Raw genomic sequence first — 57671 nt, 5'->3', positions numbered from 1 at the left:
CAAGTGAAGTTTTTTCAAGTTATGGTCCTATTACTTTGCTGTCCGACGATTCTAATTTACGCGTATTTAACACATGAAATACTCATAAAAATTGCAGTAATGTTGTGTAAGGTAAGGCCTGCATGTCCTGCGTAACGAGTACCTGCAATAGCAAAATAGCAATTTTCATAATTATTTATGGCTTAAGTTCTTTTCATAAATTTTGGCATCGACAAGCATACGAAACCAAAAGGCTTGGAAAAAGGCAAAATAGAAGCCAACAACACCATCCAGAAAGCCCAGACGAAATAGATACCGGTAAATAAAATAAGAAAGAGCACGTAAACCAATAGGTAACTTATAGTACAAACCCTTAATAAAACGAGTACGCTCGCGGGCATCACCTAACAAACGTGGCTGCAACACATCATCATTAATCTTTATTTCAGCCATGATTTGATCTGCCTCAAGATCACTCCAGCGGTTATGACTTGCTGTCCAACCGGCCATACTTGATGCATTTTTGTCGTGCATTAAACCTGATAGATTTCCGGTAGGACAGGTTGCTACAAAGTGCTGATCATAAAGCCGATTTTCGCATTGGCCAAAGCCGGATTTAAATAATCTTAAATGCCACGGATTAACACCGCTAAAGCGTAACATGCGCCCCATAAAATAATCACGACGTTTAATCAGATAAGCATTAAAGGGACGCTCACCATTTAGTGCCTTATTAATGGCGGCTATAGCTACCTCATCCAATACCTCATCAGCATCCAGATGCAGTTGCCATTCATACTGCGATGATATCTGCTCAATTGCCCAATTACGTTGATCGCTATAATTAACAAAAGCACGATCAATGACAACACAACCCATAGCTCTTGCAATGTCGGGAGTATCATCTTTTGAGCCTGAATCAACGACAAATATGTTGGGACTAACCTTGAGTGCCTGCGTCAGAGTCTCGCGAATAATATTTGCAGAATTAAACGTCAATATAACGACCACACAAGAATTTGTAGTCATATTGGTTATACCTGATTGGAGAAGTACTCAATCGTTTTAACAAGGCCTTCAGCCAAATTAACACGCGGTTCCCAGCCATCTAATACTTGCTTTGCCAAAGAAATATCAGGTCTGCGTTGCTTAGGGTCATCCGAAGGTAATGGATTAAAAACCAATTTACTTTTTGAACCGGTTAGATCAATAACCAGTTGAGCCAACTGCAACATGGTAAATTCAACCGGATTACCAATATTAACAGGCCCATTAAAATCATCAGAGGTATTCATGGCGCGAATCATGGCTTCTAATAAATCATCTACATAACAAAAACTGCGTGTTTGGCTACCATCACCGTAAATTGTTATATCTTCGCCACGTAAAGCTTGCATAATAAAGTTGGATACCACTCGTCCATCATTGGGATGCATACGTGGGCCATAAGTATTAAATATACGTACAACTTTAATGCGTAATTGATGTTGGCGCTGATAATCAAAAAATAAAGTTTCAGCACAGCGCTTGCCCTCATCATAACAAGAGCGGATACCAATGGTATTAACCTTACCCCAATAGCTCTCAGGTTGTGGATGAACTTCCGGATCACCATACACTTCGCTGGTCGATGCCTGCAATATTTTTGCACGCAAACGTTTGGCCAAGCCCAACATGTTAATAGCGCCATGCACACTAGTTTTGGTGGTTTGTACCGGGTCATGCTGGTAGTGTATGGGTGAGGCTGGGCAAGCCAGATTATATATTTCATCCACTTCAACAAATAATGGAAAAGTGACATCGTGACGCATTAACTCAAAGCGAGGATGATGAAGTAAATGTTCGATATTATGCTTGGTACCGGTAAAAAAATTATCAACACATAAAACATCATGTCCTTGTTCAATAAGTCGGTCGCAAAGATGACTTCCAAGAAAGCCGGAACCACCAGTGACTAAAATTCGCTTTGTAGGGTTGTAATTTCTCATATTATTTCTCGTTTAAATAATCACTAGGGTAAATTTTACTTTAGATGTCTGGTAGCAACTTGTTTGCAAGGATTGCCGGCATACACTGCCCAAGGTACTAACAAGCTTTTTGTAACAACAGATCGGGCACCAATGACTGCGCCCTCAGGTATAACAACTCCGGGATGTATAAATGCTTCAGCGCATACCCAGGCTTGTGATTCAATTATTATAGGTTTGGCTAATAATTGAAAATTTTTGCTGTTGTAGTCATGTGTGCCGCAACATAAATGTGCACCTTGTGATATTACTGCATAGTCACCAATTGTTATCGTCTCCATGCAGTAAAGGGTTGCGCCATCGCCAATGCCAACATAATTACCGAGATGTAAATTCCAAGGAGCCCAAATTTTTACTGAAGGATAAACATGCACATGTTGTCCAATTTTTGCACCAAATAATTTTAAAATAAAGGATCTCCATGCATGAAAAGGTCTTGGACTGGTCCTGAAAAAAAGAAAATAAACCACACCCCAAACTGCACGTAGCAACCGATTACTCAATTGAAACGAGGGCTCAGTATAGGGGTCGTTGTTTTGCATAATCATAAACTTTCCCTAATAATTTCGATCAACCGCTCTGCAGCACGTTGCACATGAAAACGATTTTGAAAGCAGGGAATGGTTTTTGCCTGCATCGCGGCAAAGGTTTCTTCACTCATAGCCAACCAACGCTGCAACAGATCATCGGTGCCTGCCAAGGTATCATCGGCAACCAAGCCGGCTCCATCGGCTGCAATTTCACGCCATATATTGACTTTATTACTGATTAAAACCGGTTTGCCGCAGGCCAAAGCCTCGGCTACCACTATACCAAAATTCTCTTGATGCGAAGGCAACACAAAAACCTCTGCCGCATAAAACGCACCCCATTTCATCTCGCCCTGCAACATACCCGGCCAGGTAATACGGTCGGCAATGCTCAAGGCTTCTGCTTGCGCTTGCAGTTTAGCTACCCAGCCAATTTGATCAGGCCCCGCCATCACCAAATGAAGGCTTTTATCGTGCTTGGCTACTTTGGCAAAGGCTTCAATCAATAAATCACAGCCTTTTTTTACATGAATACGACTGAGGTATAAGGCAAGGCGTTTGCCTTGGAGTTGTGGATATTGAGTTAGAAATTGAGCCGCCAGTTCTACCCCATTTGCAGGTGGGTTAGCTACGCCATAAGCAGTGACGGCTTCATTGGCTTTGTATAACCAAAATGATTGTTTTGCCAACAAACGTTCATCTTCACAAGTGAAAATTACCCGCCTTGCATCGCGTATTACCCGATATTCTGCCCACAGCCAATATAACCATTTTTTAAGATGTTTTAGAGGATAAGTACGCTTAAACCAGGGGTCCAACATACCGTGGGTAAACAGGTAATATGGTTTGTTCAAGCTTTTAAGAGCGCTATGGGCAGCAAAACCATGATATTGCCAGATGCCATTAATAATAACTGCATCATAATCTTCAACATTAGCCAGCAACCAGGGTTTTAGTTTGTTGCTATAACCATAAGTGCCTTTCCCCGGCCCCATGGCATGCACGGTTAATGGGCAGTCGATAACCCAAGGCGCATCAGGCGCATCCAGGCTGACAATTTCGACACTGTGCCCCTGATTTTGCATAATGTCGGAAAGCTGTCTGACACCTTCAATAGGCCCGCCACCTTCGGGATTGACTGAGCGGATAATACGCAGGATTTTCATAATGTAAGCTTAATAAATGAAGCCGGTTGTACGCTTGAAATAATGTAAATCTTCCTTTTCAAGGCTCTTGATAAATTTTGCAGGTGTTCCGCCATATAAACTGTAAGTGTTATCCATTGGGCTAGTGATAGTGGAGCCAGCCGCTAAAACGCTATTATCAGGGATAATGGTTCCCCCCAATAAAATACAGCCCGTACCGATAAAGCAATACTCGCCAATGGTAATGGGTTTGGAAGCTTGCCTACATGTTTTAAGATCAATACTGTGGGTTAAAACAGTCGACCTAAAACCGGCAAAGGTTGTAAATCGTTTAATTTCAATACGGTTGGTACAATCAATGAGATGTCGGTTAGTAATGGCGGTATGTTCACCCAAAACCAGTTCAGGCATTCTTTGACCAATTTCATGTTGAAAATGTGGGCTGTTGGTATTGAGAGGGAAAGCTGTAATCCAGTTTAAGCTACCAATGCGTGAGCGCTCCCCAAGTTGAAGGTTGTTTAGTCCTTTTATAACATTAAGATTACCGATCTTGGCATCTTGGGCTAATGACAAGTTATCAACCATAACCCATGACAAACCAATACGACTGGTTGGATGCAACTCATATTTAAAAAACAGCTTATAAAGTAGTCTCTTCAAAAACCAAGGCAAAGGGATAATCAGCAGGCTAAGTATTTTTTTCATAGGGTAGATGCAAGTTGTTGATACAGGCTAATATAGCGATCAATCATTCGATCGATGTTAAAGCGTGAAATATTTTCCAGCCCACGTTGGATAAGCTCATTTCTAAAGCGATCATCGGCACTGATTTTTATCAGTGCATCAAGCATGCCTTGCTCATCGGTGTACTCAAGTACAATACCTCCGTCTCCGGTGACTTCTGCTAAAGAGCCGGAACTGCTGGAAACAACCGGACAACCACAAGCTTGAGCTTCAATGGCTGGCCAGCCAAAGCCTTCACCTATTGACGGGAACAACAAAGCCTGAGCCCTGTTATATAGCGCCATTAATTGATCATTGCTCGGCCTAAGTACTTCAATGACTTTATCTTTGATACCCAATTGCTCTACCAGTATTTTTTGTTCGGTGGTTAACGGAGCACCGGCAAAAACCAGAATGGAATTGATGCGTTGTTGATAACCGGCAAAAATACGAATAACCGCTTCTCTGTTTTTACGGGTAATACTTGAGCCTACGTTGATTAAGTAAGGAATATCTTGGCGAAATTCTGGAATTGAAGCCAAAAGTTCAGTAGCAGTCTCCTTATTGATAATCCGATAATTAAAACTTAACCCCAGATGATTTACGGTGACCGTGCTTTTATCGCGATCAGTCAGTTTAAGAACATCATTCATGGTAAATTGAGAATCACAAACCAGTAATTCCGCATAAGCAAATGAACTTAGTATCCATTTTTGTAATAATTTACCAGTTGCTGTGGCAGGACAATAATCAAAGTCGTTCATGGCTCCCCTGATAGCCAACATATCATGACAAGTTATCAGGGTAGGTTTGTTACCGGTAAAGCGGGCATAAGGTGAGTTTGAATGGTCGCAAATATGTACGACATCATGGGACTTGGCTTTCCATCTTAATAAAGCCGGAAATAAAATATATTTATCAATATAAGCCAACCATTTTTTTAGGCTACCCGTTAAGAAAGGCAGTCGTAAAAATACATTGCAAGGTGTTATCAATGCTACCTTGATGTTTTTCTCAAGTAATTTGTCTCGGAGTAATTCAGCAAAGCGCCCCATACTTTGTTGATTATCTGGTAAATAATTTCCGACAAGTAGTATTTTCATTATTAAATTAACTAATATTTTTGAGTAACGATAACATCAGGTAGTGGGTAAAATATTTGGTATTCCTGGTGGATTGCGATTAAATTCCTTAGCCATTTGCCAGCCTTGGAAAAATCCTGACCATCCCCCCATTAGTATTTCTGGTAATACGCGGGGCCGTTTTAAAAGGCCGTGTAAAATATAATAGACACCAGGGCAATAACGCTTTCCTACAACCAATTGAAAAATAAAGTAACGTAGTTTTAAATGCCATGGATAATACGCAAGTTGTGTTGCGGTTACATTGTAAGCCTGTTCATAACATTTTTGTTTATTCCAGCTACCACGCTGAATATCAAGTTGTGGAGCGGGATAGTGATCTACGATAGCATTGGGATCAAGTATTATCTTCCAGCCTTGGTGCCTAAGATTCAGGCAAAACCATGATTCATTAGCTATTTGGGCACCTTTACCGAGTAAACGTTCGTCAAAATGTAAAGTGCCGAGTGTGGAGCGGCGTACTGCCCAGTTACAGCCTTTAATGGTTTCGACTTCACGCGCATCACCAACGACAGTATGATGATTACCAATGACATTACCCCAGAAATCAATATAGCCTGCCTGGGTGGTTTCTTTGACGGGTGGATGGCCATCCACAATATCCCGTCCACCGGCTGCACCGACATTGATATCATCAAAATGTGGTAGTAAACGGCTTAACCAATCGGGGTGGGGTACTGCATCGTCATCAATGATGGTGATAATATCGGATACAGCGATTTCCAGACCAGCATTCATGGCTGCAATTTGTCCAGGTTTAAATACCGGGACAAGTTGTAGCGTCGAATAAGCAGGGCAGGCAACTTCATTTAGCCAACGGCCTGTTTCCAGGTCATCATCAGGGCGGTAAATTACCAGTACTTGGTTAGGTTGTTGCTCCATGGCATAAACGCCTTGCAGGCATTGGATCAAAATATCCAGACGCCGGTAAGTGGGTATTATGATGCTGACGGTTAAGGTATTAGTCATTTAGCGTTCCTTTGGTAAATTAGCGATGGCCATGTTGGATAAATCTCCTCGGTAATGAGCCGCAATCAATTCAAAAAATATCACGACACACAGACCCAGCGGAAAACCTGCCTGAAACCATAGCACCTGATCAAGTTTGGTTAAGTCAAGAAACAGCGGGGCAGTTACGCACCAGATCAGTACCACCGGTACCTGCAACCAGGCACGGTGATTCCAGCCACGGTGGGCAAGTAATTTCCAGGCATTGGCTACTGCTGCTGCTGCTGCCATACCTAGGGTGCCAATCAGCAATTCGTAATGCAGATTGGCATAGTGGGGGCCAATTAAAAACAACAGCATGGCCGGGGAAAAATAGGCGATCACGACAAGTCCAAAACCTGGTAAGCCGCCTACGGCTGACCATAACAACCAATCACGGAATATATGTTGTTTGGCGCTACTAAAACGAGGAATGCCAAATGCTTGTACTACGGCTTGTATCGGCAACAACAACTGGCCAATACGACCCAGTGCACCAATGGAGGCAGTTTGGTCAGTGGCCGCATACCAGGCCAAAATGGCCAATACGATTTGCGATTGCAGCACAAAAAACACTTCCAGAGGCAGTTGTCGTCGGGTGATGCGTCTTATTTCGGCACGATCTTCAATGCTGCTGATAATGTTTTTTTTAGGTAGTTCTTGTCTTATCCAGCGGCCAATAAACGGAATGCGCAAGCCTGCACCTACAACTCCCAGAGCAACAACGCCTAATGGTTGTAATAGAGCATAAAAATACAGGCCAAGTACGCCCAGTACTCTTAATAAGGCCAGAACAGCATCCAACGCCTGCGTAATAGCAGCGCGGTTGGCAAACATGAGTATCTGATCAACCACGCGAGTACGCATATCAAATTCCCATTGCAACAGAAGTAAAACCAACAACCCGGCAATCAATTCGGGTGTCGCATGGTTTCTGAGTAATAACCATCCTGCCACCAGCAACAGCGGTGGTAGTACCCATAGTGAAATAATACGCCGTTCCTTCATGGCGGCATTAAGCGCCTGCGTTGCACGGGTTCGGTTCGGCCAGGTGCGACCAACGATGGCGCTAAAGCCCAAATTAACGCCGCCTTTGGTCAATACTGACATGGCACCGGTAATCACCATCATCACAGTAAAGATGGCATAGTCTTCGATTGTCATCCAGCGTGCGAGCAATAGACCGGCAACGGCACCAAGACCTTGTGCAACGACCGAGCCGAAGAAAAATTTGGTTAATTTAATTAGCACAATATTAGTCTTCAGTGGCTTGGGTTATTTTCAGGTTAGCCAATCGCTGATTGTTATGAACAATATTGGGGTAAGGTATTTCTGGCTTTTGCGGTATTAATTCTGTTCGTTGTGGTGGTTTGCTAGCTGCCATCACCAGACCGACAAAAATCCAGCAATACCCTTGCATTGTTCCCTGAGTAGTTACTTGCCCGATAAAAATATAAAAACCGATAAAGCCCAATAACATCATGGGCAGAATATTATTGTCATTACGTGCACTTTTTATGGCCTGTTTAAATAATAAAAACGTAAAAATAGCTCTATAAAAAATATAAACCAGTCCAAAACCAGGGCCTACTTCTTGAATAATTCTTGACCATTCATCCTCTGCTAAAACCATTTGAGCTTTACCTGTTGCAAGGCTAGATCCACCTCCAGTACCAAACCCTATTCCATAGCCGATAACAGGACTTGTTGTTATATGTTGTCCAAAGCCAAGTATTGGCCCTAGTGCCCTCATTATAACGCTACCTTCTGAAGACTTCGCCTCATCAAAACGAGTGGTGATGGCATCGAATGAATCTCTTAATGGCCCTAAAAACATGACCGTCGCTATCAATAACAAAAAAACAATAAGGAGCGTGCCGGTAAACTTAAGCTTTGTATCCCGGGTCATCATCATGCCAAAAAAAGTACATGTAACAATTAAACCGGTCATAAAAAAGGCCGTTCTGCTACCGGATAACAATAAAATGGCCAAAGTGGTGCCGGTACATAGCAGTAACCAGGGCAGGCTGAGTAAGGCATAGCGGGCTTTATGCAGCCAGCAAAATATCATCATGGTGAGTATGCTTCCGGTAAACATAAACTGCCCAATGACAAAGGTAAATGTACCTGTTGTTCTTACTCTAGTTCCGGTAACCACAAAAGCATTGCCTGTTCCATAAGCGTCATTAATATAGCTGTCCCTAGGCGAAATAAACTGAAAATAAACCAGTGCGGATATGGGAATGCTGATGTATAGGGTTTGACGAAATAATTTAAATATATCTGCTTGATGAAAAGTATCTTTAATAACAAAGACTAAGGGCAAATAAAAAAAATACATCCGCCAGCCATAAATCAAGGTCAACACGTTCATTTTGACAGTAACGATCTGCAGAAAAACCAATGCCATAAAGACAAAAGAGATGAGAAGCCCGGCAGTTAGCAAGCCATCCCGAGTCACTATTCTATGACGAAGGGCAATAACATAAATCAATAAAACGATAGGGTCGCGTAAAAAGAAAATGATTTGCTGGTATTCAGGGAATACCCATTTTCGCAAAGCGCCTTCAAAAATCAGTAGCCAATAGACCAGAAAAACATATTTAATAATGCTTGTTCTGGCTTTCTCTTTTATCGCTGCTGCGGCCGATATTTCGTTTGTATTATTAATGCCAAGCTTGTGATTATTAATCAATAACACGGCTCACCAACATTTTTTGATAAAGCGCCCATGAGGATTTTTTTGCCTGTTCCAACGCCGCCAATTTCATGTTGTGCAACAGATCAGGGTTATCGGCAAGAGTCTTGATTTTTTCGGCAACAATTTCATGAGAACGGATAGGTATAAGATAACCGTTTTTACCATCAATAACAGCGTCTCCCGGTCCGGCATTGGCGGTAGTAATAACCGGAATGCCTTGGGCCATTGCCTCCAATATTACCAAGCCAAAGCCTTCAAATAATGACGGGAACACTAAAACATCATGATTATACATTTCCTGAAGAACGTCTTTATGGGTTAAGGCAGGGATATAGCGATGTTTGAGTAATTCTTGATTAAGTATTGCGCAATCATTATTAACCTTGTGGCCGATAACGGTTAGCTCAACGCTACCTTTTAACAGGCCGATAGCATCAAACAAATAGGATAGTCCTTTACGTTGACTTAAGCCGCCGACAAATAGTACCTTGAGTTTTTTATTGATTGTTGGATTAATCGCTTCTACAGAGGGGGGGCCGCCGTAAGGGACTATTTGTATTTTTTTGCTTAAATCATCTTCGAATAATTTAAGCGTATCGGCTACAAATTGACTGGGTACAATTATTTTGTCTGCCAAACCGATTTCTTGATCTTTACGTGCTAGTTTCTCGGCATTGTCTTTAGTCGACAGAATAGTATTTGCCCATTCCGGTTTTAATTGAGCTTCTTCTCCCAATATTTGTTGTGCTGCCCGCCAATAGCCAATAGGTAGTTCATATATTGTTTCAATACCCAGGCTTTTTGCAACCTTAAAGCTCTCTAAAGCCCCGTCTTCATAACAATAAACCTGGTTTATGTTGGCCAGTTTGGATATTTGTTTGGCAACATGCTTATCAAAACTACGATAAACTTTATCGACCGAAAAAATTCCGGTGTTATGCTTAATCAAGGCTTTCCGGTGCATTTTTTTTGCCAGTAACCGACCCAGTTCCCGGTAGGGGTAAGCAGAAACGAGATTTGATGGAATTGCCGTATAACTGCGTTTGGCAAGCTCGTTGGTTAAACTGTCAGGCAATAGACCGGCAACAACAGAGTCCTTATTCCAGACTATAGTTGTAAATGCTTTGGCTAAAAGATTTTCTTTAAAAAATGCCTCGGCCGCATTTCTAAAGTTCTGATTACCGGTTGGGTGGCTGATAATTATCATAGTGCTGCTCAGATAAATGATTTTTATGCTGACAGATAATATCTTTCAAAGGGATATTATCTGTACAGGCTTAAAATAATTAGTAATAAATTTTACTTTTAGAAAGTATAGTCGTTAAAAAGGCTTGGCAATTTTATTAACGAACAAGCGGTTAATGACGGGAATAGCGGCATCATTGGTAAAGTTACTGTTAACAACAACACCGGTATCCAGGGGTTGGGGAGTTGGATTGCTTAGATTATTGTTAACAAAGTAGCTGTTTTTACTGGTTGGGGCAACAATCACGCCAGTATTTGCGGTGTTGTTGTTAAAGCTGCAATCATTACAATAAGCGCCGCCATTAAACAGGGCGTTACCGGGTTGATTGCTGGTAAAGCTGCTGTTGACGAAGCCGGTCAGGTTATTACCAACCAGTAGGGGTTGTGTAGATGTGGATACTGTTTCAAAAACGCTGTTGGCGAAAAAGGTGGAGTTGGAGTTTTGGATAATCAGGTTTTGTTGGTTGTTTTTGAATTGGCTATTGATGAAGGCATTAAGGTTGTTGGCACGCTTTGCCTGCATGTCAATGGCGATACCATTTTCAATAAACTGATTTTGATAAAAAACATTTTTATCCATATAAGACATACCTGGTTCATCACCACCGGCATATTTCGGGTTGGGTCTTTGCTTGATGCCGGTTTTACAGCGATAAAAGTTGCTATGATCAATAAAATTATTATCCCAGGCATAAATACTATCCAGCAAAATACCGGCATTGGCCATATTGCGAATAGTGACATGGGACAGCGTAATTTGATTGTATTGAGCGCTTTGGCCTGAGCCTGCTGCGCTGTGGTTAATGCCGTTAAGGCCGCCTTGCAAGGTTAAATCAGCCAGGACAAAAGCGGTGGCTGTTGTTTTGACATCCAAATGATTGACTCCGGCGATCAGATCGATATCGGGTGATTTGGCAATAATAACCGTTTTGTCAGCGCCGGCACCGATAATGCCTTGTCCTGCGTTAAGCAGTAATGGTTTACTGATGTAGTAAATACCGGCATTAAGCTCGGCAATGCCGTTTTTATTAATTAACGCTTGAATAGTACCCGCAGAATCCGGTTTAGCAGCGAGATTGCTTTGCCACTTTGCACCGGCCGGATCAGGAATGGCACTAAATACCGGTTTTTGCCAGGTATCATAATTGTCCTTATCGATTTGCAGAACATCAGCAAGGATGTTTTTTGCCGTATCCGTGATGTTTTCCGGTTGGATAGTTTGTGCATTGATAGTAATTAATTTTTTATAATCCTTATCGATATCTATGATTTGTGTTGAGGTATTAAATTGGTCAAGTCCAATACTGCGTGTAGCGATAGATACCAGATTTTCAACCGCATTACCTAAAATAATGCCGGGGTTTTTGGTGGCACTGATTGCCATTCCCTGCAAAACAATGTTGGTGGCATCGAGATTAAAATACTGGCCGGTTTTATTGTAATTATCACCGCCGTTGGCCATGAATACCGATAAAAAATCGGTATTGGCTACGTTCATCATACCTGGATATATAGCTTTTTTACCCCAGTTCCATCCTTCTGCATCAAGACCAATAAAGCGAATGTTTTTTTGGTTGTTGATAATAATACCATCGGCATACGGCGTTAAAATATTGGTCCAGATAAACAAGTTGTCTTGTGATTGTTTGCTAATATCACCGGCAATATTTATTGCTGGATAAGCACCATGTACCATGGTGCGTATGAAACGATTGTTTTTTAAATAGCCGGTTTTAGAGGTGTCACTGGTAATGGCAACATTGCTTAAGTCGGTAAACAAATTGTTTTCCAACCGGACATTATTGGCGATGACTTTTGAATTGCTGATTCGGTTAATGCAGTTGTCCTGGATGGGTTTGGTAGAGCCTTCAAAGCTGATATTTACCGGACTAACACCACTTAAGATGGCGTTGCTGGTACCTTCAGGGATAATCACTGCTGGCAATTTTGTACCTGCCAAGCCATATAGCGCCTGATTGGAGGTTAATTTTATGGTTAATGATTTACTGTAGTCACCCCCTGGTTTTAAGCGAACACTACCTTTACTGATGAGTGTTGTTTGTAGCTGGGCAGCCTGACTTTCTGGCAAAAAATAGACGCTTTTGGGGATTGCCGCTTGTGCCAGCTTAACTTCGCATGGCAAGGGCGCTGCCATAACCGGACTGTTGACGGCACCGGCAACGAGGGCAAGTGCTAAAAAAACTGATTTATCGTTAGACATGGCTAATTTTCCTTTTTTTGAACAACAAATAACCATAGTTGCAAAAACTACCATAAAAATCAGCATCCTGTCTGGCATTGCCAGTGCTTTGTCATAATCAGTAACGGTATGGTTTACTTGCCGCATGACTACAATGACACAGACAAAGCCGATAAAATAAGTCAAGAAGCAACTTAAACAGGTTTAACCGGATTGCTGAAATATTTTTCTGGTAAAGCCTTTTTAGCTGAGATTATATTTAACTAGTTAATGGTATCTTGCGTATTTTGTCATGGACGCTTATTTTACTAAATGTTACCTTTGTATTGGGTCAATAATATGACAAAGGCATTTATTAATAGGGCAGCAATAAGCAAGTAGTAATTTATTGATTATGCATTACATGAACGGCATTGGCTGATTATGCTTTATGATGGTTTTTTTATCAATAGAAGTCGATTGATCGTGTGAAATTAGTCATTTTAATGCTTTTGGCAGGCAGAAATTATCAACCGCTTTTGTTTATGAAAAGCACAAAAAAAAGCAAAATAAGCAGAAAATAGGGGTTAGGTTTTTTAAGTCTGATGCCGGTCCGGGTTTGCAACCCCGACCGGAACATTTGCAAGCTTTAATGGTTTTAAACGTGCGGGACGCGGTTACAAACCCCGTCCCGCTTCAATACAAGCTCGACCGTGGCATCAATACCCGGCAATTGCTTTATTCAAATATAGGATGGGCTGAGGTAACGATGCCCATCAATTGATTGATTGATGGGCATCCTGTCGTCAGCCCATCCTATGGCTAATTTAATTACTCGATGCCGGTCCGGGTTTTCAACCCCGATCGAAACGTTTGCAGGCTTTAATGGTTTTAAAAATGAGGGACGCGGTTACAAACCCCGTCCCGCTTCAATTTAAGCTCGACCGTGGCATCAATACCCGGCAATTATTTTATTCAAATATAGGATGGGCTGAGGTAACGATGCCCATCAATTGATTGATTGATTGATTGATTGATGGGCATCCTGTCGTCAGCCCATCCTATGGCTAATTTAATTACTCGATGCCGGTCCGGGTTTGTAACCCCGACCGAAACGTTTGCAGGCTTTAATAGTTTTAAACCTGAGGGACGCGGTTACAAACCCCGTCCCGCTCCGTTGAATTGATTTTAGTGACTGGTGCCATCATTGAAAACAGCAGCCAAATCTGGTGCCGAGATGGCATTAATTAGCCACTCTTTTAGCTGAGCTTCATTGGCATGCCTTAACCTGTCCATGTCGGCATCAGACAAATCACCAAACCGATGGTCAAGCATTAAAGCCAGCATTTTGACTTCGCCTTCATGAAATCCCGCTTTCTAGCCTTCTTTCCATCCCTCTTGAAAGCCTTCTTTCCAACCCTTGGCAATTCCCATTCTTTCTATACTCGTTACATATTGCATTTTTTTATTCTCCTCAAGGATTTTCCTCGTACCCAAGTTCCAGCTCATCCTGTACAGTCATATAATCCCCATCGATTTTTAGGGATTATACCCAAGGATAGATTCCATAAACTGGCCATTTACTACCTGCAATTTTCTGCTTTTTGTTAGTATTGTAAATGGCTAATCGATTTACCATGTTAAAATCATGCGCATTAGATAAGGTTAGTGGAGAAGAAAATGACTGATGATGAATTAAAGGCTTTGGTTGCCAGTCTGGCTATTTCGCAAAAGGCAACTGATGAGCAAATGAAGCGTACTGATGAAAAGCTTGAGCGTATTGGTATTAATCTGGGTAATATCGGTAAAAATCAGGGCGATGTTGCCGAGGAATTCTTTTTCCAAAGCCTGATAAAAGACAATCATTTGGGCAAGATCCATTTTGATGACGTGGTAAAAAATATGGAAAAGCATCGCGGTCAAATTCAGGAGGAATATGATTTAGTAATGACTAATGGTGATGCCATTGCTGTTGTTGAAGTAAAATACAAAGCTCATAAAAATGATCTGGACAAGCTGGATCGTAAAATGAAAAATTTTAAAAAACTGTTTCCAATCTATCAGGCATTTAAACAGTATGGCGCTATAGCCGCTTTTCATATTAATGATGATGCCAAAGAAGAAGCCTTAAGACGTGGCTATTTTGTTTTGCAACGCAGCGGTGATTTGGTGCATACCGAAAGTGGCGAGCATTTGACGGTATTGTAAGCGAATAGACTTCGATGCCGGTCAGGGTTTGCAACCCAGATCGAAACGTTTAAAGGCTTTAATGGTTTTAAACATGAGGGACGCGGTTACAAACCCCATCCCGCTCCGGTCCGTCATTCCGGCATGGACTGCCGGAATCCAGGCTACATGGATGTACAAATATTACCATCCTGGCACTGGATACCCGCTTCCCGGCGGGTATGACGGCAGATGCCGGTCGGGGTTTGTAACCCAGATCGAAACGTTTAAAGGCTTTAATGGTTTTAAACATGAGGGACGCGGTTACAAACCCCATCCCGCTCCGGATGCTAACGGATACCATCCCTTCAAGGGATGTTATCCGTACGGGCTCAAAATTTAATGTAATGGAAATTTAATTTCTGAAAGACTATAGTTCCCCTACTCCCTCTCTGGTACTGGCTGACTACTTACTTGTTAGCAAGTTCCAGCTTGGGAACAAGGGCATACAAAAGCCCCCTCCCCTCTAATAAATACCACTATGAACAATTCAATTATTTATGCGCTTGATTTTGATGGCGTAATCTGTGACAGCGCAGTAGAAACGGCAATAACGGGCTGGAAAGCAGCCGGCAGCATTTGGGGCGACATGCCCAAGACCGCACCTCAAGCCATGATTGATCAATTCCGGCTAGTCAGGCCCATTATAGAAACGGGTTATGAAGCAATATTGGCAATGCGCCTGCTCTATCTGCAAGAGCCCGTAGAGGCGATATACAGTGACTATGGCAACAAGATACATGCGCTATTAACAGAGGCAAAAATCTCGACTGATGAGCTAAAAAAACTGTTTGGGGAAACCCGAGATACCTGGATTGCCAACGATTTAACCGACTGGATCAATATGAATCCGTTGTTTGACGGTGTTGCCAAAAAACTGCGTGAAATTGGCCAGCAGTATCCGTGGTATGTAATTACTACCAAACAAGAACGCTTTGTTAAACAGATACTGAAAGCCAATGCCATTGAGCTGGCGGATGAGTGTATTTTTGGTCTGGATCGTAATATGAATAAAATGGAAGTATTAGCCGGGCTGTTGGAAACTCATCCAAGCAAAACCATTTATTTTATGGAAGATCGCTGGCCAACGCTGCTGAATGTTTTAAATAATAATGAGTTGGCTGATGTTAAGTTAATCTTTGCATTATGGGGCTATAACACCGCTCAAGATAAAGCGTTAGCCGCAGAGCAAGCCATCACCTTACAACAACTTGATAGTTTTCTTGTGCTATAGTCTATAAATAATTTTGATGCTATCGGATACCATCCCTTTAAGGGATGTTATCCGTGTGAACTAAATCATCATGTTATGAGAATTTAATTTCTGAAAGACTATAGTTTAAAATAATTTAAGCAAACCCGCTATTTACCGGAGTAATCGTATGTCAATGACCATTTACCAAGCCTCTATCCCTGTTTTTATCCGTATGTTGGAAAATTTATCATTGATACTGGATAAAGCCGTCGTCCATGCCGAGGCGAAGAAAATCGATCCGGCTGTTTTTATTGAAGCACGTTTGGCACCTGATATGTATCCGCTTAATCGACAAATACAAATTGCCACCGATGTAGTCAAAGCTTGCGCTGCACGCCTTGCCGGTATTGAAATACCCAGTTATGAGGATACTGAAACCACCTTTCCCGAACTACAAACCCGTATCGCCAAAACCATCGCTTTTTTGCAAAGTGTTAGTGCCGAACAAATTAACGGCAGTGAAACACGAACTGTCACTTTAAAGTTACACGACAAAGCCACCGAATTTTTAGGCCAGAATTATCTGTTTAATTTTGTTTTTCCCAATTTCTATTTTCACATGACAGTGGCTTACACCATTTTAAGACATAACGGATTGGAGATCGGTAAAATGGATTTTGTCGGCAATTATTAATTACGACATGCCTGTTGATCTATAGATGTTCAAAAATTAGATTTTCTCTATAGACTTTCAGCATGGGCAGGTGGAACAGATGCCCGGAGATATTGAAGACGTGGAAATCGACTTGGGTTTAAGACATAAGCGGTCTACACCGCCACCAAACTATCATCCTGATAGGCAAGAAGCCAGCCATTCACGGTTTGAGATCGCTATTCAATCTGGAGGACACCGGTTCAGATGATTTTTCTGATTTGTCAAAAATCAGGCCCGCATCCAAGGTAGGTCGGAACGATCCTTGTCCCTGCGGCAGTGGCAAAAAATATAAGAAATGCTGCCTACATTAAGATCTAACCGCTCCAATTTTAATCGCTAAGATAGATAAAATAGTAGCCACTATAATTAGTATCTTTTATGTTGCTTGGTCGTCTCAGAACGGCCAGAAACCGTTATTGGGAATAATGGAAGTGAACTTCATTTCATGATTGATTTAGCGAAATTAGACAATATGGTCAAACGGTTAAAAAAACATTTAACAAATTTACCGCCGCTGTGTCTGTAGCTCTTTTTAAGCGCTTTTTTCACTTCCCAAGTACCTTTATAGCCTAATGGAAATACCACTAAATCACCCGCTTTGAAAGTAGTTGAAGGTCCGCCATCTGCAGGTGTCATGACACATTCACCTTCTAAAATAAATGATGTTTCTGTAGTAACGAATTCCCATGGGAATGTAGATACTTCTTTTTGCCATGTTGGCCAGTTAGCAACGCCCATTTTTTTTAAAAGTGCTTCGCCGGGGTTGCTATTAACTGTAATTTCTTTCATGTTATTCCTGAATTTTAGATTTATGCCCAGAATCAGAATGATTTTGGATATGCCATAGTATGTTGCCTTCCCCTGTTTTGCTAGAGGAATCTATTCTTTTTCAATAATCTCATCGTTAAAAAATGCCTATTCAAGCGCTCCAGTTAACCACTGAAAGTGCAATTCGTTTTTTAATAGCCATTTTTTATCAAGGTTTATATTATCTTTTACTTCGTCATCTGTGCTTGTCGTTATGCCTTGTAAAAGTAGTTTCTCAGATAAATAATTTCGATGCTAACGGATACCATCCCTTCAAGGGATGGTATCCGTACGGGCTCAAAATTTCATGTAATGGAAATTTAATTTCTGAAAAACTATAGATCGGGTGGAGACTTTTATCGAGCTACAAATATTACAACTCTAAAACGAACAAATGTATTGATTGTTGGTCATAATGAAACTGAAATGGTTTAATTAAACAGGACACTTCTAAAGACAGCTTTATCATGTCAACAGAGATAAACATGAGTAATCAAACTATTGCTTCCACCTGCACCAGATTATCGGAGAATGTCGGTGCATGACCCATATTGACGAATTCAGCCGAGCTGATGCTGTTAACCGTGCCTTTATTCAACTGCCGCCAATAACCCAGTGTTGCGACAATCAAGCCGGGATTCACATCACTGGTGATCCTGGCCTCGCCTTCGAAAGCGCCACGGTCATTAAAGACTCGCACTGTGTCGCCTTGCTGGATATTGCGCTGCTCTGCGTCCAGCGCATTGATCAGTACAAACTGTTCACCCTGACCTTTGATTTTTTGCTCCATATTGGCGTAGCAGGAATTAAGGAATCCGTGACTTTTCGGCGAAAGGATATTTAACGGATATTTTTTCGCAAGCTCCGGATTGGTTGCTTGCGTTTCTCTGGAAGGCACATAATCCGGCAGTGAATCCAAAGCTTCACCGGACTGGAAGCCTTCATACATCTGACGAAAAGGACCTGCCACAAAGTTTGTTGCATCTGTTATTTCAAATTCACATTTACCGGACGGTGTCTGAAAATTCCCAGCTTTATGAGGTGCGCGATTATCTTTGGTTCCGACATTAAGACGGGCAAATCCTTGTTCGCGCAGAGTTTCCAGCGTGATGCCCTCGCAAGCCGGCGAGTCCCAATCAACATAATTTTCCAGGCATTCCGAATCCGACCATTTAAAGTTCTCTTCTTGATAGCCCATACGTGCCGCCAGTCGCTGGAAAATCTCGTTATTCGGGATGGCTTCGCCCGGTGACTCGACGCATTTGGCATTGTAGGTCAGATACAAATGTCCCCAGGACAGGATCATGTCTTCCAGCTCCGCGCCCATGGATGCAGGCAACAGGATATCGGCATAACAGGCGGTATCCGAGATGAAGTGCTCCGCCGAAACCAGAAACAGCTCTTCGTTGCTCAAACCTTGGACTATCTTGTCGGTCTCCGGGGCCTGAGTGACGGGGTTGGCATTCCAACACATTATCGATTTAATCGGTGGTCCTGCTGGCGGTTCGTCGGTCAGCGCCCGGCCCAGTTGCAATGCATTAATAACACGCGTGCCCTCGGGAATTAAGTCTGGCCGACAGATGACGTCAAATTTGTAGGGATGCTCCCAGACCGGCATCTGCAATGCACCGCCACCAACATGACGCCAGGCGCCGGTCAATGCAGGCAGACAACTGACTGCGCGGATGGTTTGACCGCCGCCATAATGTCTTTCCAGCGCCACGCCCAGACGAATCGCGGCAGGTTGTGTCGTGGCATAATCGCGGGACAGTGTGCGAATCACTTCAGCCGGTATTCCGGTAATAGCTTCTGCCCATTCCGGGGTACGCATTTTTGCGCGTTCTTTTAAGGCTTCAAAACCGACCGTGTAATTATCGACATAATCCTGATCGACCAGGCCTTCTTCAATAATGGTATGGATCATCGCCATTGCCAATGCGCCATCGGTACCCGGTTTTGGCGCAATATGAACATCAGCTTCTTTGGCTGTTTTGGACGCATAACTATCGATTACGATGACTTTCGCGCCTTTTTTCTGCGCTTCTTTAATAATATGCCAGTGATGCAAATTGGTGCTGACCGAATTACAGGCCCAGATAATGATGTATTTGGCATGAATAAAACTTTCAGGATCAACGCCGGCTGTCGGCCCCACGGTCAACAGCCAGGCAGTACCCGATCCTTCGCCACAAAAAGTGCGCTCGGTAACGGTAGCACCCATCCGGTTAAAGAACGCGTCGCCCCCGTTCAAACCATGCACCAGACCCTGATTGCCTAAATAACTGTAGGGAACAATCGCCTGCGGGCCGTGTTTCTCAATAATCGCCGTCCAGCGCATGACGATTTCATCCAGCGCTTCATCCCAGGTGATGCGCTGAAACTGCTTGCTACCTTTTGGACCGGTGCGGCGCATCGGGTATAACAAGCGGTCGGGGTGATAATGCCGCTTTTCATAATCTTTTAATTTAACGCAAAGACCTCCGCGCGTTATCGGATGATTCGGATTGCCTTTAACACCGGTCAGCTTGCCGTCCTGAACCTCAAATACCATCGAGCAAGTATCCGGACAATCATGCGGGCAGCCGCCATGATGTGTTGTTTTTAGTGCTACAGTCATTGTCTGTTTCCTCGCCAAGCTTGTGTTAAAAGGGAAAAACCATTATTACAGCATCAGTTTTTAAAATATTTGTTATGATTAAAAAAACTTACCGGTTAGTCTGACCTGAATTGTAGTATACCGCTCGGTATATCACAAAATATTTATCAACCTCTACTTCTTTGTCTATGGCTAAAACTCTGCAAGCAAAAATCTTGGCTGCTGCCTCCGAACTGTTTTATAGCCAGGGAATCAGGGCAACCGGTGTCGATGCTATTGCCAAAGCTGCCAATACCACCAAGATGAGTCTGTACAAATACTTTCCGTCAAAGGACGAGTTAATACTTGCCGTTCTACGTAAACGGGATGAAGATTTTCGAACCTGGTTTGTCGCTCAGGTTGAAGCCAAGGCTGCTGACCCCAAAGACAAATTACTGGCTATTTTTGATGTGATCAGCGAATGGATGGAAATCCCGGGATTTCGTGGCTGCGCCTTCATCAATGCGTCCGCTGAATTTCCATTGAAAGGCAATCCTGTGCATCAGGTATCCGCAGAATTCTATGATAAATTTCAACATTATATTGCCGGCTTAGCCGCGCAGTACGGTTCAAAACAGCCTGTAAACCTGGCTCTGCAATTAAGACTGTTACTTGAAGGCGCGATAGTCTCGGAGCAAATGAAACATCACTCAGGAGCGGCCGAACAGGCTAAACAGGCCGCTATTGTGCTAATTGAAGGTAGCGTCGCCTAAGTAACCAAAGATTATTGACTTTTAAGATGTTGCGCCAGCGATATGAAAACAAGGAAGAAACCGCTATCGCTGTACTAATTGTTGGGCTTAAAGCAATATTTTAATCATACAACATTAAAACCGAGCCAGCCCCGCGTCACTGAAGTGGGAGTCTCAAGTAAGCCCGAAAAAGCAATTTTTTTGGGGGGGGGGAAATAAAGAAGTTATTATCATAAGTGGCAGCATTGCTCTACCACTCAGTTGCAGAATGGCAAACGACTGCATTTAACATTTCCCCGCAGGACTTTGAACGGGAATTTTGCCAGAAGACTGCTTAAGAAAGTGTCCTGTTTTACTTGACCATTACAGTCACGGGTAACGTAAAATAAAAAGAACTACCCTTTCCATGCCGGCTATTAAAATACAAATTACCATCATGGGCTTCAATAATTGAACGACTGATAGATAATCCCATACCCATGCCCTCAGTTTTGGTTGTATAAAAAGGCATTAATATTTTTTGTTTTTGCTCTTCAGCAATACCGGAGCCATTATCTTTTACCCTGACTTCCAGTCTATTATTGAAAAGCCATCGACTATAGATAGATATCTTGCGCTGCTGGTTTACAGGAGATTTCTCCAAGGCTTCAACACTATTTTCGATCAGGTTTATAATGACCAGTTCAATTTGAGCAATATCAACATTAACAACGGGCAAATTATCTTCAAGCTCAACCGAGATTGTTATATCATCACGCTTAAAATCCAACAAATATATATCGACAGATTTTTGAATTAACTCATTAAGATCACTACTTACCTTATGATGTATATTAGGATTAGCACCCCTCATGATTCGATGAACAATCTGTCCTACTCTTAACACCTCTTTCTGTATTTTTTGGATAACCTCTGTCAGCTTTACCAAGTCAAGATTTTCAGCCTTAAGCAGATTTAAACTAACGCCTGAATAAGCAACAATCGAAGCCAGTGGTTGATTAACTTCATGAGCAATACTCGATGCTATTTCTTCTATCAGGCCAAGGCCCATAACATGGGAAAGATGCTTAAGATGCCTTCTGGATTGCTGCTCCTGATATTTACGCGCAGTAATATCCTGCATACTGCCGACCAAGCGTAACGGTTTGTTCATGATGTCGTATTGCAATTTACCACTAGTACAAATTAAACGAATAGTGTCATCCGGTAATCTGATACAAAAAATAAGTTCTGGCATCGTGATTCCCTTCAGACAATCATTGAGCCAACTATTTTTTAATGCCAGATCGACAGGAAGTATTAAATCACTCATTGCTGTAACGGTGTGTCCGAAGGTTTCCGGAGAAACGCCAAAAATGCGGTACATTTCATCTGACCAGCTGAGGTAACCAGTGGCTATATTTAAAGACCAACTACCAATACCGCCGATGCGCTGTGATTGGGACAATATTTGCTCTTTTTCCTGCAAGGCTTCCTGTATCTGTTTTCGCTCGGTAATATCGGTATGGGTACCAATCATACGTAAGGGCTTGCCATCTTTGCAGCGACTAACCAGCATGCCTCGACCCAAAATCCATTTATAACTGTTATCCTTACAGCGCAGGCGATATTCAACATGGTAAATCTCCGTTTTCCCGTCTAAATATTCTTGCATTATATTTGCAACAGTTATCTGATCATCAGGATGAATACGATCCAGCCATTCTTGGTGGGTAGATAAAACATCCTCTTGACTATAACCCAGCATTGCAAGCCAGATAGCGGAATAAGTCGCTTGCCGGGTCTGAAGATTACAGTCCCATACGCCAAAATTAGCGCCTTCTATGGCAAATTTCAACAGAAACTCACTCTCCTGTAACGCCTGTTCTATCCGTTTGCGTTCGGTAATATCGGAAGTATAGCCATGCCAGAGCGTTGAGCCATCGGCTTCTCGTTGTGGTACTGAATTACTAAATAACCAACGCTTCTCACCATCATTGTCTATTACTCGATATTCATGGCTGAAGGGGCTCAAGTTTTGAACTGATTTATGCATAACCTCAATAATGCCGCCATAGTCTTCCGGGTGGAATCGGGAGAATAATTTGGATGCATCCTCGCGAACTTCTTCCGGACTGAGTTGATGAACATTATTGAGACCTTCACTGGCGTAAGGAAAGCAGCTGCTACCATCCGGACGCAAACGAAATTGAAAGACAACTCCCGGCACTTGACTGGCGATTTTCTGCAGACGATCAAGAGACTCTTCCAAGAGTTTATTTTCGGTGATATCAGTAAAGTTGATGCGCACCAGAAGATCTTTGTCATTAACCGGCATAAGTCGGCAGCTAAGTTGAGAATGACACTCTGATCCATCGCTGACTTTAAAAGACAATTCAGCGCTAAAGACTTCTTCGTTTCGCATGAATTTCATAAAGAGAATATGCCAGTGTTCGCGGTCTTTAAGTGTAACCAAAGCGGCAAAAAGATGGTTAATCAGAGCCTGGCGTTCTATGCCGAAGATACGGGTACCCGACAAGTTAATCTCGGCAATCCGACCTTCGCGAGTAAGCGTCAGGTAACCATTGGGAGAAAATTCATAAAGATCAACATAGCGGTCATGAGATTCACTAAGCTCAATTTGAATTCGCCTTAATTCTTCATTTTGAATCTCAAGTTCAATTTGATGAAGCTCGAGCGTATGAAGTAGTTTTTCGTTGTTCTTGGAATCTGGCAATAGTTATCTCGGTAGTTAACTTTTAACCATCTCCTTTAGGTTCTATTGACGTTTAATTTTAAAAGAACCTTAGGAAATGGCAGAATCTTCATGCAATTAATAGCCTTTTTTATAGCTCTCGTAGCAATTCTGCGAGAGCATTTAAGCTAACTAAATAGGCATTCAATGGTATATATTTTTATAATACCATACATAATACTTACAACTTCTTTCCGGTTCGATTTATATATTTTTGATAAACAACTGCAATGTTGATATATACCACTCATTAAAGGTATAGGCATGCACACAAAAGAATGATATCTATAGTCTTTCAGAAATTAAATTTCTATTCACGTCGCTGTAAACTATTACGGATACCATCCCTTCAAGGGATGTTATCCGTTAGCATCGAAATTATTTATCTGAGAATCTATATCAGGGCTTTGATAACTGTTTTTACTCGACTATTTATGCATCTTAACGTTGCACGACAAAGGGGTTTTTATTTTGATGATAGACTTTTTTATACGATGACATATTACTTTCCTGATAAATATCTATTCCACCGTAACAGACTTTGCAAGATTTCTCGGTTGATCCACATCAGTGCCTTTTAAAACAGCGACATGGTAAGAGAGTAACTGTAATGGAATGGTATAGATAATCGGTGAAATCTCATTCTCAACTTGCGGTACTTTTATAATTTGTACGTTGCCATCTTCTGTCGCCGCTAATGTTTCATCCATAAAAACAATTAACTGCCCACCTCTTGCACTAACCTCCTGAATATTTGATTTCAATTTTTCAAGCAGATTATTGTTTGGCGCTACGGTAACAACCGGCATATCCGCATCGATTAAAGCCAAGGGGCCGTGTTTTAACTCGCCAGCCGGATAAGCCTCGGCATGAATATAAGATATTTCTTTTAATTTTAATGCACCTTCCATAGCTATAGGATAGTGGCTGCCTCTGCCCAAAAACAAGGCATGCTGTTTTTCTGAAAATTGCTCGGCCAACAACTTAATTTCATCATCCAGCTGCAATACTGCTTCAATTTTTCCGGGTAAACCAAATAATTCTGAAGTAATTTTTTGCTCCATTGTCTCAGACAACTCAAATCGCCTGCCAACAGCAATCACCAACAGCATCAATGCTGTTAATTGTGTTGTAAACGCCTTGGTCGAGGCAACCCCAATTTCAGGCCCTGCACGCGTAATCAAAACCAGATCAGACTCCCTGATCAAAGAACTCTCGGGAACATTGCATATCGCCAAGGAATATTTGGCGCCCAGTTTTTTTGCTTCTTGCAACGCTGCCAAGGTATCTGCTGTTTCACCCGATTGCGAAATAGTAACAACCAAAGTATCAGCTGCCAGTACCGGACTTCTGTAACGAAACTCGCTGGCAACTTCAATATTACAAGGTACGCGAGCCAGCTTTTCAAACCAATAGTGTGCGACCATGCCGGCATGGTAACTGGTACCACACGCTATAATCTGTATCGATTTTATACTGTCAAATACTTCAGAGGCCTTATGTCCAAAGGCACTATCTTGCAAGCGATCATTAATAAATCGTCCTTCCAAAGTCTGGGAAATTGCAAATGGCTGCTCATAAATTTCTTTTAGCATAAAATGGCGATAATCGCCCTTATCAACCGAGTCTGCAGTTAACCGGCTTTCTCTGGCAGGACGCTCAACAACATTGTCATCTGCATCATAAATAACCAATTTATCTATGCTGATAGAGGCTATATCGCCCTCCTCCAAAAACATAAAACGTCGGGTAACAGGAAGCAAAGCGGCAACATCCGAAGCGATAAAATACTCGCCAATACCAACGCCAATAACCAGCGGACTGCCTTTTCTGCAGGCTATCAAGGTATTCGGTTCTGAGGCACTAATTATCCCCAAGGCATAAGCGCCTTTGAGTTTTTTTACCGCCAGCTTGACTGCATTTAATAATCCATCAGTGCCCTGCCCTGAGCCAAGCCGAAGGGATTCCATAGCCTGATAAATTTCATGCACAATAACTTCGGTATCAGTTTCTGAAGTAAACTCGTAGCCATTTTTTATCAGTGTGCTACGCAGCACTTCATGATTTTCAATAATACCGTTATGCACTACCGCAATTTTATCCCGACAAATATGTGGATGGGCGTTGGCTGTACTGGGTTTACCATGCGTTGCCCACCGGGTATGTGCAATGCCGATCTTGCCACAAACAGGATCAGCCTGTAACAATGCCTCAAGACCTTTAACTTTACCCAACTCCCTTTTGCGATATATCGTCTGGTCGTTAATAACTGCCAATCCTGCTGAATCATAACCACGATATTCCAGCCTTTTTAAGCCTTCCATCAATATTGGTACGACATTTCGTTGCGCTATTCCACCGACTATTCCACACATATAATTAATTATTGTCTAATAAGAAGTTTATTCGTAAGTGCATAGCCAACAGCATGCACCGTTTTGATAGGCAATTCACGATTCAACATGGTGAGGGATTTTTTTCTAAGCCTGCCCAGAATTAAATCAAGTTTACGACAGCCATGTTGATTAAATTCACCAAATATTTTTTCGGCAAAACAATTTTTATTAATAACTTGGTCAGAATTTTCCTGGATATAGCAAAGAAAAGAAAACTCTCTCGATGTCAGTGTCATTGACTGATTGTCCGGTGCAATTAATGTCCAATTTGAATGAGATAAATACCAATTAAAATCAGTTGAATCAGTTGAATCAACTAATTCAACTAATTCAACTGATTCAACTGATTCAAAACGCAGATCAATGGCTTTTTGTGTACGATAAATCGCATTAATATTGGCGAATAATTCTTCTGAAACAATAGGTGCATTTAAGGTTCTATTAACCCCCATATTAATTAGCCTGGTTTTATCTGCATGATCCAAATCAGGGTTAACCATAGAAATAATGATTAATTTAGGATTTACTGACAAAAACTTACCAATACAAGGATTAGTATCATTTAAGAACTCAACGTCAACAACCAAAACATCTATTGTCGATGTCAACAATAATCTGAAGTAGTCAATCGGCTTAGTCAGAATGGTAACGGGAAGATTAATAAAATCATTTGCTACAGTTAAGTTGGAGCTAAGTATTGTAATTTCGGGCTTCATTGTTTTTTAATAACGTTAACTTTAACTTTAAGGATTAATAATACTACATAATGAATAACATTAACGTAATGGAGGTAATTTGATGTAATTTGCAGCAATTGATCTATTTTGATGTATTTTGATGCTACCTAAAAGACATAAAACATATAATAATTAAACAAAATTCAATACCAAAAAATTATTGGCACTACAAAAAACAAAAACAAAAACAAAAGCAAAAGCAAAAAGATAACTTAAACCGTTAGAACCAACAACATAAATTCGGTATAAGCGCACTGACCATTAGTTATTTTATAGCTTTAAAAAAATACCTGTCGTTCGTTTAATACTGAATTTATGTTAACTATTATTAACAGCCATTAATGAGTGATTGAAACATGAATACGACCAAAAAATTATTAACATTAACATTATTAAATGTTGCGTTAACCATTCCATTGACAGCAACTGCAGATGTCGCCTCTGAAGTGAGTAACGCCATTACACTTAATCCTGCCAACGCATTCGATATCACCGCAAAGGCTATTAACGCAGACCGGAGTAATTTACTCGCAATTATTTCGACAGCTATTGCAGCCAATCCTGATCAAGCAGCAGCGATTACCGCAGCAGCAGTAACCGCGGCACCGACTTTGGCAGCCGCCATTACTACCGCAGCAATTACTGCAGCGCCGACTTTGGCTACCACTATTACTACTGCAGCAATTACTGCAGCGCCGACTTTGGCTGCCGCTATTACTACCGCAGCAATTACTGCAGCGCCGACTTTGGCTACCGCTATTACTGCCGCAGCAATTACCGCAGCACCGACTTTGGCTGCCGCTATTACTACCGCAGCAATTACCGCAGCACCGACTTTGGCTGCCGCTATTACTACTGCAGCAATTACTGCAGCACCAACCTTCGCAGCTGCCATTACCACAGCAGCAGTGACCGTAGCTCCTACATATGCAGTCGCTATTACTATAGCGGCAGTTACTGCTGCACCGCTTTATACCGACGCTATTACCACAGCAGCAGTGACCGCAGCACCGACTTTGGCAACGACTATTAATTCAGAAGCAGTTGCCGCCGCCATTACATCAACAGCGCTCGCAGAAGATAATGCGTATGGCCATAATCCTGCAGATATCAATGCCGTTAATTCAGAATCAACAGTCAATAACGCTGTACTCACCAATCAAATGGAGCAATCGGTTAGCCCTAATTAATTTTTTATTTATTGGTTATTAAACACTTTAAAAACACGACTTCTGGAGTTAAACGACCCTCAAGCTATCATGCCTGTTTTTACCATTAATACAACTAAAACTAATATTTATGAAAAAAAAGAAAAGTATTCTAGCCGTTTCACTAATAAGTCTTGTTAATTGTAGCGATGTATTGGCTTACGGTAACACACAAAATAGTGAGGTTAATATGGGGATGAATTCATGCAATCATCTGGTCAATAACATTGCATCGTGCATGCAAAATAATGAGGTCAGTTTGGGAATGCGCCACTCTGAATTTGCTCAAAAAGGCATAAGTGCCGGCGCTTTTTATATTTTGCCTAAACTGGATTTTACCAATGAGTACAACTCCAATGTCTACAAACGGGATAGCAGTAAATATACGCCTGTTGATGCCTATTTTGCGCATTTTAAACCCGGCGTTGAAGCTCGCTCTGATTGGAGTCAGCATGCACTTAAGTTAAGTTTTGATACTGACTTGGCGCAATCAACAGCACAAGGCACTAATAACAATTACAACGATATTTTTACAAGTTTAACGGGCAGATTGGATGTCGTTAGAGACAGTTATTTGGAGACAGGGTTCTCCTATAACAAGCTGCATGAAAGTCGCGGATCGCCTGACCAGATTGCCGGTATAACACCGACATTTTTTGACACCAAAATTATTGATGCTTTTTATACCCATAAACTAAACCGACTGTCATTGGTTACCGGCGTAAATGCCATTCGATATGACTATCAGAATGTAGACAGTATGGATAGCAATACCCCATTACTGATGAGTAGTCGTGACCGGTGGCAATATGCCCCTTCGGTTCGCTTGGGTTATAAAATACAGCAACAATATGAGGCCTATATTAAGTTTATCTATAATCAAATTGATTATGACGGCCAGGTATTTTCCAATGGTGTAGCACCCTCAGGCAATAATGGTGGTAGCGCTTATAATCGTAATTCGACCGGCTACAATGCCTTAACCGGCTTTGCATTTGATTTGACCAATCTGATTTCCGGTGATGTCTCTGTTGGTTATTTACAGCGTAATTATGTCGATCCCGGCTTATCTAATTTCGGCGGAGTAAACGGATTTTTTGATTTAAAATGGCATCCCACACAGCTAACAACCGTCAGCGGCAAAGTCAGTCGTGACATCATGCAAACCACGCAAGCCGGGGTCTCAGGTATTATCGTAACCGGGGTAACAGTCAATGTCGAGCATGAATTAATGCGTAATATTATTCTTAATGCCGGTGGGACTTTTATGAACAATGCCTATGACGGTTTTGTTGCACCTAATGTAGAAAATCGCACTGACAACATTTATGCCGCTAGAGTCGGCGCCAAATATGTCGTTAATCAATACTTATCTACTGATCTTAGTTATATTTATCAAAATCGTGATGTCAATTATGAATTTAATAACTATCAAGTAAATCAAGTCATGCTTAATTTAAGAGGCCAGTATTAACTGGCGTGCTATCAGAGCACATCACCCTTTTTTAACTCTCGATATTTTTGTGATAAAAATGAGTCAATATTGTATTAAATTTATTTCACGATTATTGCTGTCCAGTGTATTTTTTTGTAGTTATTTATTGGCCGAAGAAACGACTAACAACATGATCAGCAATGAGGATTTGGCTGCTTCAGTCACTGAAGAGTATCGGGTGGGATCAGGTGATCTATTAAAAGTTACCGTGTTCAATCAGGAAGAGTTATCGGGTGAATTTACAATCAATGGGGCGGGGCAAATTGCTCTGCCATTAGTGGGTGATGTTAACACCAAAAAATTAACGGTAAAACAGGTAGAAAAGGCTATTGCCGATAAATTAAAGCCGGATTATTTACTTAATCCTATTGTTAGCGTGCAAATGCTAAATTATCGGCCCTATTATATTTTGGGTGAAGTGCAATCGCAAAAATCATATCACTATGTCGATGGCATGACCTACATTAACGCCGTAGTGATTGCCGGTGGTTACACTTACCGCGCCAAAGAAGACCATGTGATGGTTATTCGCATGAATGACCATCAAAAAAAAGAGCTAAGACTCAACATGGATGAAAAGGTATTACCGGGGGATGTTATTCGCATTGAAGAACGTTTTTTTTAAAAAAACACCAGCGCATCCTTTTAGATATTTCTTACATTAATACCCATCCGAGAAAACTGTGTCCGATTTAAAAGTAAAACAGATAACATCCGCCAATTTGCCAACAGATGACAACGCAGGCATCTCGCTAAGCCATGTTTTTGATACGCTTTGGCTAAAAAAACGCTTACTGATAAGTGTCACAGTTTTGCTTAGTATCCTGGCATTTTTATATATTTCTCAAATAGTGCCGCGTTATAGCGCAACAACACAAATATTAATCGGTATTAATGCTGCAAAAGTAGTTGATATTCAAGAAGTGATGACCGGCAACTTAAATACCGATTCGGCAGTATTCGGTGAAATAGAGGTGATTAAATCCCGTGAGTTGGCGCATAAAATTATGCATCGTTTACATTTGGATCAATACCAAGAGCTTAATCCCAACTCTGAAAAGCCCGGTTTTTTTAGCGGACTTAACCCCATAAACCTGATACCTGATACCTGGAAAGAAGCCATGGGACTGGTAAAAATTGATAACCGGACACCCCAGGAAAAACAGGAAGCACACTTAACCACATTAACTAATGCCTTTCTTGGCAAATTAACCATTGCACAAATCAAGCGTACTCAGGTTATTAATTTAACCTATGAATCCAATGATCCAAAGCAAGCTGCAAAAATAGCCAATGAAATTGCCGACACCTATATTATTGAGCAATTACAAGCCAAGTTTGACGCGACTAAAAAAGCTACCGACTGGTTAAATGACCAACTGGGCGAATTAAAGTTAAAAGTTGAATCATCTGAACGTGCCGTCCAAAATTACCGAAAAATACATGACTTGTTGGAGGTCAGTAAAGGTAGTGGTGTTACCCAGCAACAATTATCCGAAGTTAACAGCCAGTTGATTATGGCACGAGCTTTAAGAACGGAAGCCGAAGCCAAATACCAACAAGTAGAAGCAATAGCCAAGAGTGGCCGGGATATTGACAGTGTCGCTGAAGTGCTAAATTCGGCATTAATATCAGGTTTACGCCAACAAGAATCAGAAGTACAACGTAAACATTCAGAAATGCTGGTGGAATATGGCGCCCGTCATCCGCGCATGATCCAGGCGCAAGCAGAATTAACTGATATTCAGACCAAAGTAAAATCAGAAATTAAAAAAGTATCGGCAGCCTTACTTCACAATCTGGAACTGGCTCGTGCGCGAGAAGGCTCTTTGTCTGGTAGTTTACGGCAAATGGAATCAAAAACCAGTGGCAACAATCAGGCGGAAATAGAACTTCATGCGTTGGAGCGTGAAGCGAATGCCAACAAAGCCTTGTTTGAAACCTTTTTGGGCCGCTTTAAAGAAACCGCCTCAACGCAAGGCATTGTCCAGGCCGATGCGAGGGTAATTGCCTTTGCAGAAACACCGTTAAGCGCCTCCTATCCAAATAAAACCAAAATGCTGTTAATCAGTGTGCTTGGATCCTTGTTCTTTGCTGTTTGCCTGGTCTTTATACTTGAAATGCTCAACCCTGGTGTACGCTCACCAGAGCAAATTCAGACGCTCTTTACTATGAGCACCTTGGGCATCATACCTAAAATAATGGATAACAAAACTCTGCCACATAGCTATTTGCTGGCCAAACCTCAATCCGCTTTGGCAGAAGCCATTAATACCTTACGGATTTCACTGTCCTTGCTTAATCCGGATGCTGAAGTTAAATCATTAATGGTTACCTCATCGATACCCGGTGAGGGTAAAAGTACCTTATGTATTTTATTGGCCAGACATTCCGCTGCTGCAGGTAAAAAAGTGGTGTTAATTGATGCCGACTTACGCCGTCCAAGCATAGGCAAAACCTTTAACCTTAACGACAACACACCCGGCTTAACCGATTTATTAATGAATCATGATCTGGTGCTTAATGATGTACTGGTTAATGACCCGGAAACCGGCATGCAAATTTTAACCCGAGGTAAATCGGCTTTTATTAACCCGCTTGATTTATTTGCCTCGCATAGAATGCAAGCCATAGTTAATCAATTACGTGAGCAATTTGATTTGGTTGTTATAGATACAGCCCCCCTTATGCTCATATCTGATACCAGAATTTTGGCAGGTCTGGTTGATAAAACCATCTTCGTTGTAAAGTGGGACTCCACGCCCAAAAAAGTGATAACCAGTGCTTTGGAGATTTTAAATAAAGATGGCCATAATAACCTGGCCGGCATTGTGTTACAGAAAGTTAACATGGAACAATATGGCCGTTATGCTGGATCTGCTCATTACCATTCTTATGGCCGTTACAATAAGTATTACACCAGTTGATTATGAGTAAGCCAAACACCAAACTCCTAAATAGTCAAAAAATCCTTGCACTTATAGGGATATCGGTTTGTTGCGGACTATTACTACTAGCGGTACCACGTTTTATTGCCAGTTTATATGCGCTCTATCCTGAAGCCGCATTTAAGCAAATGCCACAAACACTGCCGGCTGAGGTTTATGAAAAAAGTATTGCTGATTTAAATAAAGCTTTGTCCTGGTATCAAAACCCGATCTATTGGCAAGCCCAGGGATTTTTTTATTTACAGCTCTTTTATACCCGGCCATTGCAAACTCCGGCCCAAAAACAGACCTACCTTAAACAAGCTAAAGCCGCCATTACTCGAGGCTTAAGCTTATCGCCTGTTGATCCACGCGGCTGGCTGCAATTAGCCGTAGTTGACAGCCTGCTTAAGATACCCAAGCAACCGATTATTAACGCTTTGCGCTTATCGTTTTACGCCGGACGCGTAGAACCCGAGTTGGTAATATCCCGTTTACGTTTTAGTTATATTTACTACGCTGATTTTACTGAAGACATGCAACAACTATGGCAAAAGCAAATACCGGTTGCCTGGGTATTTAAAGCTCAGCAACTGGTTAAATTTATTACCGCACATCCTGAAGCTAAACAACTGGCTTTAAAAGCCTTTATTTATTCACCTGAGGATGCTGATAAATTTTTAAGCCGGTTTAAGTAGATGGGCAAAGCAACGCTTACCAATCAAATACTGATGGTAGCTACACCAAACTGAATTTCGTTTCTAAAATAACCTGATGCGTGCGGAGTATATTGACAATGAATCAAGAAAAACAAACAGTCTATAGTGAAAAATTTAGAGCATCTTCCGTAAAGATAGCGCTAGATTCAGACCGGCCACTAGCTCAGGTAGCGAGAGCTTTAGGTCTTAATCCTACTATCCTGCATAGTTGGATTAATTCCTGTATGCAACCGATGGAATCCATCACAGGCAGGCGAACAGACAATTATCTTTACGACGAATTAAAGCGGCTAAAAAAAGAAAATCGCCTTTTAACGGAGGAGCGTGATCTTTTAAAAAAAGCAACCGCTTACTTTGCAAACGAGTAATGATGAAATACAAAAAATTAATAGCAAACTCCACACTTTAAAAATTAAAAAACGATCATGCCAATCAACTTGTTTTTAACGTCCTTATTTTTGACAATAATTTTTATTCTTGTCTTGTTTCCTTGCGCTTTAAAATTTGGGTTTGTTGACAAACCCTGTATTAGAAAACGGCATACCAATCCAACACCACCGATAGGTGGCATTGCCATATTCTTGGGTGTGTTGTTAACACTTTGGTTTTATGACATCAACCTCCCTCAGCAAACCGCTTTTATTCTGGCAATGACCTTACTGGTAATAGTCGGAGCTATTGATGACCATGTAAACCTTAATGTAAAAATACGCCTAACCGCACAAATTTTTGCCGCTCTTATTATGACCGAAATTGCCGATATAAAAATAATCGACATGGGTACTTTATTTGGTAATGGCACCGTATATTTAGAGGGTTTTTCAACCATCCTGACTGTCTTTGCGGTAGTTGGCGGCATCAATGCCTTTAACATGATTGATGGCATTGACGGCCTTTCGGGTAGCTCATCACTGATCTCGATTAGCCTGGTTGCCTTGCTGGCAGTTTTTTACAATCAGCCGTTAATTGTTCATATCGGCCTTCTTTTTATAGGGGCCATCAGTGCATTTTTGATTTTTAACTTACGAATTTTTGGCCGTAAAAAAGGCCTGATTTTTTTAGGTGACTCGGGAAGCACACTGCTGGGCTATGTTATCTGTTGGTTAATTATCTCTGCCTCACAAGGCGAACAGCGCATTATACCGCCAGTTCTGGTGTTATGGCTTATTGCCGTTCCCTTATTTGACTCTATTTGCATCATGCTGCGGCGCATACAAAAAGGCAAATCACCTTTTGCTCCGGATCGTGAACATTTACACCATATCTTGCCACTAAAAGGCTTTAGCGTTAACCAAACCCTTATCACTATCCTGACCGTTTCTTTAGTTATGGCCCTTACCGCCATTACCGCAAGTTTGTTTTTTATGGTCCCCGACCAACTATTATTTGTGGTTTTTTTACTCTTCTTTACCCTGTTTTATTGGGTCATGCATCAAAACACAAAAGTTATAACAGATGAATTACCTGAAAATGAATTAGCTAAAAATAAATAATTGTCTTCAAACACAAAAACTACAAGAAAAATGCTTAATAAAAATCTGCCAAAACAAAGCTTCTGGTATCCATGCTCGGCGGTGGAAATGATAAGAAAAAAAAAGCACGATGCCGCTCCGGACTTGCAACCCACGATAGAAAAAGCGGCAAGCCTTGTCAGTTTAAAAAAGGCTGGTAACGATAAGTGGCATTAAAGAGTAATACAAAAACAACACCGGGTTACCACGCTCTGGAGACGGTGAAAGTATTATCAAAAAACAGGTTAAAAATATTATTCGCCACGAAAGACACGTGGTGAGTTTTTTATTTTGTACAAAAAACGAATACTTTCACAGCCTCTCAAGCATAGGACCAATAAAACGTCAGCTATGTTGACAGTAAATACGAAGCCCTAAAAAATGCTGACGCCATGTTACTAATAACAGAATAGCAAGAATTTGGAAGTCCCGATTTTGATGAAATAAAAAAACGACTAAAAATCCCTTTGTTTTTTGATGGGCGCAATCAATTTAAACAATAACGCATACAAGCCATGGGCTTTGAATATATCCAGATTGGCATAACGACATAAAAATAAGACAGGTTGGCTTCTAAATTTTCAGATAAATAATTTCGATGCTGACGGATACCATCCCTTTAAGGGATGTTATCCGTGTGAGTTAAATTGTTGTGAATTGGAAGTTTAATTTCTGAAAGTCTATAGCTATGGCGTAACTTAATATTTTTAAATAATTTGGCAAAATAAATAACCTGTTTAAGCCAACAATTCTTAACCAAAAGCTTAAAACTAAAACCAAAAGAAATACTCATGACTAAAAAAGTTGCATTAATAACCGGTGTTACCGGACAAGATGGTTCATACCTGGCAGAATTTTTACTGGCTAAAGGTTATGAAGTCCATGGTATCAAGCGGCGCTCATCGCTTTTTAATACACAACGGGTTGATCATATTTATCAAGACCCACATATCACTGATCCCAAGTTTTATCTGCATTATGGCGATTTAACCGACAGTTCCAACTTAACCCGTATTTTGAATGAAACCCGGCCGGATGAAGTTTATAACCTGGGAGCGATGAGCCATGTTGCGGTATCTTTTGAATCACCTGAATATACTGCTGGTGTCGATGGTATTGGCACCTTGCGTCTGCTTGAGGCTATCCGGTTTTTAAAGCTGGAAAAGAAAACCCGTTTTTATCAGGCGTCAACCTCAGAGCTTTACGGACTGGTACAGGAAACACCGCAAAAAGAAACTACCCCGTTTTACCCGCGCTCGCCTTATGCCGTTGCCAAGCTTTATGCTTACTGGATTACGGTCAATTACCGTGAAGCCTATAACATGTTTGCCTGTAACGGTATTTTGTTTAACCACGAATCTCCGCGTCGGGGTGAAACTTTTGTAACCCGCAAAATAACGCGTGGCCTTAGTAATATTGCCATGGGTCTGGAGCACTGTTTATTTATGGGTAATATCGATTCACTCAGAGACTGGGGACATGCCAAAGATTTTGTACGCATGCAATGGCTGATGATGCAACAAGAACAACCCGAAGATTTTGTTATCGCTACCGGCATACAGTATTCCGTCAGGCAATTTATTAAAATCGCCGCCGGCGAACTCGGAATCACCATTCGTTGGGAGGGCACTGGCGTTGATGAAAAAGGTTTTGTTAGTGAACTACAAGGCAATAAAGCGCCGGGGTTAAAAATTGGCCAAATCATCGTCGCCATTGATCCGCGTTATTTTAGACCAGCTGAAGTAGAAACCTTATTGGGTGACCCAACCAAAGCCAAAGAAAAACTGGGCTGGGTACCGCAAATCACCTTACGGGAAATGATCAGTGAAATGGTCGCTTGTGATCTTGATGAAGCCATAAAACATGCGCTGCTAAAAGATAAAGGTTACAACATCGCAGTTAGTCGGGAATAAGCACATGACCGATAAACAACAAAAAATTTATATCGCCGGACACCGTGGGATGGTGGGAACCGCCCTTGTTGAACAATTACATGAGGCGGGCTTTAACAACATTGTTGTCCGCACCCATGCCCAACTGGATTTAACCGATCAGGCTGCAGTGCGTGATTTTATGCAGCAAGAGCAACCTAAAAAAATTATTCTGGCCGCCGCCAAAGTGGGGGGTATTTATGCCAATAATATCTATCCAGCTGAATTTATTTACCAAAATCTGATGATGGAGGCCAATGTCATCCATCAAGCTTGGGCGGCAGGTTGCCGACAATTATTATTTTTGGGTAGTTCCTGTATTTACCCAAAACTTGCCGCTCAGCCGATGCAAGAAAGCGCCTTGTTAACCGGTGGGTTGGAAGCGACCAATGAGCCTTATGCGATCGCTAAAATTGCCGGCATCAAGCTTTGTGAATCTTACAATCGTCAATATGGCACCGATTATCGCTCTGTCATGCCGACCAATCTCTATGGCGAAAACGACAACTTTCATTTGGAAAACAGCCATGTTATTCCTGCCATGATCAGGAAATTTCATGACGCCAAAACCAGCCAGTCCGCTACTGTTACTCTCTGGGGAACCGGTACTGCCAGGCGTGAATTTTTGCATGTCGATGATATGGCCTCTGCCTGTTTGCATGTACTGGGTTTAAGTAAAGCACATTATCAGGCTTGCACCGAACCCATGCTGTCACACCTTAATGTTGGTACCGGCACAGACGTGACCATACGTGAACTGGCCGAAACCATTCAGCAGGTTGTAGGTTTTAAAGGTGACATTATATGGGATGTCAGTAAACCGGATGGCGCACCCAGAAAACTCATGGATATCAGTAAAATGAAATCATTGAACTGGCGACCACAAATAACACTTGGCAATGGCCTGGCCAGCACCTATCGCTGGTCTGTGGAACACCAAAGTGAATTTAAGACGCAATAGATTTACTGTTGACTTGTAGTTTTTGGCAACGAACTTAAAGCAAAACATGTTCGGAGTACAGGCTTTGTTTACAAAGTCTACAGACACTATAACGTCTTAAGTGAGCAACACACTTTTGATTAAAAAACTTTTTAGATTAAGCAAATAAAAGCCATAGGCTTTAAATATATCCAAATTAGCCTTACGACATAAAAACAAACATGAAAATATTAGTTACCGGCACCGCAGGTTTTATTGGCTCATACGTCGTACAACGCTTACTGGAAAGAGGCGATGAAGTAGTAGGTCTTGACAACATAAATGACTATTACGATATCAACCTTAAACACGGCCGCCTGGAAAAAGCCGGTATTAAAAAAGACCAACTGGGTTGGTATAAATTTGTACAAAGTGATAAGTATCCCAATTACCGCTTTATTCAAATGAATTTGGAAGACAAACAAGCCCTGCAAATGCTGTTTGCCAATGAAAAATTTGACCGGGTTTGTCATTTAGCGGCACAAGCCGGCGTGCGTTATTCCATTGAAAATCCGCAGGCCTATATTCAAAGTAATATTGATGGTTTTTTAAATATCTTGGAAGCTTGCCGCTGGAACACTATAGAACATTTAGTCTATGCCAGCTCCAGCAGTGTTTATGGCTTAAATGGCAAGGTACCCTTTTCAGAAAAAGATTCAATCGCTCATCCGGTAAGCCTTTATGCAGCAACTAAAAAAAGTAATGAGTTAATGGCCCACGCTTATAGCCATCTTTATAACCTACCCACTACCGGCTTACGGTTTTTTACCGTCTATGGGCCTTGGGGTCGACCGGATATGTCACCGTTTTTATTTGCCGATGCCATTTTAAATAACCGATCTATCAACGTATTTAATAACGGCGATATGTTACGAGACTTTACTTATATCGATGACATTACAGAAGGCGTAATTCGCTGCATAGACAAAGTAGCCTTATCTGATAAGGAATGGGATGCACAAATCCCGGACCCAAGCAGCTCTTTGGCTCCTTATCGACTTTATAATATTGGCAACTCGTCCCCTGTTAAATTAATGGACTTTATACAGGCAATAGAATCAGCGTGTGGAAAAGCTGCAGTAAAAAACTATCTACCTATGCAGCCAGGCGATGTTTATCAAACCAATGCCGATACAACCGCATTGGAGCAACATATAAGCTATAAACCGGCAAAAAATCTTTATGAAGGTATTAAAGAAACCGTAGAGTGGTTTAAAGAATATTATAAATTGGTATAAATTCGCATCTAAACGTAAAAAACTAAATGAATAACACCAATAATTATTTCTGGGCATTTCTTGAAAAAATTGCACCAATGATCATTTCTTTTGTGATCTCGGTAATCATCGCGCGTATGGTAACGCCCGATGCTTATGGATTGGTGGCAATGTTGGCAATCTTTATGGCCATAGGACAGGCTTTTACCGAACTGGGTTTTACTGCGGCTCTGGTTCAACGTAAAAACATAACCCAAGATGATGAAACCAGTGTGTTTATTATCAATATTCTCGGGGGGATAGTTGTTACTGCAATACTTTGGGGTGCGTCACCCTTTATTGCACAATTTTTTGAAAAAGAAATTTTGATTCAATTAGTTTGTGTTCAGGCACTTGGTATTTTTATTGCCTCAACTGGTTTGGTGCAATTTGCATTAATATCAAAGCACATGCAATTTCGCCTGGGTGCTATTATCGAATTTGTAGCCACAATAGTATCCGGCATAGTTGGCATTACTATGGCCTATTCCGGTTACGGTGTATGGAGTTTGGTGGGTCTTGGACTCTCTCGTGAACTGGTCAGAACTATTGCTGCCTGGATAGTTAGCGACTGGCGACCCAAGGGCAGATTCTCCATAAAAAGTGTAAAAGCCATGTGGAATTACTGTAGTTTATTACTCTATTCATCAATATTTCACCGCATAGTAATCAACTTACATACCTTTATTATTGGTAAAATTTTCCCACCCGCCGCACTAGGCTTATACGCACGCGCCATAGGTCTACAAGCACTGCCTGTGGGATTGGTATCCGGGGTTGTTCAACGCGTTGCCTTTCCTTTATTTTCAAAACATCAAAACAACAAGATATTGCTGCTTCAATCCATTAGAAAGCAAATCCGTTTACTGGTATTAGGCGTTTCGTTAATGATGGGCTTACTCGCAAGCCTGGCGACAGAATTAGTGCCATGGTTACTAGGTGATCAATGGCTTGAATCGATTCCATTATTACAAATTCTCTGTGCGGCTGGCATCTTAAATGCCGCATTCCCACTTCATTCTGAGTTGACAAAAGCACTTGGAAAGTCCGGTATTTTTTTTAGGGTAGAAATAACAAAAAAGCTCATAATTTTACTTGTGCTTGGCGTCGTTTATCGATTTGGGATAGAAGGTTTTGCCTGGGGGGCTGTTGCCATCTCCTTTACCGATTATTGCTTAAGTGCCTCTCCCAGCAAAAGATTAATTGGCTATAACTGGGGAAAACAACTATTTGATCTGACCCCCCCAATATTACTGGCAGGCGTTTCAAGTGCCATTTTATTCTATACACCATGGGATACATCGTGGTCTTTAGTCCAACTAATGCTGGCCAAAACGTGTTTATTTTCGTTAACAAGCTTTATTCAACTATTCATTTTACGAAAATTATTTTTCCAGGACGCGTGGGGTATTTTGGGAATAATTTTAGGGCGCATCAATAAAATATTTTCTGCATTTTCACCAACCGTTTTAAAAGAAAAAGTAAAAAATAACCTTCTAAAAAAACTACATGCCAAACCTGAAATCACCTCTCGCATTGCTACGAGAGTACTTAGAGACGGATTACCCCGCTATCTGGACTGGACTTATGAGAGTGAAAAACAACAGACTTTAGCTTATCTGGAAAGCATGCGCGTCGATAGATTTGCTTATAAATTTGCCGGCAGTTCAGAGCAACCTACGTTATACGGGTCCATTTATGCCTGTATGCTCTTAAATATGTACGGTGTTTTAGACAGTATGAATCCAGCAGAAAAAGATGACTGGTTAACTTATTTTGATAGTTTTCAAGATGCCAAGGATGGTTATTTCCGTGATCCTGTCTTGGCCTGCCCGGCTTTTGAAGGTACGCGTGAATGGGGTGATGGTTGGGGAGCTCGTCACTTGGTTGGGCATATTATTATTGCTTATGGCCACTTGGGGCGTGCACCTAAATACGGCTTCAAATTTTTAGAACCTTATTACGATCCCGATTACCTCAATACCTGGCTTAAAACCTTTTCCTTTAAAGAAGATGTTTGGTCGCAAAGCAATTACATTATGAATGTAACAACTCTATTGCAATATGCCCGTGACTACATGGATGAAAACAGGGCAGCTCCAGCAATAAAAATAATTTTAGAATGGTTAAGGTCTACACAACGCGCTGACACCGGCATGTGGCATCAATATACCATTAATGGCTACCCGGAAATAGGCGATGCTATTAGAGGAGCTTATCACTTTTATCCCTTATTTATTTATGAAAATGAACCCCTAAAACATCCGGAAGCCATTATCGATACTATCTTGCGCTCACAAAATTCATGGGGAGGCTTTAACCCACAAGAAATGCCGTCGGGCGCCTGTGAAGATATTGATGCCATTGAACCGTTAATTAGAGCGTCCCTGCAATCGGGGCATCGCCGAATAGACGTTAACAATGCCCTTAAGCGGGCAATGGTGTGGATGCTCAGTTGTCGTCACCAGCAAGGTGGTTACCAATCACTGCCTGAAAATGGCTGCCCTTACGGCGGTCATCGACTCACTACTAGCCACCCAAGAGAAGGTAATTTATTTGCCACATGGTTCAGGACACTCTGCTTAGCTTATATATTGGATTTTTTAGAGATTCCAAATGCCTTTACATTAAGGACATATCCCGGATATGAAATTAATTTACATTACAGAAAATAAATAGGAACTTTATATGCTTAATTATATTATTAATTTTTTATACAAAATTGGAAGTTACAAAAGTCTTTTTTCCGTTCTTACTTTTAACCAGGCAGTTAACCTGATGTTACTGGATTTTTTAAAAAAAACGAAAACACTTAACATAACAATTAATGGTATTAACTTATTAATACGTTCAAACACTTCAGATTATCTAGTGGCAAAAGAATCTTTGATATCTGATGAATATGATTGTATTGAATTAGAAGCACCAAAAATTATTATAGACTTAGGTGCAAATATCGGTACATCAGCTTTAGCACTTCATCGACGTTACCCCGAATCTAAAATCTATGCAGTTGAAATGGAAAATGAAAATTTTCAACTTCTAAAAGAGAATGTCAGTGCATATAAAAATATTATTCCAATCCATGCGGCTATTGCCGGTACTTCTGGTACGCGTAAAATTTTTGATAGAGGCACTGGCCCTTGGGGTTATACCATTACAGATACAATTAATGAAAAATCAGAATTAAGTGAGAAAATACAAGCTATTTCACTTGATGAATTAGTTGAAAAATATGCAATTAATAGAATTAACTTATTAAAAATAGATATTGAAGGTGCAGAAAAAGAAATATTTGAAACCGAAAATAAATGGTTAACCATAACAGACGTCATAATAGCTGAACTGCATGATCGAATAGTAATGGGTGCGACACGTACCTTTTATTTATCTACATCAAGTTTTACAAGCTTTGATATTCACGGGGAAAAAGTTATTGCATATAGATAATTTATATTTCAAATCATACAAATGAGTAAATTTCTTAATGAAAATACCTAAAGTAACCGTTTTAATGTCGGTATACAATGCTGAAAGCTTTATAAACGAAGCGGTAGAAAGTGTACTCAATCAAACCTCTAGTGATTTTGAGTTTCTAATCTTTGAAGATAAATCGACAGATACTACGCTGGAATTACTTAAAGCATTTAATGATTCCCGCATACGTCTCATAGTTAATGAAGAAAATCAGGGGCTAACAAAAAATCTTGCCCTCGGGATGTTAATGGCACGGGGTGAATATATTGCTCGTATGGATGCAGATGACGTTTGTCTACCGAATCGTTTAGAAACTCAACTGTCTTATCTGGAACTACATCCCGATATCAGTGTATTAGGCTCTGCGGTTACCTACTTTGATGGAACTGGCTGGGAGTTTGTTGCCCATCAACCGCTAGACCATGACGAAATAAAATGTACGCTATTATATGGTTTTACCATGCTGCATCCGTCAGTTATGTTCCGTAAAGCTGACTTTCAAGCCCATAATTTAAATTACAACCTCCACTTCCGGGTTTCTCAAGACCATGATTTATGGACCCGAGCCATTCGTAACCTCCGCTTTGCCAATTTACACCAACCTCTACTAAAAATGCGTGAGCACAGTGGAAAGATAGGCAACACAAGAAAGTCATATCAACAAGACTTGTCAAATGACATCAGAAAAAGGCAACTTAAAGAGCTGGGCGTTGAGTTTACCGAACAAGAATTCCAAGTATTTAATGCCGATGAAAATACCATAAAAAAATGGACTGTCGATGACTTTAAATATTACGAAGCCATGTTATTAAAAATATTAGAGGCCAACACTAAAACACAAATATTTAACCACATCTTGCTAGTCAAACAAGGTATAGATAATTTTCGTGGGTATTGCCGTCTGGCACTTATTTTTCATAATAGTGCAGGTAAATATTATTGGCAATCAACTCTAAAAAAATCCGATTCTATAACAAAAAAGCAATTTTTTGGACTACTTATTAGAACTTGTTTTATTTAAAAAATACTTAAACCTATTGGATAATTACTTTATTCATAAGCGTTAATTATATTTAACCAATTAATAATTTATATATGAATTTAACAAAAATAGTCGCTGGTTTTAACCGTAGATTAATGCGAGTTGTTAGTTTTAACTACTTAGAAATATTTAATACTATAAATAGCTGTTACCAATTTAGAAAACTTAAATTTTCTAAAAAAACAGTATTAATTGTTGAGCAAAATGAATTTCATGCTGAAATTCTTCCAGGTTATTGTGCTTATTTTAAAGAATTAGGTTATGACGTTATTATTTGTTTAAGAAGAAAAAATAGCCAAAGCAGCGTTTTTTGCAGACTGGATGAAAAGTATTTACCTCATATTTTCGAACTTAATCTATGGGGAATGAAATATTGTCTTAAATATGCACAAGGCTTTGATATTATTTTTATAACATCAACAATATTAGCCCAAAAAAATGGTTATTTTGGTTTGTTTTTTGACTATCTAGGATTTACACCCCAAGGTAAGCAAGGTTATTTAGTGGTTGAACACAACTTCCCAAGTCTTGTCGATGCAATACAAAAAAAACGTATTGATGAGAACAGAGTATTCCTTCTAAGTGCTTACAATGATGGTCAATATAATATTCCGATGCTAAATCCAAATTACTTTGGCAAGATAAATATACGTAAATTAAATGAACATAAAATATTTGTGACTGTAGGTACTATTACAAACCATAACAGAAGCTTTTCACAGTTATTATCTGCTGTAGAAGCACTTTTACAAGAAAAACATGAGAACTTTCAAATAATGGTCGTTGGAAAAGGTAACCCTGAAAAAATACCGGATAAATTAAATAAATACATAAAATTTTTAGGATTTTTAGATTTCAAAGAATTATATGACTTAATAGAAGAAGCCGATTTTTTCTTACCATTACTTGATCCGGAAAACTCTGGCCATCAAAGGTATTTAGATGGAGAAACGACAGGTTCCAGACAGTTAATTATGGGCTTCCAGATTATACCGTTAATTAATTCAGTATTTGGTAATGCCTATCAATTTAATCAGAATAATGCAATTATTTACGAAAAAGATCAACTTGATAAAGCAATGCTTAGCGCAATGACAATTAGTGCAGAAGATTACCAATTAAAATGTCGAAATTTAGAGTTATTAGCTAATGCTGTTCGTGCTGAATCGATGACTAATCTTGGTAATAAAATTGCACAGATAAGTATTTAAACTTGTATTTATATATTATTTTATATTGAATAAAATTTATTTTAATGGCTTATAGGAGTGGTCAGTGCGTGCATTTATTAGAACAATTTATATTAAAATAATTTTATTTTCTAAACGCTATTCACTTAAAGCACTACCCGGCGTTAGACTCTCTAAAAATACTGTTATCGATTTTTTTACATCATTAGAGCCTTATGTAAGTATTGGTAGTCATTGTAATATTACATCTTCTTCAATAGGTTATGGTACTTATATAACCGAGTACTCATCGTTAAGACATACAAAAATTGGCCGCTTTTGTTGTATTGCCGATAATGTCAGAACAGGTAATGGTAGCCATCCAACCAAAACTTTTGTAAGTTCCCACCCGGCTTTTTTTTCAACGATAAAGCAAAGTGGTTTTACCTTTGTTGATAAGCCGCTCTTCAACGAAATGCCTTTTATTGAAGGGTCTAATTATGTCGTTGAGATAGGTAATGATGTCTGGATTGGATCAGGCGTTAGAATTTTGGATGGTATAACCATTGGTGATGGGGCAATTATTGGCGCGGGCTCTATAGTGACCAAAAATATTGAGCCGTACGCTATTTATGCAGGTATTCCTTCTAAAAAGATCCGCTACAGATTTAGTCCTGAACGAATTGAATTTCTATTAACATTTCGTTGGTGGGATAAAGAACATACTTGGTTAGCTAAAAATGCGGAATTTTTCTTGGACGAAGATATATTTTATGAAACGTTTAACAATCAAATTAATTAATATTAAATAAAAAATTCGTAACTAAACCAATATATTGCAACTTAATGAATTAAATGTATACCTTTAACAAAGAATTTAAAAAAATTAATCAGCTACCTATTATCTGGTGTAAATTTTGAATAAGAATAGTTACACAGTGGAGCGTTTTTATTCATTAGACATCCTGCGAGGTATTGCAGCCTTAAGTGTAGTCTTTTCACACTGGAAACATTTTTTTTATTCTGGAACTATTCTAGAAAATTTTGATAAATCCAAACAACCATTATTTAATTGGTTATATATTTTTTATACTGAAGGTTATTTAGCTGTAGACTTGTTTTTTAGTCTTTCTGGCTTTATTTTTTATTGGCTCTATTCAAACAGAATCGCGGAAAATCATATAACATCGATTCACTTCCTAATTCTGCGTTTTTCCAGACTTTATCCTTTGCATTTTGTTACGCTTTTATTGGTAGCATGTAGTCAGATTTTGTTAATGGATACACAAGGGTACTATTTTGTTTATCCTAATAATGACTCTATACACTTTTTACTAAATTTATTTTTTGCTTCCTCATGGGGATTACAAAATGGAAATTCATTTAATGGCCCAATTTTGTCTGTATCTATAGAAGTTTTACTTTACGCCATTTTTTTTAGTTGCTGTCGATTATTACCGGTAAAAATGTATGTACTAGTGTTATTGTCAATAATTGGTTTTATTATAAAAAGATATCTATCGATACCTATAGGCATAGGTATTACTTCGTTTTTTATGGGCGGATTTATGTTTTTTATATATCAAAAAATTATAACTTCATATCATGCGAATAAATTTACTTTATTTGTATTTGTACTTATGATTTTAAGCTGGCTTGCAACAATTATTTTTATCTATAGTACTGATAACATCAGCTTTCATTCAGAAAACTCAATATCTTTGTACTCGAGCTCAAATAACCTATTTAATACAGCTAAAAAATTTCTAATGCGGTTTCAGATTTGGCCAATTTGCATATTATTTCCGCTTACAATTCTTTCTCTAGCATTAATCGAAAATTTTAGAGGATCTTTAGGTAAGCGTTTTTCATTTATTGGTGATATTTCATATTCATCTTATCTTATTCATTTTCCTCTACAACTTTTAATTTATATTGCAGCAACTTACCTAAAATTTAGTACATCTGTATTTTATACATCTTGGTTTATGATCTCGTATTTTATATTGTTATTACTTATCTGCTACGGTAGTTATAGATATTTTGAAATGCCGGCTCAAAAATTTTTACGAGAATATTTAAATACCTATAAAAAGAGTTATATATTTTCATAAATCACTTATAAGCTTGTGTAATTTAGTTTTTACATAAGAGGAACAATACTTTTTTTAATTTAAAAATTAATATGTCAAATAAAAACCTAGCATTTCCGATTATTACACGCCTGCAGGGAGGGTTAGGTAATCAGCTATTCCAATATGCAATTGGCCGTGCGCTGGCGACTCGTTTAGGGCGACCATTACTGATGGATATAACAACCATCATTCCGGAAGCACCATCCCGTCATTATGATCTTGGTGCATTTCAAATTAATGAGAGCTTTGTTTCAGGTTTACATAAGTTTTGTACGCGTTGGGTAGGTAGTCAACGTCTTGGCCAATTATTCCAATCATTGTTTATACCTGCCAAATCTTATCGATTAATTCGAGATGTTGAAGCTGGATATGACCCAGATATTTTCAGGCCGCATGATGGATCCATAATTCTGCATGGCTATTGGCAAAGTTATCGTTATTTTAATGAAATAGCTGATCAACTAAAAAACGAGCTTGGTTTTCGTTTTGCCCCTGATTTAGATAATGCAAAACTAATTGCTGAAATTGAATCCGTAGCGTCTGTTTGTGTGCATATAAGACGTGGGGATTATGTTAGTAACGCCCTATTTGCTGATAACCTGGGAGTTTGTAGTATTGATTACTATCAACGTGCGACAACAGAAATTGTTGCACAAGTTAATAACCCTCATTTTTATGTATTCAGTGATGATCCTGAGTGGGCAAGATCCAATTTAAATTTCCCCGGACCTACCAGCATAATTGATCATAATTTGGGTAAATCGGATGTAGAGGATTTACGGTTGATGACGCACTGTAAATATTTCATCATTGCAAACAGTTCCTTTAGTTGGTGGGGAGCTTGGTTGGCTTCTTATCCAAATAAATTAATTATCGCACCTTCTCGTTGGTTTAATAAAGATAAAATCCCCATCGAAGACAGAATCCCAGCTACTTGGATACGTTTGTAGTCGCGTAAGTCGGTTTAGCGACAGCGCTTGTGCCCCAGAGGGTATAACCCGACAGTTCAAAGTGAATGTACCAGATAGAAAATGACTTAGAAAGCATTTTATATAAAAAAGTTTGCATTTCAATTACTACTCATTAGGTTCGTTATTTTGGCAGAGAACACGATTTATAAACCATTGGTAAGCATTATTATCCCGTCTTTTAATAGAGAAGCTTTGCTATTAGATGCTGTTGAAAGTTGTCTAAATCAATCATGGACAAATATGGATATTATCATTGTCGACGACGGATCGACCGATGGAACGCAAGCACTTGTTGCAGAAAAACTTCATTCAACATGGCCTAAAGATAGTGTGCGCTATATAAGGCAAGTTAACAGTGGAGCATCTGCGGCTCGTAACCATGGACTTAAACTGGCACAAGGCCGGTACATACAGTTTTTGGACTCTGATGATTTATTAATGCCTGACAAACTTGCCAAGCAAATTAACTTACTGGAAAACCCAAAAAATAATAAAGTAGCTTGCTGTTATTGTTACGGATTGATAGGCGAAAACTTTAATACCATACCCTCTAATAATCTTAAACGTATTGGCTATTGTGAAACTGATCCGGTTAAGCTCATCAGACAGTTAAGCTCCAGAATAGTACATGGCATGCAAACGTCTGCGCCCTTATGGCGGCATGATTTTTTACTGTCTCATGAGGGCTGGCGACAAGACATAGGCTTGGGAGATGACCTTGAATACCATATAAGACTTCTGGCAGATGCAAACAAGTTGTTATTTATTCGTGAAAATTTGTTTTTTGTAAGGGTGCATCCTGAAGTACGCTTAAGTACTGCCTCATTATCTGACACTTCGTTAGTGTCCATTATTAAAACCCGGCAATCGGTTTTTAATACCCTACAACAAATCGGGCAATGGGATACCGACATGCAAACGGTATTTTTGCACGCCATGCGGACTATTTACGCCAATTGTTTAGCCATAGAAAATCCCAACCTGCTCAATGAGCTTGAGAACTGGCTAATAACTTTAGCCTCGTCTCCCAAAAAAAACTATCCCTTTAAATTACTGATTCAAATCCGACGTTGCTTTGGCAGCGCCACATTAATTTTTTTATACCAATCGATCAAAAGGGTACTAGGCTAACCATGCATATTTTTGTTATCAATCTTGAAAAAGATCAAGCACGCCGGGAGTCTATTGCCAAGCAACTCCAAGACCTTAAGTTGGAATTTGAAATCATTAAGGGTATCTATGGCGCTACAATGTCGGTAGAAGAACGTCAACGCGATTATGCTGACGGCAAAGCAAAATGGCGCTGCTCACGCTCATTGGTACCCGCCGAAATTGGTTGTGCGCTTAGCCATATAAACGTCTATAAAATAATGGCGGAACGGCAACTAAAATCTGCATTAATTCTTGAAGATGATGTGGTATTACCTACAAATCTTAAAGAACTGCTTAAAGATTGCTCAAATGTCTTGGATACCCAACAAGCCCAGGTATGGCTACTATCAACGGCCAGCGGTTATAGTCGACCAAAGACGACTATAAGAATTAATAAAGAACATCTTTTATTGCCTTATCAATCGGGATACTTTACTTCTTCTTACCTACTGACCTTGCCAGCCGCACAAGCATTACTTAAAGATCTTTATCCTGTCCGGGATGTTGCTGATTGCTGGCAACGTATGCATCGTTATCGGGTTGTTGATTTGTTTGTTTTCGATCCACCGGTGATTGAACAAGATCAAGTACTGTTCGGTTCTTCTACAACAAGTGATATTCAAAGCCTGGCCTTCCTTAACTACACCTCAAAGATTATTTACAAGGCACGTAGAGCACGATCAATCTTATGGGAGGCAGGTTATTCGCGTTATCGAAAATGGCTTCGCCCGTATTCAGGGACCAAACTCAATCCATAATTTACGTTAAGGTCGATTATATGCGCTCTGGCAGGCTTTATTTTTCTAAATTAATTTTTACCTTTCTCCCGGAAACACGGTTTTTTAAACTTAAAAACGCACTGCTTTGCTGGGCAGGCATTAAGTTAGGCAACAATGTACGTATCTGTTCTTCTGTTACCGTGATGGGAGCAGGGACGTTAAAAATTGGTGATGATACCTGGATAGGTCATCAAGTTTTAATTTGTTCTGGCAGTCGTATTGTCATTGGTAAATATGTTGATATTGGACCACGGTGTTATCTTGGCACGGGGACGCATGAAATCGATCCGACTGGACTTCATTCTGCAGGAACAGGAATTAACATGGATATAACTATTGGCGATGGCGCATGGTTAGGGGCAAATTGTTTAATTTTACCGGGTGTAACTATTGGTAAAAAATCCGTTATTGCGGCCGGTGCCGTTGTGACAAAAAATGTACCGCCAAATGTTGTTGTTGCTGGCATACCTGCCCGTGTTATTAGACTGTTATAAACATAAAAATGATGAAATATAAAATTTGTATCTGGTCACCTATTCCCTCACCGCATCAGAAATATTTTTTTGAAGCACTTGCAAGACAGCCAGATATTGATCTGGTTGTCTCATATTATGAAAACTTCCCACAAGAACGCCTGAAATTGGGTTGGAAAATAGAAGAAAGCCGGTTATATACTGAACAATATGACACGGAAAATCCGCAAACAGCGTTAACCGCTATTGAGGATTGGCAAACCAGAATTCATGTTATACCCGGCATTTCAAGTGCGTATATGAAAAAAATACATGTCATGTTACTTAATAACCAATGTCAATGGATACACTGGACAGAAAGAAGCGGCATCGTCTTGGCAGACAAACTTAATTACAATATGAAATTGTTTCATATTTTTAATTTTTTATACCGGTTTAAATATTATTCTTACGCTCGACAAATTAATAACCATGCGCTTGGGGTATTTGCTATTGGAACGCCTGCAAAAAACGATTTTATTAACTGGGGGGTTAATAAAAATAAAATCGAGTATTTGTCTTACACCATAAAAGACACTAACGCTGTCAACGTTATTGATTGTTATCCCCAAAAAAAAATATTTTTATATGTCGGCTCTTTAATTAAGCGAAAAGGATTGGACATACTGCTTAATGCTTTTTCTTTATTAGCAAAAAAACAAGAATGGCTTTTATTGTTAATCGGCTCCGGCAACGATAAAGATACCTATATTGATATCAGTAAAAAACTCGACATTGCAGCCAATACTATTTTTCTTGATTCTATTCCTATGGAGCAAATAAAATCGTATATGCAAAGAGCAGACGTCTTTATTTTACCCAGCTTATTTGACGGTTGGGGGGCCGTATTAAACGAAGCGGCTTCAGTAAAAAAACCCTTAATATCAACTAATCAATGCGGGGCGGCTTATCATTTAATAGACGATAAAAATAATGGTTTTAGGGTTACAGCAGGTAGTGTTGATCACTTAAGAAAGGCCATGCAGTTCTATATAGATAATCCTGAAAAAATTATTATGCACGGCAAAATATCACATCAAATTTACAAAAATTTTACGCCCGATAAAAATGTAGAACAGTTTCTACATTCATTAATTAAATGGCATGGGCAACAAAAACCTACCTTATGAAAAAAGAAAAACAACTTGATTACTTAATAGCTTTATTAATTTTTATAAACATTTATCCGGTTTTTATATTCAGTCATTACCTGCCCTTACCTGGTAATTTTGTACAATTGGCTTATTACGCGCTGATGTTAATGGTGCTTTTTTTGTTTGGATTACCGGGTAAGTTTGAAACAAGTTTAGTCTTTGTGGTTTTTGCCGCTGTTTTAAGTTTGTTAGTCAATGATGTCGCCGAAAAATATAACGCCCCACTTAGATTGTCATTATTTGTCATAGTAATTTTATCCATTGGCCCTTTACTCTATAACGCTACCTTGGTTCGATTTCGTAAGCTGTTATATGAAAAGCTCATGCTTATTTTTATGTGGATTGGTGGCGTATCCTTTTTTTGTTTATTGGGCTTACCAACTTTTGGTATTGGTCATTTCTCAGGTTTACTCGCACATAGTATGCTTTTAGCCCCCGTCGCATCCTTGGGTGGGTTGTATGCTTTTTCTAAATGTATCAACGCCGAAAAAAGACAAAAAAAGCTCTTTTTTGGTCTTTTTGGGCTTAATACAGTCTGTGTTATTTATGCTTCATCACGGTCAGCATTAGCGGCTTATGTTTTTGGTTTTATTATCTATCTGTTGCTTAGTCATTTTGCTTGGCGAAAAAGCCTTATTGTTGTTTTAGGGATATTTGCTTTATTTTTATCCATCAGTTCTGATGATCAAACACAAATTCAGCCCAGTTCTGAGGGTGATACCGTATTTTCAAGGGATATGGAAGAAAACACCCGTGAAAACTTATGGAATGACAGAATTGCTGAATTTAACAGTAGTCCGCTAGTTGGAGTAGGCTTTGCCGTCCAAAGCGATGCCGTTAATGACCAAGTTGCTGAAGATGAAGAAGGGAGAGTTGAACCAGGCTCTACTTATCTTATGGTTTTATCCATGACCGGTTCTATCGGTGGTTTTGCTTTTCTTGTTTTTTTAATCAAACCGTTGCTAAGCCAAAAATTTTGGCAACAAGTGATTTATGCCCAACCCGATAAAATGGCCGCATTTGCTTTTTTTATGGTGCATTTTTTTGCCGAAGGTTATATTTTTGCGGCTGGCTCATTATTAGCTTTTACTTTTTGGTTACTAATGGGCGTAATTTATCCTTATAAAGGGGTAAATTAATATTACTTACATAATATGATTTTCGCGTTTTATTTATCTCAGCCTATTTTACGAATGTATCCATCATGAAAATTTGCCAGTCTATTTCTTCTATATCGCGCATAGCCGCTGGTGTTTCGGGATTTGTTTTACCGCTGTCGCAACATCTGGTTAAGCTTAATGTTACTGTTGACGTATTGAGTTTAGCTGATGAGCATTCAATAACAGATTTACCACTGTGGTACCCGTTACAGCCTTCTTTATTAAAAAACTACATTAAATCTTTTGGATATTCCAAAGATTTTAAAGCGGCTCTGGATGCTATGTACCCATCTCTTATTCATCAGCATGGACTTTGGTTGTATCCTTCATTAGCTATTTTTAAATGGACTAAAAAGAACCGGGCACAAAGAGTTGTCTCGCCGCACGGAATGCTGGAAACATGGGCTTGGAGGCACAAGAACTGGAAAAAAAGACCTATATGGTATTTATGGGAAAAGCGTAATCTGCAAACGGCAGCAGTAATTCATGTGACCTCAGAGCAAGAAATGCGTGGAGTAAGAGAACGAGGTATTACCTCACCGATTGCCATCATTCCAATCGGTATAGATGTTCCGGACATCTTGGTTAAATCTAACTTGAAACATCCCGCAGCAAAAAAAACCATCCTCTTTTTATCCCGTATTCATTCTGTAAAAGGCTTGGAAAATTTGATTCACGCGTGGCATAAAGTTAAGCGGGATGATTGGCAAATCATTATCGCAGGCCCGGGGGATGCCGATTATATTGGTAATCTCCGTGGCTTGGTAGAAAAGCTGGGCTTAAGTGCTTACTTTTTGTTTAAAGAGGCGGTTTATGGTGATGATAAATGGCAGTTAATAACCAATGCCGACCTGTTTGTATTACCCAGTTTTAGTGAAAATTTTGGCATCGTTATTGCCGAAGCCTTGGCTTGTCAAGTTCCGGTAATTACGACTAAAGGCACCCCTTGGGAAGGTTTAATTGAACATAATTGCGGATGGTGGATTGATGTGGGGGTTGAGCCTTTGGCAGAGGCCTTAAACAATGCCATGCAACTTTCATCTGAACAACGTCAGTTGATGGGTCAACGGGGCAAGCAATATATGCAACAAGCGTTTAATTGGCAAGAAAGCGCTATTAAAATGAAAATGTTATATAAATGGGTTTTAACAAAAAATAATAAACCAAATTTTGTTTATTTATAAATTTTAATGGCAACTAAAAAACGTGTCAAAAATGAATACTCATCGATTAAAAAAACAGCACTTATCTCGTTCCAATAAACTGGCAAGATTAGCCTGGAATCTGGTTTGGCTTTTTTTATATAGACCCAGTCCGGTACCTTTACATAGCTGGCGTCGGTTTTTGTTGCGTTGCTTTGGTGCAACTATTGAAGAAGGGGCGCACCCTTATCCATCTGCAAAGATTTGGGCACCCTGGAATTTAACCATGCGCAAGCATAGTTGCTTAAGTCATCAAGTTGATTGTTATTGTGTCGATAAAATTGAGCTGGGTGCGCATGCCACAATTAGTCAATATTCTTATCTTTGTACGGCCAGTCATGATTATACCCAGCGTGATATGCCCTTAATAACCGCACCTATTATTATTGGTGATAATGCCTGGGTGACGGCAGATGTTTTTATCGGCCCTGGTGTAACGATTGGTGAGGGTGCTGTTATAGGTGCTCGCTCCACAGTTACGCGCAGTGTTTTACCCTGGATAGTAGTAGCTGGCTCACCGCCTAAAGTGATTGGCTCACGTATCCTGAATGATTAATGTTTACTATGACACAACAAACAATGTTAACTAACGAGCAAGCACTAAATCTGACAGTAGTAATACTGACTTTTAATGAAGAACGCCATATACAAAGGTGCTTGGAATCCCTCAATGGACTTGCCAGTCGAGTGATTGTGGTCGACAGTCAATCGACCGATCAAACGCGTGAAATTGCCTTAAAGCTGGGAGTTGACGTTCTTATAAATCCTTTTATCAATCAAGCTATTCAGTTTAATTGGGCGCTGGATCATTCCGATATTACTTCGGACTGGGTGATGCGACTGGATGCTGATGAAATTGTTACGCTAAAATTGGCGGAGCAATTACGACAACACTTATCATCCACTCCCAACGCTACAGCAGGAATAACTGTTAATCGGCAAATTCATTTTATGGGGAAATGGATTAAGCACGGTGCAATTTACCCCATTCGGACACTACGGATTTGGCGTAATAAACAAGGGCGTTGTGAAAACCGCTGGATGGATGAGCATATTTTGGTAGAGGGTACTATTGAACATATCAATGCTGATATTGCAGATATCAATCTACATAATATTACCTGGTGGATTAATAAACATAATCATTATGCCAACCGTGAAGCGATTGAGTTACTGGTGGGTGAAATAAACCATGCTGTAGACAATAAAGCAGCTGCCATGAGTGTGTCGGCACGGTTTAAACGCTGGATTAAACACAGCGTTTATGCACGCTTGCCTTTGGGAATGCGTGCCTTATTATATTTTTTGTATCGTTATATTTTTCGCTTTGGCTTTTTAGATGGCTGGCAAGGATTGGTGTTCCATGTTTTGCAGGGTTTTTGGTACCGCTTTTTAGTAGATGTTAAGGTTTATGAGCTGCGTAAGTTAATGTCCGAACGCAGCCAACCGTTGACACAAGTAGTTAAGGATGAATATGGTTATGATATTTCTTAAACCTAACTACGTAGTTAATATTTTAATAAGTATTCAGGCTCCCTCGTTTTGCTCTTCCCCTTTGAAAAAGGGGGACTGAGGGCGGTTTATTTAAAAAACCTCCCATAACCCCTCTGTTTCAAAGCAGAGGTATCTACACAAATAAAAGCAACGTCATTCCGGGATGACGAATTGTGTAGATATCTATGGTTTCAAAGAGGAGAACCTAATAGTTACATATTTTAATAGCTTCCAAGTAAACGACATATAACGGTATCTATCTTGAAAATTTCCATTATTACTTCAGTCTATAACAACCAGGAAACAATCGCTGAAGCGATGGATTCTGTGCTATCACAAACCTATGCGGATATTGAATATATTATTATTGATGGCGGCTCTACTGATAATACGGTAAATATCATTAAGTCTTATCAAAACCGCCTTGCCGTATTTATCTCGGAACCTGACAAGGGTATCTACGATGGTCTTAATAAAGGTATTAATCTGGCTACCGGTGACGTGATCGGTTTTTTGCATTCGGATGATTTGTATGAAAATAACACCGTCATCGAAAAAGTAGCTCAAGCCTTTATAAAGCATGAAATAGATTCTGTTTACGGGGATTTAACTTATGTGAATAAAAGTGACCCCACAAAAGTGATTCGTTATTGGAAAAGCGGTGACTTTACTCTTAAAAAATTAGGCTGTGGCTGGATGCCACCTCATCCGACATTTTTTGTTAAACGAGCTATCTACCAACAACATGGCCAGTTTGATACCCGCTTTAAAATTGCTGCCGATTATGACTTGATGCTGCGCTTTTTAGGCAAGTATAAAATCTCAACGGATTACATCCCCAGCGTATTAATTAAAATGCGTGTGGGTGGTGAGAGCAATAAAAGCCTTAAAAATGTCATCAGAAAAAGCCAGGAAGATCTTCAAGCCATGAAAAATAATAATATCGGAGGAATGGTTAGCTTGATCATTAAAAATCTGTCCAAATTACAGCAATTTGTTAGTAAAGCACAATAAGTTCATCGTTCTGGCATGATTAACGCTGGAGTTGTGAGCTGTAGGTCTGGTTAAGCGCTAGCCGACACAGACACAGACACTTTGAATTGTCGGGTTATACCCTCTGGGGCACAAGCGCTTTCGCTAACCCGGCGCGACTGGAGTTGTAAGAACAATAAAAAAATAACTTATGAAGCTTACCCTTGTTGTAATCGTTATTTTATTACTATTGATTGGTATTTTATTTTTAAATTTAGGTCATTGGCTTTCTTCTCCTGCCAATACCCCTGTTAAGGCAGACTTAATTGCTACGTTAGGCGGCGGCATTGGAGAAAGGGATCAAATGGCGGTGGATCTTTATAAAGCCGGTTATGCCAAAAAGATTTTATTAACCGGAATGGGTGGCATTGTGGATTCTGGTAAGGGCTATTATAAATCTCCTCGTTCTTTATTTTTTCTTAAACAAGGCATTCCTGCCGATGCCTTACTGTTTGATGAGTTATCAACCAACACCTATCAAGAGTCTTTAAATATTGCCGCTTTATTAATAGCACATCATTGGCAAAGTGTTTTGGTAGTCAGTGATCCACCGCATCTACGCCGCATTAATTTTTGCCTGCAACCCGTTTTTAAAAACGCCGGTTTATCTTATCGGATAATACAAAGCACTACACCGACTTGGCAGGCTGATCGTTGGTGGCAAGATAAAAGATGGCGACAGTTTTGTCTGAATGAAATGGTAAAGCTGATTTTTTATGCGCTGGTTTATGGTGTGTAGGGATAAGTTGGGGCAGCGTTATTTTGTTTTGGTATATTTGATACTGGTTCTGATATTGTATTCCCACGCTGGTACCAGAGCCTGGGAATGCTGTTTTACCCCAAAATTCACACTACTATTTTTGCCACTAGTTTGCAAAAATTGGTTGTGCCGGTAGGCGTTACGGCCGCAACTCTAAAATAATAGGTGGCAGAGACAGCCAACCCGTCTACTTCATATGATGACTGTCTGGTGCTTGCTGCTATTAACCAATTTTTGGCCGCAAACTATCGTTTCCAGGATTTCTGTACACGCAGACGAAGGATCGTCATAATAACCAGACTAAAACCAGATAAAATAGTGTCCTATGTCGCACGATAATAGTTATAAACTACTTTTTTCTCATCCTGAAATGGTTACTGATCTTCTTAAAGGCTTTGTTAAGGAAGAATGGGGCGAGCAATGCGACTTTGCTATACTGGAAAAAGTCAGCGGTAGTTATGTGGCCGATGATCTTAGGGATCGTGAGGATGATTTGATTTGGAAAATTCGTTGGAGCGATGAGTGGTTATATGTCTATCTGCTGCTGGAGTTCCAATCCTCAGTTGATCATTTTATGGCAGTACGTATTTCCGGTTATTTAGCGCTGCTGTATCAGGATATTATTCGTTCTCAAAAACTGACATCCAAAGATTTGTTACCCCCGGTATTACCGATTGTACTTTACAATAGACATCTTTCCTAAATACAGCCATAGCGTAAGTTAACAAGAGCAGCCACTAAATTCCATGTCAAGGAGTAATGCTTGTGTTTGCCCCGATAAACATCTTTGGCAATCCTGAAAATTTTGCAT

At 40.1% G+C, this 57671-nt stretch carries 53 protein-coding genes (1 of these 53 running past the window's edge); 34 read left to right on the top strand and 19 right to left on the bottom strand.

Features of this window, described 5'->3' with window-relative positions:
• From N7974_RS07160 to N7974_RS07100, 13 genes are all read right to left on the bottom strand, one after another.
• Positions 1 to 18, bottom strand: partial view of a hypothetical protein gene (locus N7974_RS07160; protein ID WP_262964955.1) — the 5' end (the start) only. 843 nt of this gene lie to the left of the window's left edge; 18 of the gene's 861 nt are visible here — the first part of the coding sequence; its start codon is at positions 16 to 18; its stop codon lies off the left edge, out of view.
• A gap of 153 nt (positions 19 to 171) precedes the next feature.
• A complete protein-coding gene (locus N7974_RS07155) occupies positions 172 to 1008 on the bottom strand; it encodes a glycosyltransferase family 2 protein (protein ID WP_262964954.1) in 837 nt (278 codons plus the stop codon).
• Positions 1009 to 1013: 5 nt separating this feature from the next.
• Complete coding sequence (locus N7974_RS07150; protein ID WP_262964953.1) at positions 1014 to 1967, bottom strand: UDP-glucuronic acid decarboxylase family protein; 954 nt, start codon at positions 1965 to 1967, stop codon at positions 1014 to 1016.
• Between the two features lie 35 nt (positions 1968 to 2002).
• Entirely contained in the window at positions 2003 to 2554 is a 552-nt protein-coding gene (locus N7974_RS07145) for a WcaF family extracellular polysaccharide biosynthesis acetyltransferase (RefSeq protein ID WP_262964952.1), read from the bottom strand.
• Entirely contained in the window at positions 2551 to 3702 is a 1152-nt protein-coding gene (locus N7974_RS07140; RefSeq protein WP_262964951.1) for a glycosyltransferase, read from the bottom strand. The genes N7974_RS07145 and N7974_RS07140 overlap by 4 nt, the downstream gene beginning before the upstream one ends.
• A gap of 9 nt (positions 3703 to 3711) precedes the next feature.
• Positions 3712 to 4386: an acyltransferase gene (locus N7974_RS07135; protein ID WP_262964950.1), complete on the bottom strand. Its 675-nt coding sequence runs from the start codon at positions 4384 to 4386 to the stop codon at positions 3712 to 3714.
• Complete coding sequence (locus N7974_RS07130) at positions 4383 to 5507, bottom strand: glycosyltransferase family 4 protein (protein ID WP_262964949.1); 1125 nt, start codon at positions 5505 to 5507, stop codon at positions 4383 to 4385. Before N7974_RS07130 ends, N7974_RS07135 begins: the two co-directional genes overlap by 4 nt.
• Before the next feature lie 36 nt (positions 5508 to 5543).
• Positions 5544 to 6515, bottom strand: coding sequence for a glycosyltransferase family 2 protein (locus N7974_RS07125; RefSeq protein ID WP_262964948.1), 972 nt, complete (start codon positions 6513 to 6515; stop codon positions 5544 to 5546).
• Positions 6516 to 7784 carry a hypothetical protein gene (locus N7974_RS07120; protein ID WP_262964947.1) on the bottom strand — a complete coding sequence of 423 codons (1269 nt, stop codon included), beginning with the start codon at positions 7782 to 7784 and terminating at the stop codon, positions 6516 to 6518.
• Between the two features lie 4 nt (positions 7785 to 7788).
• Complete coding sequence (locus N7974_RS07115) at positions 7789 to 9228, bottom strand: hypothetical protein (RefSeq protein ID WP_262964946.1); 1440 nt, start codon at positions 9226 to 9228, stop codon at positions 7789 to 7791.
• A complete protein-coding gene (locus N7974_RS07110; RefSeq protein ID WP_262964945.1) occupies positions 9221 to 10441 on the bottom strand; it encodes a glycosyltransferase family 4 protein in 1221 nt (406 codons plus the stop codon). The genes N7974_RS07115 and N7974_RS07110 overlap by 8 nt, the downstream gene beginning before the upstream one ends.
• A gap of 114 nt (positions 10442 to 10555) precedes the next feature.
• Complete coding sequence (locus tag N7974_RS07105) at positions 10556 to 12865, bottom strand: right-handed parallel beta-helix repeat-containing protein (RefSeq protein ID WP_262964944.1); 2310 nt, start codon at positions 12863 to 12865, stop codon at positions 10556 to 10558.
• Positions 12866 to 13846: 981 nt separating this feature from the next.
• On the bottom strand, positions 13847 to 14005 hold the full coding sequence (locus N7974_RS07100; RefSeq protein ID WP_262964943.1) for a hypothetical protein: 159 nt from the start codon (positions 14003 to 14005) through the stop codon (positions 13847 to 13849).
• Positions 14006 to 14338: 333 nt separating this feature from the next.
• On the opposite strand from N7974_RS07100, the gene N7974_RS07095 reads away from it, so the two are divergent.
• Complete coding sequence (locus N7974_RS07095; protein WP_262964942.1) at positions 14339 to 14866, top strand: hypothetical protein; 528 nt, start codon at positions 14339 to 14341, stop codon at positions 14864 to 14866.
• Positions 14867 to 14933: 67 nt separating this feature from the next.
• Here the strand turns inward: N7974_RS07095 and N7974_RS07090 are convergent, their stop codons facing one another.
• Positions 14934 to 15161: a hypothetical protein gene (locus N7974_RS07090; protein WP_262964941.1), complete on the bottom strand. Its 228-nt coding sequence runs from the start codon at positions 15159 to 15161 to the stop codon at positions 14934 to 14936.
• A gap of 204 nt (positions 15162 to 15365) precedes the next feature.
• Between N7974_RS07090 and N7974_RS07085 the strand changes: the two genes are divergently transcribed.
• The 4 genes from N7974_RS07085 to N7974_RS20655 all read left to right on the top strand — a co-directional run bounded on the left by N7974_RS07085 (position 15366) and on the right by N7974_RS20655 (position 17105).
• Positions 15366 to 16118, top strand: coding sequence for an HAD family hydrolase (locus N7974_RS07085; protein WP_262964940.1), 753 nt, complete (start codon positions 15366 to 15368; stop codon positions 16116 to 16118).
• A 148-nt stretch (positions 16119 to 16266) separates the two neighbouring features.
• On the top strand, positions 16267 to 16773 hold the full coding sequence (locus N7974_RS07080; RefSeq protein WP_262964939.1) for a DUF1993 domain-containing protein: 507 nt from the start codon (positions 16267 to 16269) through the stop codon (positions 16771 to 16773).
• 79 nt (positions 16774 to 16852) lie between these two features.
• On the top strand, positions 16853 to 17002 hold the full coding sequence (locus N7974_RS07075; protein ID WP_262965006.1) for a hypothetical protein: 150 nt from the start codon (positions 16853 to 16855) through the stop codon (positions 17000 to 17002).
• On the top strand, positions 16962 to 17105 hold the full coding sequence (locus N7974_RS20655) for an SEC-C metal-binding domain-containing protein (RefSeq protein WP_317451590.1): 144 nt from the start codon (positions 16962 to 16964) through the stop codon (positions 17103 to 17105). Before N7974_RS07075 ends, N7974_RS20655 begins: the two co-directional genes overlap by 41 nt.
• Positions 17106 to 17232: 127 nt before the next feature.
• On the opposite strand, the gene N7974_RS07065 is transcribed toward N7974_RS20655, so the two are convergent.
• A complete protein-coding gene (locus tag N7974_RS07065; protein ID WP_262964938.1) occupies positions 17233 to 17583 on the bottom strand; it encodes a cupin domain-containing protein in 351 nt (116 codons plus the stop codon).
• Between the two features lie 511 nt (positions 17584 to 18094).
• Entirely contained in the window at positions 18095 to 20218 is a 2124-nt protein-coding gene (locus N7974_RS07060) for a molybdopterin-containing oxidoreductase family protein (RefSeq protein ID WP_262964937.1), read from the bottom strand.
• Positions 20219 to 20385: 167 nt separating this feature from the next.
• On the opposite strand from N7974_RS07060, the gene N7974_RS07055 reads away from it, so the two are divergent.
• Positions 20386 to 20949: a TetR/AcrR family transcriptional regulator gene (locus tag N7974_RS07055; RefSeq protein ID WP_262964936.1), complete on the top strand. Its 564-nt coding sequence runs from the start codon at positions 20386 to 20388 to the stop codon at positions 20947 to 20949.
• A gap of 331 nt (positions 20950 to 21280) precedes the next feature.
• Here N7974_RS07055 and N7974_RS07050 read toward each other — a convergent pair whose 3' ends face one another.
• The 3 genes from N7974_RS07050 to N7974_RS07040 all read right to left on the bottom strand — a co-directional run bounded on the left by N7974_RS07050 (position 21281) and on the right by N7974_RS07040 (position 26774).
• Positions 21281 to 23644, bottom strand: a complete 2364-nt coding sequence (locus N7974_RS07050) for a PAS domain-containing protein (protein ID WP_262964935.1) — start codon at positions 23642 to 23644, stop codon at positions 21281 to 21283.
• Between the two features lie 539 nt (positions 23645 to 24183).
• The gene (gene glmS / locus N7974_RS07045; RefSeq protein WP_262964934.1) at positions 24184 to 26037 is read right to left on the bottom strand and encodes a glutamine--fructose-6-phosphate transaminase (isomerizing); all 1854 of its coding nucleotides are present in this window, start codon (positions 26035 to 26037) and stop codon (positions 24184 to 24186) included.
• An 8-nt stretch (positions 26038 to 26045) separates the two neighbouring features.
• Positions 26046 to 26774 (bottom strand): winged helix-turn-helix domain-containing protein, encoded by a 729-nt coding sequence (locus N7974_RS07040; RefSeq protein ID WP_262964933.1) that lies wholly within the window; start codon positions 26772 to 26774, stop codon positions 26046 to 26048.
• Between the two features lie 377 nt (positions 26775 to 27151).
• Here N7974_RS07040 and N7974_RS07035 point away from each other — a divergent pair, with 377 nt between their 5' ends.
• From N7974_RS07035 to N7974_RS06900, 28 genes are all read left to right on the top strand, one after another.
• Positions 27152 to 27985: a hypothetical protein gene (locus N7974_RS07035; protein ID WP_262964932.1), complete on the top strand. Its 834-nt coding sequence runs from the start codon at positions 27152 to 27154 to the stop codon at positions 27983 to 27985.
• A gap of 109 nt (positions 27986 to 28094) precedes the next feature.
• Positions 28095 to 29477, top strand: coding sequence for an outer membrane beta-barrel protein (locus tag N7974_RS07030; protein ID WP_262964931.1), 1383 nt, complete (start codon positions 28095 to 28097; stop codon positions 29475 to 29477).
• Between the two features lie 58 nt (positions 29478 to 29535).
• Positions 29536 to 30123, top strand: a complete 588-nt coding sequence (locus N7974_RS07025; protein ID WP_262964930.1) for a polysaccharide biosynthesis/export family protein — start codon at positions 29536 to 29538, stop codon at positions 30121 to 30123.
• Between the two features lie 58 nt (positions 30124 to 30181).
• Positions 30182 to 32425, top strand: a complete 2244-nt coding sequence (locus N7974_RS07020) for a GumC family protein (RefSeq protein WP_262964929.1) — start codon at positions 30182 to 30184, stop codon at positions 32423 to 32425.
• Between the two features lie 2 nt (positions 32426 to 32427).
• The gene (locus tag N7974_RS07015) at positions 32428 to 33123 is read left to right on the top strand and encodes a hypothetical protein (RefSeq protein WP_262964928.1); all 696 of its coding nucleotides are present in this window, start codon (positions 32428 to 32430) and stop codon (positions 33121 to 33123) included.
• Positions 33124 to 33221: 98 nt separating this feature from the next.
• Positions 33222 to 33512, top strand: coding sequence for a transposase (locus N7974_RS07010; RefSeq protein WP_262964927.1), 291 nt, complete (start codon positions 33222 to 33224; stop codon positions 33510 to 33512).
• A 90-nt stretch (positions 33513 to 33602) separates the two neighbouring features.
• On the top strand, positions 33603 to 34637 hold the full coding sequence (locus N7974_RS07005) for a hypothetical protein (RefSeq protein WP_262964926.1): 1035 nt from the start codon (positions 33603 to 33605) through the stop codon (positions 34635 to 34637).
• Positions 34638 to 35446: 809 nt separating this feature from the next.
• Positions 35447 to 36568 carry a GDP-mannose 4,6-dehydratase gene (gene gmd / locus N7974_RS07000; protein ID WP_262964925.1) on the top strand — a complete coding sequence of 374 codons (1122 nt, stop codon included), beginning with the start codon at positions 35447 to 35449 and terminating at the stop codon, positions 36566 to 36568.
• A 4-nt stretch (positions 36569 to 36572) separates the two neighbouring features.
• Positions 36573 to 37547 carry a GDP-L-fucose synthase gene (gene fcl, locus N7974_RS06995; protein WP_262964924.1) on the top strand — a complete coding sequence of 325 codons (975 nt, stop codon included), beginning with the start codon at positions 36573 to 36575 and terminating at the stop codon, positions 37545 to 37547.
• Between the two features lie 200 nt (positions 37548 to 37747).
• The gene (locus N7974_RS06990; RefSeq protein ID WP_262964923.1) at positions 37748 to 38803 is read left to right on the top strand and encodes an NAD-dependent epimerase; all 1056 of its coding nucleotides are present in this window, start codon (positions 37748 to 37750) and stop codon (positions 38801 to 38803) included.
• Between the two features lie 26 nt (positions 38804 to 38829).
• On the top strand, positions 38830 to 41496 hold the full coding sequence (locus N7974_RS06985; RefSeq protein ID WP_262964922.1) for a lipopolysaccharide biosynthesis protein: 2667 nt from the start codon (positions 38830 to 38832) through the stop codon (positions 41494 to 41496).
• A gap of 13 nt (positions 41497 to 41509) precedes the next feature.
• A complete protein-coding gene (locus N7974_RS06980; RefSeq protein WP_262964921.1) occupies positions 41510 to 42271 on the top strand; it encodes an FkbM family methyltransferase in 762 nt (253 codons plus the stop codon).
• Positions 42272 to 42308: 37 nt separating this feature from the next.
• Positions 42309 to 43319: a glycosyltransferase gene (locus N7974_RS06975; protein ID WP_262964920.1), complete on the top strand. Its 1011-nt coding sequence runs from the start codon at positions 42309 to 42311 to the stop codon at positions 43317 to 43319.
• Positions 43320 to 43393: 74 nt separating this feature from the next.
• Positions 43394 to 44551 carry a glycosyltransferase gene (locus tag N7974_RS06970; protein WP_262964919.1) on the top strand — a complete coding sequence of 386 codons (1158 nt, stop codon included), beginning with the start codon at positions 43394 to 43396 and terminating at the stop codon, positions 44549 to 44551.
• A 64-nt stretch (positions 44552 to 44615) separates the two neighbouring features.
• Complete coding sequence (locus N7974_RS20755; protein ID WP_394813068.1) at positions 44616 to 45311, top strand: CatB-related O-acetyltransferase; 696 nt, start codon at positions 44616 to 44618, stop codon at positions 45309 to 45311.
• Positions 45312 to 45426: 115 nt separating this feature from the next.
• Positions 45427 to 46623: an acyltransferase family protein gene (locus tag N7974_RS06960; RefSeq protein WP_262964918.1), complete on the top strand. Its 1197-nt coding sequence runs from the start codon at positions 45427 to 45429 to the stop codon at positions 46621 to 46623.
• A gap of 71 nt (positions 46624 to 46694) precedes the next feature.
• Positions 46695 to 47594 carry an alpha-1,2-fucosyltransferase gene (locus N7974_RS06955; RefSeq protein ID WP_262964917.1) on the top strand — a complete coding sequence of 300 codons (900 nt, stop codon included), beginning with the start codon at positions 46695 to 46697 and terminating at the stop codon, positions 47592 to 47594.
• Between the two features lie 147 nt (positions 47595 to 47741).
• Positions 47742 to 48746 carry a glycosyltransferase family 2 protein gene (locus N7974_RS06950; RefSeq protein ID WP_262964916.1) on the top strand — a complete coding sequence of 335 codons (1005 nt, stop codon included), beginning with the start codon at positions 47742 to 47744 and terminating at the stop codon, positions 48744 to 48746.
• Between the two features lie 2 nt (positions 48747 to 48748).
• Complete coding sequence (locus N7974_RS06945; protein WP_262964915.1) at positions 48749 to 49525, top strand: glycosyltransferase family 25 protein; 777 nt, start codon at positions 48749 to 48751, stop codon at positions 49523 to 49525.
• Positions 49526 to 49545: 20 nt separating this feature from the next.
• Complete coding sequence (locus tag N7974_RS06940) at positions 49546 to 50040, top strand: acyltransferase (protein WP_262964914.1); 495 nt, start codon at positions 49546 to 49548, stop codon at positions 50038 to 50040.
• An 8-nt stretch (positions 50041 to 50048) separates the two neighbouring features.
• On the top strand, positions 50049 to 51188 hold the full coding sequence (locus tag N7974_RS06935) for a glycosyltransferase (protein ID WP_262964913.1): 1140 nt from the start codon (positions 50049 to 50051) through the stop codon (positions 51186 to 51188).
• Positions 51185 to 52351 (top strand): O-antigen ligase family protein, encoded by a 1167-nt coding sequence (locus N7974_RS06930; RefSeq protein ID WP_262964912.1) that lies wholly within the window; start codon positions 51185 to 51187, stop codon positions 52349 to 52351. Before N7974_RS06935 ends, N7974_RS06930 begins: the two co-directional genes overlap by 4 nt.
• A 65-nt stretch (positions 52352 to 52416) precedes the next feature.
• Complete coding sequence (locus N7974_RS06925; protein WP_262964911.1) at positions 52417 to 53556, top strand: glycosyltransferase; 1140 nt, start codon at positions 52417 to 52419, stop codon at positions 53554 to 53556.
• A gap of 31 nt (positions 53557 to 53587) precedes the next feature.
• Positions 53588 to 54130, top strand: a complete 543-nt coding sequence (locus N7974_RS06920; RefSeq protein ID WP_262964910.1) for an LbetaH domain-containing protein — start codon at positions 53588 to 53590, stop codon at positions 54128 to 54130.
• A gap of 8 nt (positions 54131 to 54138) precedes the next feature.
• Positions 54139 to 55068, top strand: coding sequence for a glycosyltransferase family 2 protein (locus N7974_RS06915; RefSeq protein ID WP_262964909.1), 930 nt, complete (start codon positions 54139 to 54141; stop codon positions 55066 to 55068).
• A 261-nt stretch (positions 55069 to 55329) separates the two neighbouring features.
• The gene (locus tag N7974_RS06910) at positions 55330 to 56082 is read left to right on the top strand and encodes a glycosyltransferase family 2 protein (RefSeq protein WP_262964908.1); all 753 of its coding nucleotides are present in this window, start codon (positions 55330 to 55332) and stop codon (positions 56080 to 56082) included.
• A 169-nt stretch (positions 56083 to 56251) separates the two neighbouring features.
• On the top strand, positions 56252 to 56839 hold the full coding sequence (locus N7974_RS06905) for a YdcF family protein (protein ID WP_262964907.1): 588 nt from the start codon (positions 56252 to 56254) through the stop codon (positions 56837 to 56839).
• Between the two features lie 346 nt (positions 56840 to 57185).
• Positions 57186 to 57563 (top strand): Rpn family recombination-promoting nuclease/putative transposase, encoded by a 378-nt coding sequence (locus N7974_RS06900; RefSeq protein WP_262964906.1) that lies wholly within the window; start codon positions 57186 to 57188, stop codon positions 57561 to 57563.
• Positions 57564 to 57671 lie beyond the last annotated feature (108 nt).

Origin of the sequence: Methylobacter psychrophilus (assembly GCF_025583945.1) — a bacterium.
Taxonomy (GTDB): Bacteria; Pseudomonadota; Gammaproteobacteria; order Methylococcales; family Methylomonadaceae; genus Methylobacter_C; species Methylobacter_C psychrophilus.
This window is presented reverse-complemented; position numbering and strand designations above follow the sequence as displayed.

What these genes read in the sequence shown, in the direction of transcription:
- N7974_RS07155 (WP_262964954.1), bottom strand. Translation starts at nt 1,008, where the DNA reads ATGACTACAAATTCTTGTGTGGTCGTTATATTGACGTTTAATTCTGCA.
- N7974_RS07150 (WP_262964953.1), bottom strand. Translation starts at nt 1,967, where the DNA reads ATGAGAAATTACAACCCTACAAAGCGAATTTTAGTCACTGGTGGTTCC.
- N7974_RS07145 (WP_262964952.1), bottom strand. Translation starts at nt 2,554, where the DNA reads ATGATTATGCAAAACAACGACCCCTATACTGAGCCCTCGTTTCAATTG.
- N7974_RS07140 (WP_262964951.1), bottom strand. Translation starts at nt 3,702, where the DNA reads ATGAAAATCCTGCGTATTATCCGCTCAGTCAATCCCGAAGGTGGCGGG.
- N7974_RS07135 (WP_262964950.1), bottom strand. Translation starts at nt 4,386, where the DNA reads ATGAAAAAAATACTTAGCCTGCTGATTATCCCTTTGCCTTGGTTTTTG.
- N7974_RS07130 (WP_262964949.1), bottom strand. Translation starts at nt 5,507, where the DNA reads ATGAAAATACTACTTGTCGGAAATTATTTACCAGATAATCAACAAAGT.
- N7974_RS07125 (WP_262964948.1), bottom strand. Translation starts at nt 6,515, where the DNA reads ATGACTAATACCTTAACCGTCAGCATCATAATACCCACTTACCGGCGT.
- N7974_RS07110 (WP_262964945.1), bottom strand. Translation starts at nt 10,441, where the DNA reads ATGATAATTATCAGCCACCCAACCGGTAATCAGAACTTTAGAAATGCG.
- N7974_RS07100 (WP_262964943.1), bottom strand. Translation starts at nt 14,005, where the DNA reads ATGCTGGCTTTAATGCTTGACCATCGGTTTGGTGATTTGTCTGATGCC.
- N7974_RS07095 (WP_262964942.1), top strand. Translation starts at nt 14,339, where the DNA reads ATGACTGATGATGAATTAAAGGCTTTGGTTGCCAGTCTGGCTATTTCG.
- N7974_RS07090 (WP_262964941.1), bottom strand. Translation starts at nt 15,161, where the DNA reads ATGGGGTTTGTAACCGCGTCCCTCATGTTTAAAACCATTAAAGCCTTT.
- N7974_RS07085 (WP_262964940.1), top strand. Translation starts at nt 15,366, where the DNA reads ATGAACAATTCAATTATTTATGCGCTTGATTTTGATGGCGTAATCTGT.
- N7974_RS07080 (WP_262964939.1), top strand. Translation starts at nt 16,267, where the DNA reads ATGTCAATGACCATTTACCAAGCCTCTATCCCTGTTTTTATCCGTATG.
- N7974_RS07075 (WP_262965006.1), top strand. Translation starts at nt 16,853, where the DNA reads ATGCCCGGAGATATTGAAGACGTGGAAATCGACTTGGGTTTAAGACAT.
- N7974_RS07065 (WP_262964938.1), bottom strand. Translation starts at nt 17,583, where the DNA reads ATGAAAGAAATTACAGTTAATAGCAACCCCGGCGAAGCACTTTTAAAA.
- N7974_RS07060 (WP_262964937.1), bottom strand. Translation starts at nt 20,218, where the DNA reads ATGACTGTAGCACTAAAAACAACACATCATGGCGGCTGCCCGCATGAT.
- N7974_RS07055 (WP_262964936.1), top strand. Translation starts at nt 20,386, where the DNA reads ATGGCTAAAACTCTGCAAGCAAAAATCTTGGCTGCTGCCTCCGAACTG.
- glmS (WP_262964934.1), bottom strand. Translation starts at nt 26,037, where the DNA reads ATGTGTGGAATAGTCGGTGGAATAGCGCAACGAAATGTCGTACCAATA.
- N7974_RS07040 (WP_262964933.1), bottom strand. Translation starts at nt 26,774, where the DNA reads ATGAAGCCCGAAATTACAATACTTAGCTCCAACTTAACTGTAGCAAAT.
- N7974_RS07035 (WP_262964932.1), top strand. Translation starts at nt 27,152, where the DNA reads ATGAATACGACCAAAAAATTATTAACATTAACATTATTAAATGTTGCG.
- N7974_RS07030 (WP_262964931.1), top strand. Translation starts at nt 28,095, where the DNA reads ATGAAAAAAAAGAAAAGTATTCTAGCCGTTTCACTAATAAGTCTTGTT.
- N7974_RS07025 (WP_262964930.1), top strand. Translation starts at nt 29,536, where the DNA reads ATGAGTCAATATTGTATTAAATTTATTTCACGATTATTGCTGTCCAGT.
- N7974_RS07015 (WP_262964928.1), top strand. Translation starts at nt 32,428, where the DNA reads ATGAGTAAGCCAAACACCAAACTCCTAAATAGTCAAAAAATCCTTGCA.
- N7974_RS07010 (WP_262964927.1), top strand. Translation starts at nt 33,222, where the DNA reads ATGAATCAAGAAAAACAAACAGTCTATAGTGAAAAATTTAGAGCATCT.
- gmd (WP_262964925.1), top strand. Translation starts at nt 35,447, where the DNA reads ATGACTAAAAAAGTTGCATTAATAACCGGTGTTACCGGACAAGATGGT.
- fcl (WP_262964924.1), top strand. Translation starts at nt 36,573, where the DNA reads ATGACCGATAAACAACAAAAAATTTATATCGCCGGACACCGTGGGATG.
- N7974_RS06990 (WP_262964923.1), top strand. Translation starts at nt 37,748, where the DNA reads ATGAAAATATTAGTTACCGGCACCGCAGGTTTTATTGGCTCATACGTC.
- N7974_RS06985 (WP_262964922.1), top strand. Translation starts at nt 38,830, where the DNA reads ATGAATAACACCAATAATTATTTCTGGGCATTTCTTGAAAAAATTGCA.
- N7974_RS06980 (WP_262964921.1), top strand. Translation starts at nt 41,510, where the DNA reads ATGCTTAATTATATTATTAATTTTTTATACAAAATTGGAAGTTACAAA.
- N7974_RS06975 (WP_262964920.1), top strand. Translation starts at nt 42,309, where the DNA reads ATGAAAATACCTAAAGTAACCGTTTTAATGTCGGTATACAATGCTGAA.
- N7974_RS06970 (WP_262964919.1), top strand. Translation starts at nt 43,394, where the DNA reads ATGAATTTAACAAAAATAGTCGCTGGTTTTAACCGTAGATTAATGCGA.
- N7974_RS06955 (WP_262964917.1), top strand. Translation starts at nt 46,695, where the DNA reads ATGTCAAATAAAAACCTAGCATTTCCGATTATTACACGCCTGCAGGGA.
- N7974_RS06945 (WP_262964915.1), top strand. Translation starts at nt 48,749, where the DNA reads ATGCATATTTTTGTTATCAATCTTGAAAAAGATCAAGCACGCCGGGAG.
- N7974_RS06940 (WP_262964914.1), top strand. Translation starts at nt 49,546, where the DNA reads ATGCGCTCTGGCAGGCTTTATTTTTCTAAATTAATTTTTACCTTTCTC.
- N7974_RS06935 (WP_262964913.1), top strand. Translation starts at nt 50,049, where the DNA reads ATGATGAAATATAAAATTTGTATCTGGTCACCTATTCCCTCACCGCAT.
- N7974_RS06930 (WP_262964912.1), top strand. Translation starts at nt 51,185, where the DNA reads ATGAAAAAAGAAAAACAACTTGATTACTTAATAGCTTTATTAATTTTT.
- N7974_RS06925 (WP_262964911.1), top strand. Translation starts at nt 52,417, where the DNA reads ATGAAAATTTGCCAGTCTATTTCTTCTATATCGCGCATAGCCGCTGGT.
- N7974_RS06920 (WP_262964910.1), top strand. Translation starts at nt 53,588, where the DNA reads ATGAATACTCATCGATTAAAAAAACAGCACTTATCTCGTTCCAATAAA.
- N7974_RS06915 (WP_262964909.1), top strand. Translation starts at nt 54,139, where the DNA reads ATGACACAACAAACAATGTTAACTAACGAGCAAGCACTAAATCTGACA.
- N7974_RS06905 (WP_262964907.1), top strand. Translation starts at nt 56,252, where the DNA reads ATGAAGCTTACCCTTGTTGTAATCGTTATTTTATTACTATTGATTGGT.
- N7974_RS06900 (WP_262964906.1), top strand. Translation starts at nt 57,186, where the DNA reads ATGTCGCACGATAATAGTTATAAACTACTTTTTTCTCATCCTGAAATG.